54 protein-coding genes and 1 pseudogene (1 of these 55 running past the window's edge) are annotated in these 57,240 nt (G+C 67.7%); 28 read left to right on the top strand and 27 right to left on the bottom strand.

Annotated features, from left to right (window positions below; translation table 11 throughout):
- Nucleotides 1–49: 49 nt before the first annotated feature.
- Together FB473_RS07680 and FB473_RS07675 are read right to left on the bottom strand one after the other, a co-directional pair.
- Entirely contained in the window at nt 50–508 is a 459-nt protein-coding gene (locus tag FB473_RS07680; protein WP_208390476.1) for a TA system VapC family ribonuclease toxin, read from the bottom strand.
- The gene (locus FB473_RS07675) at nt 505–729 is read right to left on the bottom strand and encodes a hypothetical protein (RefSeq protein WP_167166160.1); all 225 of its coding nucleotides are present in this window, start codon (nt 727–729) and stop codon (nt 505–507) included. Before FB473_RS07675 ends, FB473_RS07680 begins: the two co-directional genes overlap by 4 nt.
- A 97-nt stretch (nt 730–826) precedes the next feature.
- Here FB473_RS07675 and FB473_RS07670 point away from each other — a divergent pair, with 97 nt between their 5' ends.
- The 3 genes from FB473_RS07670 to FB473_RS07660 all read left to right on the top strand — a co-directional run bounded on the left by FB473_RS07670 (nt 827) and on the right by FB473_RS07660 (nt 3,411).
- Complete coding sequence (locus FB473_RS07670; RefSeq protein WP_167166158.1) at nt 827–1,288, top strand: helix-turn-helix domain-containing protein; 462 nt, start codon at nt 827–829, stop codon at nt 1,286–1,288.
- Entirely contained in the window at nt 1,285–1,653 is a 369-nt protein-coding gene (locus FB473_RS18450; RefSeq protein ID WP_208390474.1) for a HepT-like ribonuclease domain-containing protein, read from the top strand. Before FB473_RS07670 ends, FB473_RS18450 begins: the two co-directional genes overlap by 4 nt.
- Before the next feature lie 243 nt (nt 1,654–1,896).
- The gene (locus FB473_RS07660; protein WP_167166156.1) at nt 1,897–3,411 is read left to right on the top strand and encodes an exopolysaccharide biosynthesis polyprenyl glycosylphosphotransferase; all 1,515 of its coding nucleotides are present in this window, start codon (nt 1,897–1,899) and stop codon (nt 3,409–3,411) included.
- Between the two features lie 610 nt (nt 3,412–4,021).
- Here the strand turns inward: FB473_RS07660 and FB473_RS07650 are convergent.
- Nucleotides 4,022–4,681: an arsenate reductase/protein-tyrosine-phosphatase family protein gene (locus FB473_RS07650; protein ID WP_167166154.1), complete on the bottom strand. Its 660-nt coding sequence runs from the start codon at nt 4,679–4,681 to the stop codon at nt 4,022–4,024.
- Between the two features lie 91 nt (nt 4,682–4,772).
- Between FB473_RS07650 and FB473_RS07645 the strand changes: the two genes are divergently transcribed.
- Nucleotides 4,773–5,555, top strand: coding sequence for a YggS family pyridoxal phosphate-dependent enzyme (locus FB473_RS07645; protein WP_341770068.1), 783 nt, complete (start codon nt 4,773–4,775; stop codon nt 5,553–5,555).
- A 26-nt stretch (nt 5,556–5,581) separates the two neighbouring features.
- Here FB473_RS07645 and FB473_RS07640 read toward each other — a convergent pair whose 3' ends face one another.
- Nucleotides 5,582–6,055, bottom strand: coding sequence for a hypothetical protein (locus tag FB473_RS07640; RefSeq protein WP_208390473.1), 474 nt, complete (start codon nt 6,053–6,055; stop codon nt 5,582–5,584).
- A gap of 39 nt (nt 6,056–6,094) precedes the next feature.
- Here FB473_RS07640 and FB473_RS07635 point away from each other — a divergent pair, with 39 nt between their 5' ends.
- On the top strand, nt 6,095–7,510 hold the full coding sequence (locus FB473_RS07635; RefSeq protein WP_167166151.1) for a sigma-54-dependent transcriptional regulator family protein: 1,416 nt from the start codon (nt 6,095–6,097) through the stop codon (nt 7,508–7,510).
- A gap of 229 nt (nt 7,511–7,739) precedes the next feature.
- Here FB473_RS07635 and FB473_RS07630 read toward each other — a convergent pair whose 3' ends face one another.
- The 5 genes from FB473_RS07630 to FB473_RS07610 form a co-directional block, all read right to left on the bottom strand.
- On the bottom strand, nt 7,740–7,976 hold the full coding sequence (locus FB473_RS07630; RefSeq protein ID WP_167166149.1) for a hypothetical protein: 237 nt from the start codon (nt 7,974–7,976) through the stop codon (nt 7,740–7,742).
- Nucleotides 7,973–8,374, bottom strand: coding sequence for a hypothetical protein (locus FB473_RS07625; RefSeq protein ID WP_167166147.1), 402 nt, complete (start codon nt 8,372–8,374; stop codon nt 7,973–7,975). The genes FB473_RS07630 and FB473_RS07625 overlap by 4 nt, the downstream gene beginning before the upstream one ends.
- Before the next feature lie 28 nt (nt 8,375–8,402).
- Complete coding sequence (locus FB473_RS07620) at nt 8,403–8,771, bottom strand: hypothetical protein (RefSeq protein ID WP_167166144.1); 369 nt, start codon at nt 8,769–8,771, stop codon at nt 8,403–8,405.
- Nucleotides 8,772–8,779: 8 nt separating this feature from the next.
- Nucleotides 8,780–9,097, bottom strand: a complete 318-nt coding sequence (locus FB473_RS07615; RefSeq protein WP_167166143.1) for a hypothetical protein — start codon at nt 9,095–9,097, stop codon at nt 8,780–8,782.
- Nucleotides 9,098–9,239: 142 nt separating this feature from the next.
- Complete coding sequence (locus FB473_RS07610) at nt 9,240–10,055, bottom strand: helix-turn-helix domain-containing protein (protein ID WP_167166141.1); 816 nt, start codon at nt 10,053–10,055, stop codon at nt 9,240–9,242.
- A 217-nt stretch (nt 10,056–10,272) separates the two neighbouring features.
- On the opposite strand from FB473_RS07610, the gene FB473_RS07605 reads away from it, so the two are divergent.
- The 4 genes from FB473_RS07605 to FB473_RS07590 are packed head-to-tail and all read left to right on the top strand — an operon-like array spanning nt 10,273 to nt 13,860.
- On the top strand, nt 10,273–11,451 hold the full coding sequence (locus FB473_RS07605; RefSeq protein ID WP_167166139.1) for an NAD(+)/NADH kinase: 1,179 nt from the start codon (nt 10,273–10,275) through the stop codon (nt 11,449–11,451).
- Between the two features lie 56 nt (nt 11,452–11,507).
- Nucleotides 11,508–12,515: a thiamine pyrophosphate-dependent dehydrogenase E1 component subunit alpha gene (locus tag FB473_RS07600; RefSeq protein WP_167166136.1), complete on the top strand. Its 1,008-nt coding sequence runs from the start codon at nt 11,508–11,510 to the stop codon at nt 12,513–12,515.
- Nucleotides 12,516–12,532: 17 nt separating this feature from the next.
- Entirely contained in the window at nt 12,533–13,549 is a 1,017-nt protein-coding gene (locus tag FB473_RS07595; RefSeq protein WP_167166134.1) for an alpha-ketoacid dehydrogenase subunit beta, read from the top strand.
- The gene (locus tag FB473_RS07590; protein WP_167166131.1) at nt 13,549–13,860 is read left to right on the top strand and encodes a biotin/lipoyl-containing protein; all 312 of its coding nucleotides are present in this window, start codon (nt 13,549–13,551) and stop codon (nt 13,858–13,860) included. Before FB473_RS07595 ends, FB473_RS07590 begins: the two co-directional genes overlap by 1 nt.
- Before the next feature lie 81 nt (nt 13,861–13,941).
- On the opposite strand, the gene FB473_RS07585 is transcribed toward FB473_RS07590, so the two are convergent.
- From FB473_RS07585 to FB473_RS07545, 9 genes are all read right to left on the bottom strand, one after another.
- Nucleotides 13,942–15,141: a winged helix-turn-helix domain-containing protein gene (locus FB473_RS07585; RefSeq protein WP_341770067.1), complete on the bottom strand. Its 1,200-nt coding sequence runs from the start codon at nt 15,139–15,141 to the stop codon at nt 13,942–13,944.
- A 28-nt stretch (nt 15,142–15,169) separates the two neighbouring features.
- Complete coding sequence (citX, locus tag FB473_RS07580; RefSeq protein ID WP_167166129.1) at nt 15,170–16,558, bottom strand: citrate lyase holo-[acyl-carrier protein] synthase; 1,389 nt, start codon at nt 16,556–16,558, stop codon at nt 15,170–15,172.
- On the bottom strand, nt 16,555–18,075 hold the full coding sequence (citF, locus tag FB473_RS07575) for a citrate lyase subunit alpha (RefSeq protein WP_167166128.1): 1,521 nt from the start codon (nt 18,073–18,075) through the stop codon (nt 16,555–16,557). The genes citX and citF overlap by 4 nt, the downstream gene beginning before the upstream one ends.
- Nucleotides 18,072–19,016 (bottom strand): aldolase/citrate lyase family protein, encoded by a 945-nt coding sequence (locus FB473_RS07570; protein WP_167166126.1) that lies wholly within the window; start codon nt 19,014–19,016, stop codon nt 18,072–18,074. Before FB473_RS07570 ends, citF begins: the two co-directional genes overlap by 4 nt.
- Nucleotides 19,013–19,312: a citrate lyase acyl carrier protein gene (citD, locus tag FB473_RS07565; protein WP_167166123.1), complete on the bottom strand. Its 300-nt coding sequence runs from the start codon at nt 19,310–19,312 to the stop codon at nt 19,013–19,015. The genes FB473_RS07570 and citD overlap by 4 nt, the downstream gene beginning before the upstream one ends.
- Entirely contained in the window at nt 19,300–20,388 is a 1,089-nt protein-coding gene (gene citC / locus FB473_RS07560) for a [citrate (pro-3S)-lyase] ligase (RefSeq protein WP_167166121.1), read from the bottom strand. The genes citD and citC overlap by 13 nt, the downstream gene beginning before the upstream one ends.
- A gap of 31 nt (nt 20,389–20,419) precedes the next feature.
- Nucleotides 20,420–21,778 carry a CitMHS family transporter gene (locus FB473_RS07555; RefSeq protein ID WP_167166118.1) on the bottom strand — a complete coding sequence of 453 codons (1,359 nt, stop codon included), beginning with the start codon at nt 21,776–21,778 and terminating at the stop codon, nt 20,420–20,422.
- A 164-nt stretch (nt 21,779–21,942) separates the two neighbouring features.
- Nucleotides 21,943–22,542: a TetR/AcrR family transcriptional regulator gene (locus FB473_RS07550; RefSeq protein ID WP_167166116.1), complete on the bottom strand. Its 600-nt coding sequence runs from the start codon at nt 22,540–22,542 to the stop codon at nt 21,943–21,945.
- 147 nt (nt 22,543–22,689) lie between these two features.
- Nucleotides 22,690–27,246 carry an ATP-dependent helicase gene (locus tag FB473_RS07545; RefSeq protein WP_167166114.1) on the bottom strand — a complete coding sequence of 1,519 codons (4,557 nt, stop codon included), beginning with the start codon at nt 27,244–27,246 and terminating at the stop codon, nt 22,690–22,692.
- A gap of 142 nt (nt 27,247–27,388) precedes the next feature.
- Between FB473_RS07545 and FB473_RS07540 the strand changes: the two genes are divergently transcribed.
- The 16 genes from FB473_RS07540 (at nt 27,389) to gcvP (ending at nt 44,079) form a co-directional block, all read left to right on the top strand.
- On the top strand, nt 27,389–29,362 hold the full coding sequence (locus tag FB473_RS07540) for a YjhG/YagF family D-xylonate dehydratase (protein ID WP_167166112.1): 1,974 nt from the start codon (nt 27,389–27,391) through the stop codon (nt 29,360–29,362).
- A 213-nt stretch (nt 29,363–29,575) separates the two neighbouring features.
- On the top strand, nt 29,576–31,612 hold the full coding sequence (gene thrS / locus FB473_RS07535; RefSeq protein ID WP_341770066.1) for a threonine--tRNA ligase: 2,037 nt from the start codon (nt 29,576–29,578) through the stop codon (nt 31,610–31,612).
- A 1-nt stretch (nt 31,613) separates the two neighbouring features.
- Entirely contained in the window at nt 31,614–32,264 is a 651-nt protein-coding gene (locus tag FB473_RS07530) for an HIT family protein (protein WP_167166108.1), read from the top strand.
- The gene (gene pgsA, locus FB473_RS07525) at nt 32,257–32,874 is read left to right on the top strand and encodes a phosphatidylinositol phosphate synthase (RefSeq protein ID WP_167166106.1); all 618 of its coding nucleotides are present in this window, start codon (nt 32,257–32,259) and stop codon (nt 32,872–32,874) included. The genes FB473_RS07530 and pgsA overlap by 8 nt, the downstream gene beginning before the upstream one ends.
- Before the next feature lie 9 nt (nt 32,875–32,883).
- Nucleotides 32,884–33,753, top strand: coding sequence for an LpxL/LpxP family acyltransferase (locus FB473_RS07520; RefSeq protein ID WP_167166104.1), 870 nt, complete (start codon nt 32,884–32,886; stop codon nt 33,751–33,753).
- 42 nt (nt 33,754–33,795) lie between these two features.
- Nucleotides 33,796–34,947, top strand: a complete 1,152-nt coding sequence (locus FB473_RS07515; protein WP_167166102.1) for a glycosyltransferase family 4 protein — start codon at nt 33,796–33,798, stop codon at nt 34,945–34,947.
- 75 nt (nt 34,948–35,022) lie between these two features.
- Nucleotides 35,023–35,622 carry a CDP-alcohol phosphatidyltransferase family protein gene (locus FB473_RS07510; RefSeq protein WP_167169281.1) on the top strand — a complete coding sequence of 200 codons (600 nt, stop codon included), beginning with the start codon at nt 35,023–35,025 and terminating at the stop codon, nt 35,620–35,622.
- Nucleotides 35,622–36,410: a DUF881 domain-containing protein gene (locus FB473_RS07505; protein ID WP_167166100.1), complete on the top strand. Its 789-nt coding sequence runs from the start codon at nt 35,622–35,624 to the stop codon at nt 36,408–36,410. The genes FB473_RS07510 and FB473_RS07505 overlap by 1 nt, the downstream gene beginning before the upstream one ends.
- Before the next feature lie 71 nt (nt 36,411–36,481).
- On the top strand, nt 36,482–36,814 hold the full coding sequence (locus tag FB473_RS07500; RefSeq protein ID WP_167169277.1) for a small basic family protein: 333 nt from the start codon (nt 36,482–36,484) through the stop codon (nt 36,812–36,814).
- Complete coding sequence (locus tag FB473_RS07495; RefSeq protein WP_243863502.1) at nt 36,807–37,721, top strand: DUF881 domain-containing protein; 915 nt, start codon at nt 36,807–36,809, stop codon at nt 37,719–37,721. The genes FB473_RS07500 and FB473_RS07495 overlap by 8 nt, the downstream gene beginning before the upstream one ends.
- A 100-nt stretch (nt 37,722–37,821) precedes the next feature.
- Complete coding sequence (gene gcvH / locus FB473_RS07490; protein ID WP_167166098.1) at nt 37,822–38,208, top strand: glycine cleavage system protein GcvH; 387 nt, start codon at nt 37,822–37,824, stop codon at nt 38,206–38,208.
- Nucleotides 38,209–38,345: 137 nt separating this feature from the next.
- Entirely contained in the window at nt 38,346–38,843 is a 498-nt protein-coding gene (locus FB473_RS07485; RefSeq protein WP_167166096.1) for an FHA domain-containing protein, read from the top strand.
- Nucleotides 38,843–39,559 (top strand): transcriptional regulator FtsR, encoded by a 717-nt coding sequence (gene ftsR / locus FB473_RS07480; protein WP_167166094.1) that lies wholly within the window; start codon nt 38,843–38,845, stop codon nt 39,557–39,559. Before FB473_RS07485 ends, ftsR begins: the two co-directional genes overlap by 1 nt.
- Nucleotides 39,560–39,897: 338 nt before the next feature.
- Complete coding sequence (locus FB473_RS07475; RefSeq protein ID WP_167166092.1) at nt 39,898–40,359, top strand: bifunctional nuclease family protein; 462 nt, start codon at nt 39,898–39,900, stop codon at nt 40,357–40,359.
- 185 nt (nt 40,360–40,544) lie between these two features.
- Nucleotides 40,545–41,120, top strand: a complete 576-nt coding sequence (locus FB473_RS07470; protein ID WP_167169271.1) for a MerR family transcriptional regulator — start codon at nt 40,545–40,547, stop codon at nt 41,118–41,120.
- Nucleotides 41,121–41,199: 79 nt separating this feature from the next.
- Nucleotides 41,200–44,079, top strand: coding sequence for an aminomethyl-transferring glycine dehydrogenase (gene gcvP, locus FB473_RS07465; protein WP_167166090.1), 2,880 nt, complete (start codon nt 41,200–41,202; stop codon nt 44,077–44,079).
- Nucleotides 44,080–44,141: 62 nt separating this feature from the next.
- On the opposite strand, the gene FB473_RS07460 is transcribed toward gcvP, so the two are convergent.
- The 7 genes and pseudogenes from FB473_RS07460 to FB473_RS07430 all read right to left on the bottom strand — a co-directional run bounded on the left by FB473_RS07460 (nt 44,142) and on the right by FB473_RS07430 (nt 51,192).
- The gene (locus FB473_RS07460) at nt 44,142–44,984 is read right to left on the bottom strand and encodes a DeoR/GlpR family DNA-binding transcription regulator (RefSeq protein ID WP_167166088.1); all 843 of its coding nucleotides are present in this window, start codon (nt 44,982–44,984) and stop codon (nt 44,142–44,144) included.
- Nucleotides 44,984–45,973 (bottom strand): UDP-glucose 4-epimerase GalE, encoded by a 990-nt coding sequence (gene galE / locus FB473_RS07455; RefSeq protein ID WP_167166086.1) that lies wholly within the window; start codon nt 45,971–45,973, stop codon nt 44,984–44,986. Before galE ends, FB473_RS07460 begins: the two co-directional genes overlap by 1 nt.
- A 19-nt stretch (nt 45,974–45,992) precedes the next feature.
- Entirely contained in the window at nt 45,993–47,072 is a 1,080-nt protein-coding gene (locus tag FB473_RS07450) for an ABC transporter ATP-binding protein (RefSeq protein ID WP_167166084.1), read from the bottom strand.
- 85 nt (nt 47,073–47,157) lie between these two features.
- A pseudogene (locus tag FB473_RS18590) lies at nt 47,158–47,649 on the bottom strand (carbohydrate ABC transporter permease); the annotation flags it as partial.
- A 262-nt stretch (nt 47,650–47,911) separates the two neighbouring features.
- The gene (locus FB473_RS07440) at nt 47,912–48,820 is read right to left on the bottom strand and encodes a carbohydrate ABC transporter permease (protein WP_167166080.1); all 909 of its coding nucleotides are present in this window, start codon (nt 48,818–48,820) and stop codon (nt 47,912–47,914) included.
- The gene (locus FB473_RS07435; protein WP_167166078.1) at nt 48,817–50,157 is read right to left on the bottom strand and encodes an extracellular solute-binding protein; all 1,341 of its coding nucleotides are present in this window, start codon (nt 50,155–50,157) and stop codon (nt 48,817–48,819) included. Before FB473_RS07435 ends, FB473_RS07440 begins: the two co-directional genes overlap by 4 nt.
- Nucleotides 50,158–50,175: 18 nt before the next feature.
- Nucleotides 50,176–51,192 (bottom strand): Gfo/Idh/MocA family protein, encoded by a 1,017-nt coding sequence (locus FB473_RS07430; RefSeq protein ID WP_167166076.1) that lies wholly within the window; start codon nt 51,190–51,192, stop codon nt 50,176–50,178.
- A 396-nt stretch (nt 51,193–51,588) separates the two neighbouring features.
- Here FB473_RS07430 and FB473_RS07425 point away from each other — a divergent pair, with 396 nt between their 5' ends.
- Entirely contained in the window at nt 51,589–52,758 is a 1,170-nt protein-coding gene (locus FB473_RS07425) for an ROK family protein (RefSeq protein WP_167166074.1), read from the top strand.
- A gap of 47 nt (nt 52,759–52,805) precedes the next feature.
- Here FB473_RS07425 and FB473_RS18445 read toward each other — a convergent pair whose 3' ends face one another.
- Complete coding sequence (locus FB473_RS18445) at nt 52,806–54,008, bottom strand: galactokinase family protein (RefSeq protein ID WP_167166072.1); 1,203 nt, start codon at nt 54,006–54,008, stop codon at nt 52,806–52,808.
- Nucleotides 54,005–54,844: a nucleotidyltransferase family protein gene (locus FB473_RS07415; RefSeq protein ID WP_167166071.1), complete on the bottom strand. Its 840-nt coding sequence runs from the start codon at nt 54,842–54,844 to the stop codon at nt 54,005–54,007. Before FB473_RS07415 ends, FB473_RS18445 begins: the two co-directional genes overlap by 4 nt.
- A 226-nt stretch (nt 54,845–55,070) precedes the next feature.
- On the opposite strand from FB473_RS07415, the gene FB473_RS07410 reads away from it, so the two are divergent.
- Entirely contained in the window at nt 55,071–56,504 is a 1,434-nt protein-coding gene (locus FB473_RS07410; protein ID WP_167166069.1) for a phosphoglucomutase/phosphomannomutase family protein, read from the top strand.
- 288 nt (nt 56,505–56,792) lie between these two features.
- Nucleotides 56,793–57,240, top strand: the start of a protein-coding gene (locus FB473_RS07405) for a YhjD/YihY/BrkB family envelope integrity protein (protein ID WP_167166067.1). 629 nt of this gene lie beyond the right edge of the window; only the first 448 of its 1,077 coding nucleotides appear in the window; it begins with the start codon at nt 56,793–56,795; the stop codon falls past the right edge of the window.

The raw sequence follows: 57,240 nt of genomic DNA, 5'->3' as shown, positions 1-57,240 counted from the left end.
ATTGTTGCCATTGCTAGCACTTCGTTCGTCGACGCTAGCAGCGTGAAGCTCAATTCCCGACCGGGATGACCTCGACGTGCGCCTGGTCGACGGGGTCGAGGGAGACTGCCAGGCGTCTGTCGAAAGTGGCCAGCCGCATTCCGTGCGCAACCGCCAGCGCGAGCAGATGCAGGTCGGTGACTTGCCGGTGGCCGATCAGCGCATGCAAGGAAACCGGCGTCTCCGCAAGGGAAGCGTCGTCGGCGACGAAGACGTGCCCAGGTTGCTCACGTATCCCGCGAAGGAGATCGAGTGCGGCGGCACCGGTGTAGGCGCCGCCCATGACCGCCGGGTTGAGCACGAGACGAACCAGCCCGGTCTCGGTGATCGGGGTGGTTGCCCAGCGCGTGATGCCACTCGCGAGCCACGTCCGCGCCGCAACATGGTGAACGTGTTGCGGGGCGACCAAGGCCAGCAACACGTTGACATCGAGCAGAGATGCGGGAACGTCGGCGTCCGGGCCGGTCACTGGTCGTCCCGGTGCTCGGCGACGATCTCGTCGGTGATCAGATGGTGGTCGACGATCGGCTGCAATGTCGGGAACGCGAGGTCGACGTGGACCGCTGAGGACTGCTCGAGGCCCCGTCTGGCCAGGGCCGATACTGCGGCTCCAAGGCTGATCTGGCGGGCGTGAGCCAATTCCCGGGCAGCCTGGAGCACCCGATCATCGATGTCCAGAGTCGTACGCATAGACGCATCGTAACATCACAACATCAGGATCGATTGTTTCGCTTGCGGGTGGGCTCGGTCTGTGAGGCGTTTGATAGCTGGGCGCTATCATTGGCGTGTGCCCGAGAACGGAGTTTCTGGATCGCTGCGTCGGCGTCGTCTGGAGGCGGGCCTGTCGCAGCGTCAGCTCGCTGCCCAATCAGGCGTCCCACAACCGAACATCGCCGCTTACGAGACCGGCCGACGCGCACCTTCGCCCGTGACGTTGGAACGACTGGATGCGGCGTTGCGGCCTCCGACACTGGCTCGGTTGCGAGCTTTACGTGCGCCGATCCTGCGTGCGGCGAAAGATCGTCGGCTCAGCGACGTGCGGGTGTTCGGTTCGGTGGCACGCAATGCAGCTGGAGCGGACTCAGACGTTGACCTACTCGTTCACCCACGCCCGGAGGCGTCCGTATTCGACTTGGCCGGGTTCATGACCGAAGTCGAGGAATTGGTGGGAGTGAAGGTGGACGTGGTGTCCGATCGTGGCCGCGGCCCTGTTATGGAGCGCATTCGTGCCGAGGCAGTTTCGCTGTGAAGGACGAGGGTATTGATCGGATACCGGCGATTCTCGCCGATATCGCCCGGTTCGGTGTTACCGCGCGGCGGGTGGCTTTACGGGGCCACGACCGTTTCGTCGACCCTGAGGACGATGATCAGCGCCGTATCGCCAGGTCGCTGATCATCGATCTGTCAGTTGCCGCCGAGCGGCTCGGCGAGTCTTTCCGCCAGGCCCATCCCGAGATCGATTGGCGGGGGATTCGCGCCGGCCGCAACTTCATCGCGCATGACTACGACGGCACGGATGAAGAGATCCTGTGGCAGACGGTCGCCATTCAATTCCCCGGCATCGTCGAGGCACTCACCCAGAGCACGGATCGTCCTGAATCTCGAGCGCGATGATCCTCGCTAGGTGAGACGGAACGGTCGCCGCATCGTCCGCCGGGATCGACCGTCTCGAAGCCTGCCCGGCGCCATCCACTCTCGGCTGCAGACAGGTCGTCCGAAGGTTGTCAAGACTGTGATCACGCTGTGGGTGACCTTGGCGTGTCGTCGGGGTGAACCCCTAGTGTGATATGCGGCGCTGTCGTCGGGGAGAGTGCCGGGCGCTGACAAGGGATCGCGCAACCTCGGGGGGCGAAAGCTGTGAGTGACGACGTGCTGGACGACGCGTTGCGACCGCAGGCACCAACGGCGACGGCGATCTCCCGCCCTCCGCGCGCCGTTCGCGAGGAGCACCGGCGTTTCACTCGGATAATGGTCGGCGGGGACGCCGTGGCGATCACGGCGGCATTGGTGATCGGGCACGTCCTCCGGTTCGGGCTGACCGATCCCGACGTCACCGGCATCGGTGCGATTCCCCTGTCGTACGTACCGCTTTCGTTGGCCATCCTGATCGTCTGGATTCCCCTCCTCGGTGTGTACCAGGCCTATGACCACGGAGTGCTCGGCAGTGGGGGAGAGGAGTACGCGCGCAGCACACGAGCCAGTTTCGCCCTGTTCGGCGGGATGGCGGTGATCAGCTACCTCCTCCGGATCGACATCTCGCGCGGATACTTCGTGGTCATCCTTCCGGTCGGTACCGGGTTGCTCCTGCTGTGGCGATGGCTCGCTCGAAGACTGCTGGTGCGCGAGCGACGGGCAGGGCATCTCGTCCACCGTGCGATTCTGCTGGGAGGGAGTGGCGCAGTCGCGCGCAAGCTCGTGGCGGAGATCGACAAGCGACCCGAACTAGGCATCGATGTGGTGGGCGCTTGCTTGCGCGATCGCTCGATCGACGCGTTCATCCCTGGGTCGCAGATCTCCGTGCTCGGCGGAATCGACGACGCCCTCGATGCGATGAGGCTCCAGCAGGCCGATACGCTGCTCGTCACCGGCACCGCGGGGCTGTCGTCCGAGAAGATCCGCCAGCTCAGTTGGGCTCTTGATCCGGAGTCGCAGCACCTTCTGCTGGCTCCGCCGTTGCTCGATATTGCCGGCCCGCGCACCCAGTTGCGTCCTATCGACGGTGTGCCGCTGATTCAGGTGGACATCCCCAGATTCTCCGGCGGCAAGTTCATCGCCAAGCGTGCGACCGACATTGCTGCCGCGCTCTTCCTGATCGTCCTCCTGATACCGCTGTGGCTGATCGTCCCGCTGCTGATCTGGCGTGAGGATCACGCGCCTGCCCTTTTTCGGCAGTGCCGTGTGGGGTTGGGCGGCCGCACCTTCACCATGTACAAATTCAGGTCGATGCGACCGGACGCCGAGCAATTGCTGGCCAAGCTGAAGGCCGAACATGACAGCTCCACCGTTGGTAATGAGGTGTTGTTTAAGTTGCGTGATGATCCGCGTGTGACGCGGGTTGGTCGGGTGTTGCGGAAGTTTAGTGTTGATGAGTTGCCGCAGTTGTTTAATGTGTTGCGTGGGGATATGAGTTTGGTGGGTCCGCGTCCTCCGTTGGAGCGTGAGGTGGAGCAGTATGAGGCTCAGGTGCGGCGTCGGTTTTTGGTGAAGCCTGGGATTACGGGTATGTGGCAGGTGAATGGGCGTTCGAGGTTGTCGTGGGAAGAGTCGGTGCGGTTGGATTTGTATTATGTGGAGAATTGGTCGTTGGTGGGGGATCTGCGTATCTTGTTCCGCACCGTGAAAGTCGTCCTCCACCGCGACGGCGCCTACTGAGGCGAAGGACAGAACGAATCCCATTCTGGTATGCAGCGCTGGTCACGGCGGCGCTTGAGCGCGAGATCAGGCACCTGGCTGCCGAACGTGATGCCGAGATCCTTCGCGGGAGGGGAGCAGCGGACGATCTCGACCCGCCGGTGAGATGGAGCGTCGATCATGTCGAGGTCGAGGGCTGACCTGTGCGGGAGATCTGCCTGGCGCACTTGGACAGGACCAGGCCCGTTGTCGTACTCACCAGAGAGGCTGCTCGCGCGGCCATGACCAAAGTGACCGTTGCGCCGATCACCTCGACCGTCAAGGGCCTCAACAGCGAAGTGCCTGTCGAGGCGGTTAACGGGCTGGATCGGGCAATGTTGGCTGAGTCTGTCGAAAGCCTGTTGCCGGACGGCGGTTCCACGACCCTTCGACAGGCTCAGGGGTCGTTTCGACAGGCTCAGGGATCGTTTCGACAGGCTCAGGGATCGTTTCGACAGGCTCAGGGGTCGTTTCGACAGGCTCAGGGGTCGTTTCGACAGGGTCAGGGATCGTTTCGACAGGCTTAGGGATCGTCGATCAGTAGTTCCCTAGACGTGATGCTCAGGCAGGTCGTTGGGTGAACGGACTACGTTCAGCGCACGCGCTCGACGATCACGTCGATGGCGCTGCTGATCGCCTCGGCCGCGCGGGCAGCAGCCTCGGGGCCCCGTCTGTAGGGATCGGGTGTCCAATCGGAGTCGTCCGGGGCCGGTCGCAGCGAGCGGACGACGTCCGCGACCTGATGCCACCCGAGGCCCGACCATGGAGGTTTCAGATACAGGGCGGACGACACCTGCCCCAACGCGAACACGCGCCGGGAAGCCTGCGGTGTCTCGTCACGGATCCAGTCCCGATGCTCCGGGCCGAAGACCAGGATGAGGTCGGACGCCAGAAGATCGCGTCCGGTCACCTGACGGGCGATGTGGGCGTCGGCGGGGACTCCTCGCATGCGCGCCTGCTCGGCCATCAACGGGTCGAGACCCTGCCCCGTCATCGCACCGACACCGGCGGACGAGATCTGCACGCGGGCGTCCGGTGGAACCCTGGCACGCAGATAGGCCTCCGCGAAAGGGGAGCGGCAGATGTTGCCCGTGCACACGAACAGCACCTTGCAGGGGGGAAGCTCCGCCCGGCGAGGCGGACGTACCGGTGACGCACCGGTGCGGAGCCATGCCGGAACCGGCTCGTCAGTTGGTTCGGGTGCCTGCGCGCCGCCGGAGGTGGTCGAGTGGCTGGCGTGCGGAAAACCCATGCTGGACAGGATAACGTGATTCCGCAATTCCGCCGGTGGACGCCGCGACCGCGGGGATGGCCGGTCGCGAGCGGGGCCGTAAAATGACTGGGTGACCAGCGAAACCGAGATCTCCACCGTGCCGCAATCCGTCGATGACTTCGCCCGCCGCCTGGCGGACGTCCACGACCGGATGCGAATGGCCGCGGAGAAGGTCGGTCGGGATTCCTCCGAGGTCCGTCTGCTGGCCGTGAGCAAGACCGTCGCGGAGGATCGGCTGCGCAACGCCGTCGCCGCCGGAGCCCACGAACTCGGCGAGAACAAGGTGCAAGAGGCCGCACGCAAACACCAGACCCTCGCCGACCTCGACATCGCGTGGGCCATCATCGGCCACCTGCAGACCAACAAGGCCCGGACGGTCGCCGAGATCGCCTCCGAGTTCCAGGCACTCGACAGCACACGCGTCGCCGAAGCCCTCGATCGCCGGCTCCAGGCACTGGGGCGCGGCCTGGCCGTCTACATCCAGGTCAACACCTCCGCCGAGGAGTCCAAGTCGGGGCTCATCCCTGAGGACGTGCCCGGCTTCCTGAAACAGCTGCGGGCCTACTCGTCCCTGCAGGTGCAGGGATTCATGACTTTGGCGGCCAACACCCGCGACGAGCAGCGCGTCCGCAGCTGTTTCCGCATGCTGCGCCGCATCCGGGACGAAGCTCGCGACTCCGACCCCGATCTGGTGGGTCCCGGTGGCCTGTCGATGGGGATGTCGGGCGACTTCGAGCTCGCGATCGAGGAGGGAAGCACCGTCGTCCGCGTCGGACAAGCCATTTTCGGCCCCCGCCCGGCCCCCCACACGTCCTACTGGCCGGCTGCCTTCGGGGGACACAGGGCGGATTGAGCGAGCCTGCGGGCGTTTCGACAAGCTCAGCGGGCGTTTGGGCGGACGATGGCTGAGCTTGTCGAAGCCAGGTTCGCTTCGACAGGTTCGGTTTTTGTGGTCCCTGAGCTTGTCGAAGGGTCGGGCGTTTCGACAGGCTCAACGGGCGTTTCGACAGGCTCAACGAACGTTTCGACAGGCTCAACGGGCGTTTGGGCGGGTTCGGTTCTTGTGGCCCCTGAGCTTGTCGAAGGGACGAACGTTTCGACAAGCTCAACGAACGTTTCGACAGGCTCAACGAACGTTTCGACAAGCTCAACGGGCGTTTCGACAGGCTCAACGAACGTTTCGACAAGCTCAACGGGCGTTTCGACAGGCTCAACGAACGTTTCGACGGGCTCAACGGGCGTTTCGACGGGCTCGAACAGGCGCGGCGGGCGTTCGGCGAACTCGATGGGCGATTCGAACGGATTGCGCCGAACCCCGGCGCCCTGGCGCTCCGCATGATTGACTGTCGGCATCTGGCTTGGTGGCATGGTGGCCACAGGAGGACATCCGCAATGGTCTCACAGTCGAGTTCGTCACGCCGGGGCCTGGAGGAGCGGGTCGCGGGGACGCGCCGTGCGTACGAGGACGCGTTCGAGTCCGACACACGGCAAGGCGTCAGACGTCTGGTCGCGGAATCCTGGGATCGCACGGTGGCCGCCGGCCTGAAACCAGGGGAGCCCCCTCCCGACATCGACATCACCGACCTGGGCGACCGGCAGGAGTCGCACCCGCTGGCGCCCTATCTGCCGGTGCTGCGCAGCCTGCTCATCGACGGGCACGAGGACGCCTGGCGCATACTCGCGGTGACCGACATGGACGGCAGGGTGCTGTGGCTCGACGGCTCCCGCGCGGGCAGGCAACGGGCAGACCGCATCGGCATGCAGCCGGGAGCGGCCTGGACGGAATCGCGGGTGGGCACCAACGCGATCGGAACCGCCCTGGTCACCGGTGGACCGGTGGAGATCCTCGCCGCCGAGCACTTCATCACCACCCATCACGACTGGTACTGCGCGGCGGTCCCGGTGACCGACCCCGACACCGGCCGGCCGATCGGCATCATCGACATCAGCGGCCCCTACCGGCTGGCCAGCATCGACACACTTCCCCTGGTGCGAACCGCGGGACGCACGATCGAGGAGATGGTACGGGCCGAATGGAACCGCCGGGACGCTGAGGTGCTCACGCGGCTCCTCGAACGAGGGATCCGGCGCGAGGACGCTCTGCTCGTCAGCCCCGGAGGCAGACAGGTCTGGGGCGCGTCCGATCTTCGTGAGGGACCGGCGTCCACTCTCGACATCGAAGCCGCTGACTGGGGCTACCACATCCTGCACCGGCGTGCGCACCACCGGACGACCCACGTGCGGCTGCGCGTGCTCGGGCCGGGCGCACCGACGATCGAGATCGGGGAACGCACGATCCAGCTGACCCCGCGACGTGCGGAGATCCTCGTCCTGCTCGCCATGCATCCCGAAGGGATGTCGGCCGAGCAGCTGGCGCAGGAGGTGTACGGGGACGACGGCAACGCAGTCGCGATCCGCGCCGAGGTGTTCCGCATCCGCAAGGACCTCGGCGGACACCTGGCCAGCGCCCCCTACCGGTTCACCACGAAGGTCGACATGGACGCCGGTCACATCTGCGACCTCCTCACCCACGGCCGCGTGCTGGAGGCGATCGCCGAGTACACGGGCCCGATGCTGCCGCAGGCCACATCACTGGCCGTCGAACTCGCGAGAGGCGAACTCCACGAGTCGTTGCGCCGCGCCGTGCTCGCCGCCGGCCTCGGGGAACTCTCCGCGTGGTGCGGCAATCCCGCCGGGCAGCAGGACACCGAGGCCCTGCGCGCACTCATCGGGGGTCTGCCCGCGCAATCGGCGCAGATTCCTCTTCTCGAAGCCCGGCTGCGGCGGCTGGAGCGCGAACTGGGCTGAGAACGGGCTGGGCTTCGCCGGCCCGGAGGCTTCATGGCCGTTCACGCGGGCCGCGTGACTTCAGGCGGGCCTTGTCGTCTCCCGCGGGTCGTATAGCACCCGCGGGAACACGCGGCGTCCGCGTAAATGAGCGGACGCCCGCCGGAGACAGCGACGAGCAGCGGGAGGGGAGCCGAATCGTCCGAGATGAGCGGACGCTCGCGCCAGACGGGTCGACGGGCCCTGGCCGCTACTTCTGCTGATTCCCGTAGGTGCGGCGCAGATCGTCATGGAGCTTGTCCTGCGCGGCCCGGGAGTCGAGTTTGCGCAGGTGCTGATAGACCGCGGCCCCTGCGAAGCCGACGACGAGCAACGCGATCGGCATCCAGACGAGGTCGGCGTCCACACCCACCCGGAACCAGATGACGCCGGCGATCAGGCACACCCCGCTGACAACCGCCAGGACTTTGGTGTTGATGCCGTTCATGCGGCCTCCGTCTCGGTGATGACGAAGGTGGCACCCGGATCCGCGGCGACAACAGCGTCGGCGAGCGCCCGCATGTAGCTGCGGTACTCGCCGTACCCCAGCATTTCCTTCGGCCCGATCGGGATGAAGAACACCGTCGCCTGGCTCGTCTGGTATTCCGCGATGGTGGTGGTGAGCGCCGTCCGGGCCCCTTCGGACGCCACATCGACTCCGAAGCTCATGAAGGTGACGCGGGCCCAGTTCTTCACCAGGAAACGCAGCGACGAAGGCGTTTCGGCATCGAGGACGAGGGGCTTGAGCGTGCCCGCCACCTGCTTGGCGATCGTCAGCAACTGGGCTGGGGTGAGCGCGGAACTGAGCGTCAACCCGGCGTTGTGATACTTGTGTTTCTTTGCCATGGTGTGTCTCTCCCAATCGGATGAATGGCTACTGGCGGGTGAGTGTGACCACGGTGGTATCGCCGGAACGAAGCACCATGGTGTCGTCGGCGGGGAACTCGACGATGTAGCTGCGCTCATTGGGAGGTTGGCGCACCACCAGCACGTAAGCCCCATCCGAGCCCGAGCTGAAGGTGCAGGTCATCGTCCCCCCGATGTCCAGCGGCTTCCCGTTGTTGTAGTACATGCCCGAGCACTGCCCACCGTCGGCGATGGTCTTCAAGCCACTGCCGTCGTCGGGTTTCCACACGCCGGTGAACTCCGGTTCGCCGCACCCGGTGAGGCCGAGGGCGAGGCTCGTGGCCAGGACTACGGCACCCACCAAGCGGCGCGCGGCAAGCCTGCGAAACCGGAACATGAGATCTCCTAGAAGAAGAGCCATTTGTCGTGCCCCGGCATCAGCAGGTAGACGCCGTAAGCCGCCAACAGGAGGCCTCCCAACCGCCACCAGGCGAATCCGTCGGTGAAAAGCAGGACCACGCCGACAGCACCGAGCAACACGAACACCACGCCCGCGACCCGCATCACCACGATGCCGACCGCGTTGGACGCCGTGTCCGCCGCGTCACTGGCAGCACGCGCTGCGCGTCCCGCAGCACCGTTGCTTTCCTTGAGCTTGTCCCACAGGGTGAGGACGGCGAAAATTGCGCCGAAGAACAGAAGTGCGCCGAGCCATCCGGGCATAGAGGCCTCCAGGTGAAATAGCGGGTTGAGGGTGCAAGGAGTTGACCTGAGCGTTTCCCCGCAACCGGAACCTACTGGCGTCGACACGGCGTTCGCGCTTGTCCGGAGGGCATCCGGAAAAACCGGAAAGAGATATGTGCGCCTAGATGCACACCGGCGGGCCGAGTTCGATCGACTCGCCGTCGCGGGTCACGGTCGCGATGCCGCACACCCGGGCGTCCACGTCGGGTTCGATCAAGAGCGTGGTGTAGACGGACTGGACGTCGAAGGCCGAACGCTCCTGGCTGCGGTCACTCGTCATGTCGATCGCCGGGTAGATCCGCATCGTCACCGAGTTACCAGCGGCTTCGCCGTCGTAGCGCGTGACCCGGCCCCAAACCGCCATGCACTGGTTGGAATACATCATCTGCACCTGTACATCGCCGTCGAGACGTTCCTCACTGGCCGCGATCACCGCGTCCTCGCGGCATTTGGTCTGCATCGGGTCGACGGCGTCGGCCACGTCGAGGTAGCTCTCGCCGGGTGCGGTCGCCGTCTCACCCTCGTCGTGGATCACCACCGCCGTCCACACCAGGCTGGTGAGGATGGCGCTGAGCAAGGCCGCGCCGACCCCGACGCCTATCAGGGCAGGAAGTGAAAACCTCGGGCCGCCCGGGCGGATCGCCGGGGTGGAGCCTCCGGTTGGGACACCGGCCCCGGCGTTGCGCGGATCGAGTCGGGCACGCCGTGCAACCCACGCGGTCTCGTCGCCGCCCAAGGTGGCCACCAACGTCGCAGTGGTCCGCTCGGTAGGCAGCCGTCGCCCCGCCAGCGCGTCCGACAAGACGCTCTTGGAGATACCGGTACGCCGCTCCAGCGTGGCGAGTGTGGGGTTGCCGGCGTCCCGGCGTAGCGCACGCAGGTCGGCGGTGAACGCGTCCAGGGAGTCTGCGGCAGAATCTGAGTGATCGGTGGCCATCGGCAGGTCCTCCACGTCCGGATCGGGCTTGGTGCCCGGAGACTAGCAGAGCTGTGTTTCGGGATGACTACGGAACTTTCGCTGAGTAGGGCATAGCTGAGGCATCTCCTGGCCCTACACGCGGGCCGCGTGACCTCAGGCGGGCCTTGTCGCCTCCCGCGGGTCGTACAGCACCCGCGGGAACACACGGCACTCGCGTGAATGAACGGATGCCCGCGTGAGTGCGCGTGAATGCTCGTGGGAGGCGAGGGGAACCCGGATCGCGTCCGTGCAACGCCGCTGCAACCGGACGCGCCGCATGGTGGGCGCAGCACGGTCGCGTCGGACGCCCCGGGGTGGCCGGTACGCGAAGGGCAAGCACGCGAGGGAGGGTGCGATGACCAGCGTCGGCATCATCATCAACAGCGAATCCGGGCACGACGTGCGCCGCCTCGTCTCGGCGGCCACAGTGGTCGACAACGCCGAGAAGGGGGCGATGGCCGCACGGCTCATGGCAGGGCTCGGCGCAGCGGGTGTCGAGGAGGTGCTCCTCATGCCCGTCGACGGCACGGTGACCACGCCGATGATGAATCTGCTGCGCACCGTGAGGCTCCAGAACCCCGACGGAATGCTCCCGGAGCTGTTGTGGGTCGACATGCCCATCACGGTGACGGCCCTCGACACCCAGGTGGCCACCGACCTGATGGTGGCCGCCGGGGTCTCGGCGCTGTGCGTCCTCGGTGGCGACGGGACGCAGCGCCTCGTCGTCGGCCACCTGGGGGACGTCCCGTTCACGCCGCTGTCGACCGGGACGAACAACGCTTTTCCGCGCTGGGTGGAGGCCACCGTGGCAGGCTTGGCCACCGGGCGCATCGCCACCGGTCAGGTGCCGGCCGACATGGGGTGCGTCCGTGAGCACGCCTTCGCCGTTGAATGCGGCGACCGGCTCGAGCACGCACTGGTCGACGTCGCGGTCACGCGCAGCCTGTTCACCGCCACGCGCGCGGTGTGGCGTCCCGACGACATCGAGGAGGTGCTGGCGGTGTTCACCGACCCACAGACCATCGGGTTGTCGTCCATCGCCTCCGCCGTCGCCTCCGCGCCGCGGGGCGAACCGGTCGCCGTCCGGGTGGCCGTCGTCCAACCCCGGGACGCCGAGTGCGTCGTCACCGCACCGATTGCCCCGGGGCTCGTGATGCCGGTGGGCGTGCGCGACATCGAACTGATCGGCCTGGGGGACAGTGTGCGGCTCCCGGCGGGCCGGGGAGCCATCAGCGTCGACGGCGAACGGGCCATCGAACGTCCCCGGAGTGCCGCCGCGACGGTGCGGCTGGTGCCGGGACCGTTGCGGATCGACGTCGGACGCGTCCTGCACGCCGGTCTTGATGCAACGTCGTTGCAACCCGTGCATTCCTAGCGTGAGCCGTATCACCGCGCAGCATCGGAGCTGCGTGCGACACGAAGGAGTGGGTGATGACGACAGCGATACGACCGCCCATCGGGCTCGATCCGGGATTGCTCTCGCGAGATGACCTCCTGCGGGCATACCGGACGATGCGCGTGATCCGGGAGTTCGAGGAACGCGTCCACAAGGAGTTCGCGACCGGCGAGATTCCGGGATTCGTGCATCTGTACGCAGGCGAGGAAGCCGTGGCCACGGGTGTGTGCGACGTGCTGAAACCCAACGACTACATCGCGAGCACCCACCGCGGCCACGGCCACGCGCTGGCCAAGGGCTGCGACGTCAAGGGCATGATGGCCGAGATCTACGGCAAGGCCACTGGCCTGTGTCATGGCAAGGGTGGCTCCATGCACATCGCCGACATCGACACAGGCATGCTCGGCGCCAACGGGATCGTCGGCGGGGGCCCGCCGCTCGTGTGCGGGGTCGGGCTGACCTCGAAGGTGCTCAAGACCCACCAGGTGGGCATCTCGTTCACCGGTGACGGCGGCTCCAACCAGGGCACGTTCCTGGAGAGCCTCAACCTTGCGTCGGTATGGGATCTGCCGGTCGTGTTCATCATCGAGAACAACGGCTACGCGGAGTCGACCTCGAACCAGTTCCACCAGAAGGGCATCGATGTGGCCCGCCGCGCCGAGGCCTTCGGCATGCCCGGGATGATCGTCAACGGGCAGGACTACTTCGAGGTACGCGAGGCCGCCCAGGTGGCCATCGACCGAGCCAGGTCCGGCGGCGGACCCTCGCTGCTCGAGTGCAAGACCGTGCGCTACTACGGCCACTTCGAGGGCGACCAGCAGAAGTACCGCGAACCGGGTGAGGTCGAGCGGGCTCGTGCCGAGCGTGATCCGCTCGTCATCTTCGAGAAGCGCGTCACCTCGGCCGGGATTCTTCCCGCCGACCAGTTCCGCATGGTGGACGCGGAAGTGCTCGCGCTCATCGAGGAATCCGTCATCGAGGCCAAGGCGGCGCCGCAACCGACGCTGGAGAGCCTGCTCGACGACGTCTACGTGAGCTACTGAGACAGGAGGCAAGGATCATGCCACGCACGTTGACCTACATGAAGGCCATCAACGAGGCCCTGGCCCAGGAGATGGCGCGGGACGAGACCGTGGTCCTGTTCGGCGAGGATGTCGCCGGCGGGGCGGGCACCCATGAGGAGATGGACGCCTGGGGCGGCGTCTTCGGGGTGACCAAGGGCTTGTGGGAGCAATTCCCCGACCGTGTCATCGACACCCCCATCAGCGAGTCGGCGTATGTCGGGGCGGCAGCGGGGGCTGCCGCGTCCGGGCTGCGCCCCGTGGCGGAGTTGATGTTCGTCGATTTCATCGGTGTGTGTCTCGACCAGATCATGAACCAGGCGGCGAAGTTCCGCTACATGTTCGGCGGCAAGGCCGAGACACCGATGGTGATCCGCACCTGTTTCGGTGCGGGAGTCGGGGCGGCTGCACAGCACTCGCAGTCGCTGTACCCGGTGCTCACCCACATTCCCGGGCTGAAGGTCGTCGTCCCGTCCAACCCGTACGACGCCAAGGGACTGCTGGTGGCCGCCATCCGCGACCAGGACCCGGTGATCTTCTGCGAGCACAAGGCCATGTACGCCATGCGGGGCGAGGTGCCCGAGGACCTCTACGAGGTGCCGCTGGGCCAGGCGAGGATCGTCCGGCCAGGTGACGACGTCACGATCGTCGCACTGGGGCGCATGGTGCAGATCGCCGAGCAGGCCGCCAAGAAGCTGGAGGCCGACGGGGTGAGCGCCGAGATCATCGACCCGCGCACCACCTCGCCGCTCGACTCACAGGCGATCCTCGACAGCGTCCGCAAGACCGGCCACTACGTGGTCGTGGACGAGTCCAGCCCTCGGTGCGGCATGGGCACCGACCTCATCTCGCTCGTCGCGACGAGCGACGTGGCACTGAGGGGCATCCCGCAACTCGTGACACCGCCGCACACACCCGTGCCGTTCGCGAAGAACCTCGAACAGGCGTACATCCCCAACCCGGACAAGGTCGTCGCGGCCGTCCGGGCAGCGACCCGAGAAGGAGCATTTGCCTGATGGCCGAGATCAAGAACATCGTGATGCCGAAATGGGGCATGACGATGACTGAGGGCGAGTTCGTCGAATGGTCGGTCTCCGAGGGAGACACCATCGCCGAAGGTGACAAGATCGCCGAAGCAGCGTCCGACAAGGCCGAGGGCGAGGTGGAGAGCCCCGTGTCGGGCACGGTACGACGACTCATCGCCGAATCGGGCGAGACGTACCCCGTGGGTGCGCTCATCGGAGTGGTCGCCGGCCCCGAGGTCAGTGACACCGAGATCGACGCGCATATCAAGGCCTTCGAGGACGCGTTCGTCCCCGAAGGCTGAGCCCGGCCGTCCTCGTCGACACACCGCCGCGGCTCGGGCCCCGTTGATGGGCCCGGGTCGTGGCGGTGGTCGCGTCGGACGTCACACGAGCGACGACAGCGCTCCCGCCAAGTCGCCCCTGGGCTCGACCACGATGTCGTCCAACCCCAGCCAGTCTGCCATCGTCCGCAGCTCGTCGCCGAGTTCGCGGGCGACCACCTGAGCGTCGGTGTCGGGCTCACGCCAGGCCGACCTCACGCGCAGGACGCCCGCGCCGCGGTCGGCCTTGAGGTCGACGCGCGCGACGAACCGGTCGCCCAGCAGGAAGGGGTAGACGTAGTAGCCGTAGTGCCTTTTGTGCTCGGGTACGTAAATCTCGATGGCGTAGTCGAAACCGAAGAGCGACCGCAGTCGCCCTCGTTCGAACACCATGGAGTCGAAGGGTGCGAGCAGCGCGCGAGCCGGGACCCGCCGGGGGGCCCGTGCCTCGTGCCACAGCCACGCAGACTGGCGCCAGCACTCGACCTGCACCTGCTCGAGTTCGCCGGCGTCCTCGAGCTCCGCGACGGCCTGCGCGGTCTGGGCCCTCGTCAGGCGGAAGTAGTCCGCGAAACAGGCGAGCGTCCCGACGCCCAGCGCACGCGCCGAACGGGCCACCAGCATGCGGACTGCATCTGCCGGAAGCGGCGTCGGGGTCTCCAGGACATCGCGAGGAAGTACGCGTCCGGGTAGGTCGAAGGCCCGTTCGAACTGGGAATTCCGGTAGGCGGGGGTGATCTCGCCGCACCAGAACAACCACTCCAGAGCGGTCTTGACCGACGACCAGTTCCATCCCCAGTTGTCGCGACGCCGTTGCTCGTCGTGGTCGATCTCGCGCGCGACGATCGGGCCGCGGGCCATCACCTCTTCCCGCACACGGGCCACGAGTTCGGGCTGTTCGAAGGCGATTCGCCGCATGCCACCCCAGGCCTCGCTGTCGGCCCGGTCCATCCGGAACCTCAGGGCCGGCTGAAGCCGGACGTCGATGAGGCTGGCCGCATGCCCCCAGTACTCGAACAAGCGGCGCGGCGACCTCTGCGAGCAACGGTCGAGCACAGCGGTGTCGTACGGGCCGAGCCGCGAATAGGCCGGCAGGTAGTGCGCCCTGGCGACCACGTTGATGGTGTCCATCTGGAACTGGCCGAGTGTGTCGATGAGCCGCTGCAGGTCGCGGATGCCGGCCTCCCGCTGCAGGCGAGGACGGCCGAACCCCTGCGCAGCCAACGCGATCCGGCGCGCAACAGGGGTGCTGATCGTCCTCACCAGCGACAGCGTAGGGGACGCGACCGGTTCAGCGGCGCAATCGGGACGCGAGAAGGTCGAGCGCGTCGAGGAACCAGGTCACGGCCAACAGGTCGGCACTCCCTCCCGGGCTCCAGTTGGCGCGCGTGAATCGTTCGTCCGCATTGATCAACCGGCTGCGCAGGTCACGAATCGTGGGGGAGCCCTGTCGAACGCGGGCAGCCCAGCCTTGGACCTCGTCCAGTGCCCTGGTGCCCCCACGGCGGACGAGGTTGGTGTCGGCGGTGTGGGCCAGGAGATCGACGAGACTTCCGAGCAAGGCGTCGGCCTCTGACGCGCCGTGATCGCGTTCCGACCGATAGCGGGGCAGACCATGGTCGTGCACGGTCGGGAAACCGGCTGCGGCTTCGCCTCGCGCGCCTGTCAGCGGGTGTTCACCGTCGGTTTGGGACGGCCGATCAGCCGCCCAATCGGCAAAGACCGGCCGGTACAGATCCTGGACGCGTCTGGTTGCCGTCCGGCTCAGCGGCTCATCCAGCGGCTCCGCGTCCGAGAGCACTCCGGCAGCCGCCGCGCAGAGCCATCCGAGCATGAAGTTCGCCCCGGCGTGCGTGTTGACCCCACCGGTCGTCGCCCTCATCGCCGACTCGCCGGCGAGCCCGATCATGCGGAACTCGTCGATGGACGCGGTGGGGCGACTGCCCGCCCTGGCAAGCGCGACGAACGTCTCCTCGAGAACGTCGGCGCTGGCGAGAAGCGTGCCGAGCGTCATGTCGTGGTGGGCACCGTCGTTGTTCGCGTCCACGAGCCCGGGCTTCGGAGTCAACCGCGCCTCCACCCTGAGGCTCTCCGCCGCCAGTGCTCCGATCATGACAGGCAGATTCACCTCGCGGACGGGGCAGCAGCCCAACGCGTCACCGACTCCAGCAGGGCGCCGGGTCACCGCGGCCATCGCAGGCCGGAGCTGATCCAGGGGGTGGGTCCGTGCGCGGGAGCAGTACCGCGCGGGCTGCTCACACACCAGGCAGCGACGAGGAGTGCGTCCCACCAGAGATCGCGGAACCGGGCCGTTCTCGACGACGACGTCCAGATCCCACAGACGTCCGTGAGGGTGGGCGTCCTCCACAGCCACCATCGCTGCCTTGAGTGCAACGGGGTGCGCGTCAACGGCTGCCAGGAAGGACGTGCCGACCGGACCTCTCCGTTCGGCACGTCCCCGGATCGTCCATCCGCGGGAGGCGATGGACAACGTCGAGGCGGTGACGGCCAGGTCGAAACTGCGATCGAGGTCGGTCGTTCGCTTGACCGGGCCAGGTGCGATCATCGTCAGGGACAGGACGGGCCACCCGAAATCCCGGCCCAACGCCATCTGATCGCGGCGCCGGGCGTCCCGATCGGCCAATACCTCGGCGAGCCGGACTCCGGCGGTGGCGCTCAACCGATCACCCGCCGAACCGTGTCGATCTCGCTGCCATCGCGATAGCGAACGATCCCGACCACATCGTCACGGAACTCGACGGGCTCGGGGCGTCCCGCGATCGCGGAGGCCCGCTCGCACAGTTCCTCGATCGACGCCAGAGGGATCCGGGCTTCGCGGAGGCGCTCGAGCAGATCCGGGTATGCGGGATTGACCGCCACACCGACATCGGTCACCAGCACGCCCACATTCGCCCCTGGGGTCACCCGGGTGATCACCCGTTCCACCACAGTAGGGATCCTCGTGCGCAGCAGTGGGGCGACGACGATAGCGAGCTGGGCGCCAGCTGCCGTGTCGGGGTGGCCTCCTATGGCTCCCCGAAGGATGCCGTCCGACCCCGTCAGGACGTTCACGTTGAAGTCGAGATCGACCTCGAGAACCGACAGGATCACCATGTCGAGTTCGTCGACGCACGCGCCCTTCCCGAAGGGGTTCGCGTACTGTTCCGCACTGATCTCCATGTGGTCGGGATTGCCGCGCAGGTCCTCGATCGCACGGGTGTCGAAGGTCTGGGTATCGGCGATCCGGCCGATCAGGCCCTCGTTCTGCAACTCGGCCAGGTTTCCGGTCACCCCACCCAGGGCCCATCGTGCCGCGGTGTGCGTCCTGCGCATGTGATCACGCAAGAAGGCAGTGACAGCGATCGCCGAGGCTCCCGACCCCGTCTGGAAGGAGAAGCCGTCGGTGAACAATCCCGAGTTGACCATGACATCGGCGGCATGTCTGGCGATGAGCAACTCGCGGGGATTGGTGGTGACGCGGATGGCCCCGGTGCCGATCTTGGCGGGGTCGCCGACGGTCGGCACCTGGACGATCAGGTCCACCTGGTCCTGACGGATCGAGGCCGGACTGTTGGGATAGGGCGCGATCTGTTCCGCCAGCAGCACGACACAATCGGCGTTGTCCGCGTCCACCATCGCGTATCCGAGCGAACCACAGCGAGCGTTCCCACTGACCCCGTTGGCATTGCCCAACTCGTCGGCGGTCGGCACCCCCAGGAAGGAGACGTCCAGGTGGAGCTCGCCCGATTGGATCAAGGCGCACCGGCCGCCGTGCGAGTGGAGTTGGACAGGCTCGTCCAGCAGGCCGTGCGAGATGGCCTCGCCGAGCTCGCCTCGGGCGCCGGAAGTGAAGATGCGCCGGACCACGCCCTGGCGGATGAACGGGATGAGCCCCGAGTGCACGTCACTCAGCGAGGACGATGCGAGGGTCAGTTCGCGGAAGCCCATGCGTGAGAGCTGTTCGACCACGGTCAGGACCACCCGGTCGCCGTCGCGAAAGGCATGGTGGAAACCGATCGTGGCGCCATCGGTCAGGCCGGAACGCCTGATGGCCTCCTCGAGGGACGAGCACATCTTCCGTCCCCGCTTGGTGTCGAGCCGCCTGAGATGAGGCGTCCTGGCATCCCAGGTCGTGAAGGACTCGGGAGTCGGCCAGGTGATCGCGTCCGTTCGTGACGCGTGGAGTGCGGTTGTCATTTCTCCCCTCCGATCGGTTGGTGGCCCGCGTACAGCATGGTTCTCCGGGCTGCCGCGATGATCGGGCCGTCGATCATCTTCCCGTCCACGGCGACGACGCCCAGCCCGCGGCTCTCGGCGTCCTCGGCCGCCTCGACCACCCGCTGGGCATGCCGTAGTTCGTCCTCGCTGGGGGCGTAGGCGGCGTGGAGCAGAGGAATCTGGCGGGGATTGATCAACGACTTCCCGTCGAAGCCGAGACCCTTGATGAGATCGACCTCCGCGAGGAATCCCGTTTCGTCGTCCACGTCACCGAAGACCACGTCGTAGCACGCCACGCGTGCCGCCCTCGCCGCGTGCAGAACCGCACAACGGGCGTAGAACAACTCGCTGCCGTCCTTCGTCCGCTCGGCGTGCATGTCGAGCAGGTAATCGAACCCGGCCAACGCGATGGCCACGATCCGGGGACTGGCCACGGCGATGTCATAGGCGTTCACGACGCCCGCGGCCGATTCGATGGCAGCCATCACCCGCGTCGATCCGACTTCGCGGCCACACGCCTTCTCGATCTCGGTGATCTGGGCATCGAGTTCAGCGACCATCGCGGGCGTGTCGGTCATGGGCAGGCGGATCATGGACGCACCGGCCCGGATCATGGTCTGGAGGTCGTCCTCGAAGAACGTCGTGTCCATGCCGTTCACGCGCACCGCGACCTCGAGGCCCTGCCATTGGGGGCTCCGCAACGCGTTCGCCGCGAGCAGCCTCGCCGAGTCCTTCTCCCTGATGGACACGGCGTCCTCGAGGTCGAAGGTGTAGATGTCGGCTCCGAACACCCACGCAGTGGTCATGAGCGCCGCATTCGAGGCCGGGACGAACATGACCGACCTGCGTGGCCGGAGTTCGTGGCCGTCCGCGACTGCGGCGTATTTGCCGACCGGTGCGGACCGGGGTGTGGCCGTCATCGAGCCCACCCCACGATCACGTTCCAGTCGGGTCGCTCGTCGCAGGCGCGGCAGACCGCGGTCTCGACCCGGGCTCGCAATGTGCAGTCGAGCGCCCCCTTGTCATCGACAGTGACGACTCCGGTATCGATCTGCAGACGATCCAGCGTCTCTCGAACCACCGTGGTGATGGTCGCGCCGTATCGCGCCTGCACGGTGCTGGTGATGTTCACCTCCAGTGTGTCGTGAGCCGAGACCCTGACCAGTGCGTCGCTCGACTCGAGTGTTCCCGCCATCGCTGACCTCACGATCCGCACGGCGTTCTCCTTTCCTTGGTCCTGAGAGTGGCCGGATTCCCGGCCGTGATCGCCGCGTAGGTGGTCGGTGGGACGAGTGCCGCCAGTTCGGCGATCCGCCGTTCGCCGAGCAGCCGACGGACGATGGAGGCGGCAACGACCGGGTAACGGTCCGTCCCCACCCGGGGAATCTCGTGCACCGTGATGGTCGGCGCCTCCATCGGCGCCTGCTCCAGCCATTCGTGCATCTCGCGGTTGTAGTACGCGGTCACCTCGCTCAGGGGTTCGGTTCCGACGAACCTGTGACGGATCCCGAGTGCGGGGGCGATGGAGCACCGGAAGATCTGCAGATCGATCCCCGCATATGCCCGGTCGATCTCGGCGTGGTTCTTCAGGAAGTACTGAGGGAAGGTCGCCCGGCTCACCACATACGGCGATCCGTCGTGGACGACGACCCGGTCCCGGACCGGAAGGGCCGCGACACCCGCCCGGACGAGCCGGATCCTGTCCTCGTAGGAGAACTCGGATCCGGTCTCGCCGACCACGAACACGTGGACAACGTCGCAGTATTCGCAGGCACGATTCACGAGGTACTCGTGGCCGCGGGTGAACGGGTTCGCGTTCATGACGATTCCGCCGATGCGCGCCCCGGGTCGGCGCGTGCTCGCCAGGCCCGCGCAGTATCGCGCCAGCCCCTGGGGATCGTCCTCCATCAATGTGGCCAGCCCCTGCACTTCGGCGATCGGGGTGAACCCGAGCGATGCGAACTGCCTGCGGTACAAGGGCTTGGTGTAACAGAACAGCCGGTCGCGACCGCGTGCCAGTGCCTCGTGCCGCACCTCCACCAGGAGCGCATTGGCCACATGTCGTCCGCGTCCCCCGGGGTCGACCGCCGTGCACTTGACGACGTCCCCGGCCAGGCCCATGCATCCCACCAGGACGCCGCCCGCGCGTGCCAGGGCGAAAACCTCCACGTCGGCGTCCCGGTGCAGCCCCGTTCGTCGCAGGAGCCCGTCGACGGTCGCGAGAGCCTCGGGCGACATCGCGGCAACCGCTGTGCACGCGACCGTCACGGTGTCGTCCGTCACCGCGGTCACCACCGTTCCTTTGCCAGTGCGGCTGCGATGCTCACAGGTTGACACCTCCGACGGTGAACATGCAGGCCAGGAAAATGAGGAAGGTGCCGATCGCCCAGGTCGCCGACTTGCGTTGCCAGGCACCCATCTCGACGCCGGTGAGATGCAGGAGCAGGTAGATGAACCCGACCAGGGGACTCAGAAGATGAAATGCCTGGCCGGCGGTGGAAGCCACGGCAATGTCCATCGCTTCGAAACCGTTCGCCGCTCCCACTTCGTTGAGGACCGGCAGGACCCCCAGGTAGAACGCATCGTTGCTGAGGAGGAAGGTCCCGGGTGCGGACACGAGCGCTGTGACGAAGGCCCAATGGCTGCCCAGCGCGTCCGGAAGACCGTCGGACAGTGCACGTCCCATCTCCGCCGACATGCCCGTCGCGTTGAGGACGCCCATGAAGACACCCGCGGCCAGCACCATGATCACCACGTGCAGGGCTGAAGCCCCGTACTTCTCCACGATCTCGCGCTGATCCTTCAAGTTGCAGTAGTTGACGGCCAGGGCGATGGCGAACCCGACGGCGAAGATCACCGAACCGTGCACCTTGGGAATGACCCAGGTGCCGCCGAAGATCAGGACCACCATCATGGCGAGGGTGAGGATCAGATTGAACCAGATGAGCTTGTGACGCGAGAGTTCGTCCCCGCTGTCGTGGTCGGAGTGCAGACTCTGGAGCTCCTCGGCGGTCACGTCGCAGATCCCCAGGCGCTTGCGTTCCGCCCGTCCGCGAAGAATCGCCACGACAATGACCCAGCCCGCGGCCAGCACCATGCCCGGAAGGATCCTGCGCATCAACTCGCCCTCGTCGACACCCAGCGCGGCGATGATCCGCGCTGTCGGTCCCCCCCAGGGCAGCAGGTTCATGATCGAGTTACCGAGGATGATGATCACGGCGAGATCCATCATGCGCATGTTCAGCCGCCGGTAGACGGGGATCAGCGCGGAGCAGACGACCAGCGTGGTGGTGGAACCGTCGCCATCGACGGAGACCAACAGCGCGAGGACGGCCGTGCCCACCAGGAGCCGGAGGGGATCTCCGTGCACGAGTTTCAGGATGAGCCTGGTGACAGGCGCGAACAGGCCTGCTGTGAGCATCAGGCCGAAGAAGAGGATGGCAAACAGAAGCATGATCGCGGTGGATGCGACACCGCTGATGTCGAGATCGTTGTTGCCGACGATGCCAGCGAGCGCGAACGTGGGCATATCGCCCGCGTCGTATCCCCATCGGCCTGGAATCCCGGTGAGGATGCCGACGACAAGGGGCACGAGCACGAGGGCCACGAACGGGCTCGCTCGCTTGGTCATGATGAGCGTCATAAATCCCACCACGATGACTACGCCAAAGACTGCCAGCATGTTGAGCTTCTCCTTTGAAGACATGGGCTGGTAGACGGTCCGTCCCGGGCGACATCGTGTTCGCGCGGGTCGTGCGACTAGACTGACTGACCTTCAGTCAGTTACCGGGATACTAGAACTCCTGGAGATCACTGGCAAGCTGTCGGCGCGGTACGCGCCGATGATCATTCGCCCAGGCTGCCGGGCTTGGCACCCAGCGCGCGTTCGACCAACTGGACGAATGCCCGTCCCCGGGCGTCGCTGCCTTCCTGCGGGCTGAAGACGGCCTCGAAAGTGCAGGCGTACAGGAGCAACTCGGTGGATGCGAACGGGTCGGATATCTCGAATATCCCCTGAGCCACGCCTCGCTCGATGACGTCGACGAACAGGGGAGTGAGCCGCACGATTCCCTGACGCAGCGTGCGAATCACCAGCTCCGGATTGTTCATGGCGCGCAGGTGGGCGGCGATCTGCCCGGTGGGCGCCGAGACGAACCTCAGGTGCTCGCGGAACATCAGAAGGGTCTGCTCGCCAGGACCGCGCCCCGGATCCAGCGCGATCTCGCGCAAGGCCGACACGTCCTCCTCGACCATCTGCGTCACTATCTCGTCGAGGATGTCTTCCTTCGACCCGAAGTAGTAGTAGAAGAGTCCCTTCGAGACCTCGACCTCGTCGATGATCTCGGTGATGGTCGTCTTCGCGTATCCCCGCGAATAGAACAGACGGCGGGCCGCGTCCACGATCTCCATCTTGCGTTCCGCGGGTTGCTTGACGGTCCGGGCCATTTCTCTCCCCCCTTGAAGAGCAGAGGTCAGACTATTCCTTGTCGATGACCGGGCAAAGCTCTTTCCCCTGAACGTGGTCGGCGAGGCGAGTACACCCGCCTGCCGCCCAGACGCGAGGGTAAGTGACGTGCGTCCACTCGTGCCGGTTCAGCGGCGCAACCGATAGCCGCGCGGCGTCATCGCGAACCCGGCCACCGTGAGAGCCCCGATCAGTGGATGCCGCGAACCTAGCGCATCGGAGCCGTCGACGCGTTCGATGGTGAGTGCCGCGACGCGTCCCGAGGTGACCAGACCCGCCAGCGCCCCGGCCGCTCCAGCCAGAGCCTCGGGATCGCTGGTCCAGGTGAGGGCCGTCCGTCCGCCGCGCTCCAGATAGAGCACCAGCCGCCCGTCGGCCAGCACCACGAGCGCGCCGGCCTTGCGTCCCGGACGATGCCCCTGCTCGTCCGCGGGCGCAGGCCAGGGCAGGGCCGCACCGAACGGGTTCGCCGGGTCGCAGGCCGACAGCACGACGGGCGACTGCGCACTACCGCCCCGCAGCCTGTCGATCGCCCCGACGGTGGCGAACTGCGCGGCGCCCAATCCCTCGACGAAATACCCACGGCGCACGCGCCCGGCGTCCTCGGCTGCGCGCAGCACGCGATACAACCCGGCGAACCCGCCCTCGACGCCCTCGGATTGCACAGCTCCCCGCGTCACGACGCCATGGCGGTCGAGCAGCACATCGGCCAACTCGACCATGCGGGTCGTCGCGGGCCGCGCAATCGCGGGGACGCGTGACCACCGCCCGCCCGCGTCGAGGGGTGCGCTGCGCAACCTCGTGGCCATCCTCAATCTGCCGTATCGTCCGCGAGGTGCCGTGGTGCGACTGCGATGAGTCGTCGTCCCCCCGCCGAGCCTCGCCCGCAGGGGCGCTGGGGTGTCGTTGGTCACCAGACCCTTCCAGACCAGCTCCCACAAGGCCTCGCTGACCGCCCGCTCGCTCGCATCCGGCACCGCTGCGGCCAGCGCATCGAAGAAGTAGGCACCACCCGGGCTCATGGCATCCAGCAGCGCGGCCTCGATCTCGCCGTCGGGCTGTACCGCAGGAACAGGGGGCCCGACGAGATCGGCCGGTTGCAGGCTGACCCAGCCGTCGCGGGCCGCGATCGCGCCGTGGCCGCGCCATACCACCTCGCCCGCGGCACACAGCTCGTCCAGCATCGCGGGTGCGTAGTCGGCGACCCGTGCGGGCAGGACCAGCGACTCCACGGCTGAGGCGGGCAGCACCGCCCCGGCGAGTTGCTCGACGACCCGCATGACGCCCTCGACGCCGTGCAGCGCCCCGCCCACACCCTGCCAGGCGGGCAGGAACCGGACGAGGGCATCCCGCGGTACGGGCTCGACCTCGGCCCGGAGCGCTGCCAGGGAGCGACGGCGTACCGTCCGCAACACCTCGGGGTCGCAGAACTCCCGGGACGACGCGTCCGGCCTGAACTCACCGGTCACCAGGCGACCACCGGCCACCAGGCGTGCCAGGACGTCGGCGGCGACCGCGCGTCCGAGACCGAATCGGTCGGCGACCCCGGCCGCGTCGAAGGCCACATGGGTGCGTGCGAAGCGCAGGACGAGGTGGCCCAGAGGATCGTCGCCCGGGACGCGGAACGACTCGGGCAGATCGGGCGGAAGAGGCACGCCCAGCGCATCGTGCACCCGCCCGGCGTCCTCGGCTCCCACCCAGGTGTCGCGACCGCCGATGCGGGCCTCGAACACCCGCCGCGCAGCGGTGAGTGAGCCCAGCCAGTCGGTCACCGTGCCCGGGTCGGCCAGCGCGCGGTCCTCGATCTCGGCGGTCGTGAGCGGGCCGAGGACGCGCAGCAGGTCGGTGATGTCATCGGCGTCCCTGGCCTTGCGCGAGCCGACGAGGAACTGCAGTTCGTCGTATGTGCGGGCGATCGCATCGGGGTCGAGCAGTTCCCGTAGGCTCAGCCCCTCCGACGTGCCCAGGAGCTGGGCCAGCAGATCGGGATCGAGTGCCAGCGCCGCCGCCCGCCGCTCGGCCAGGGGGCTGTCGCCCTCGTACATGAACTGGGCCACATAGCCGATGAGCAGGGACGACGCGAACGGCGACGGCGCAGGCGTCGTCACCTGGACGACCCCGACCTGGCGCGACCGCACCTCGCGCATGAGTTCGACGAGCGCGGGCAGGTCGAAGACGTCCTGCAGACATTCCCGCACCGCCTCCAGGACGATGGGGAAGGCCGGATAGTTGGAGGCCACCTGGAGCAGTTGCGCCGATCGCTGCCGCTGCTGCCACAGGGCTTGCCGCCGTTCCGGGCGCCGCTTGGGCAACAGCAGGGCGCGGGCGGCGCATTCGCGGAAGCGTGACGCGAACAGTGCTGATCCGCCGATCGCGTCGGTGACGGCGGTCGCGATCTCGTCGGGATCGATCAGGATGGTCGCCAGCAGCGCCTCGTCCAGCCCGTCCTCGGAGCCCCCGCCTTGCAACAGGCCGCCGTCGCCGAGATCGGGCAACCGCAGGACGATGCCGTCGTCCGCATGCATCGCCTGGACGTCGACGCCGAACCGCTCGGCCATACGCGCACCGATCGCCAGCGCCCACGGCGCGTGGACGCGCGCGCCGAACGGGGAGTGGATGACCACTCGCCAGTCGCCCAGCTCGTCGGTGAACCGCTCGATCACCAGCTGCCGGTCGGTCGGCAGGGTCCCCGTCGCCTCCTGTTGCTCGCCGAGGTAGCCGAGCAGGTTGTCACATGCCCATTCGTCCAGGCCGGCGGCCGCGAGCCGCCGCCTCGCCGCAGGATCGTCACCGCCTGTGAGCTCCCGGACGAACGCACCCCGGGCACGTCCCAGCTCGAACGGGCGCCCGAGCGAGTCACCGTGCCAGAACGGGAGCCTGCCCGGCAGCCCGGGTGCCGGGGTGACGAGCACGTGGTCGTGAGTGATCTGGTCAACGCGCCACGAAGTCGTTCCGAGTGTGATGACATCGCCGACCCGGGTCTCGTAGACCATCTCCTCGTCGAGCTCGCCTACCCTGCGCCCCGGCCCGTCGCCGGCGACGAACACCGCGAACAGGCCCCGGTCGGGAATCGTGCCGCCCGAAGTGACCGCGATGCGCTGGGCGCCCCTGCGCGCCGTGAGGGTGCCCGCCGTGCGATCCCACACCAGGCGAGGCCGCAGCTCGGAGAACTCCTCCGAGGGATACCGCCCGGCCAGCATGTCGAGCACCGAGTCGAGGACCCCGCGCGTGAGGCCCGTGAACGAGGCCGACCTGCGCACGAGGGTTTCCAGGTCGTCCACGCGCCAGTCGTCCATCGCGACCATGGCGACGATCTGCTGCGACAGCACGTCGAGCGGGTTGGCCGGCACGGACAGCTCCTCGATGGCACCCGCCCGCATGCGCTCGGCGATCACCGCGGCCTCCACGAGGTCGCCGCGGAACTTGGGGAAGATCACCCCGCGGCTCACCGCGCCCACCTGATGACCGGCGCGTCCCACGCGTTGCAGGCCGGACGCGACGCTGGGCGGGGCCTCGACCTGGACGACCAGGTCGACCGCGCCCATGTCGATGCCGAGTTCCAGGGACGAGGTCGCCACCACGGCGGGCAGGCGACCCGCCTTGAGGTCGTCCTCGATCTGTTTGCGCTGCTCGTGGGAGACCGACCCGTGGTGGGCGCGCGCCAGCACCGGGGGAGCGCCGAACGCCCGGCCCGCCTGGCCCATCACCTGGGCGGGAACCTCCTGGCTTCGCTGAACGTGCGTGGTGCCGCCCGCCGGGCGCTCGTCGGCGATCTCGTTGAGGCGTGCCGTGAGGCGTTCGGCGACCCGCCGCGAGTTCGCGAAGACGAGCGTCGACCGGTGCTGTTCGATCAGGTCGACGATGCGCTCCTCGACGTGTGGCCAGATGGAGGTCAGTCTCGGGTCGTCGGAGGCGCGGTCTGCGACCCGGCCGTCGGCGCCCATGGCTCCCATGTCGGGCACCGGAACCACCACGTCGAGATCCCACTGCTTGTCGGGTGGCGGTGCCACGATCGTCACCGGCCGTCCGCCGGCAAGGAAACGCCCCACCTCCTCGACGGGACGGACGGTCGCCGACAGGCCGACACGCTGGGCGGGCGCGTCGAGCAGCGCGTCCAGACGGTCGAGGCTCACGGCCAGGTGTGCGCCGCGCTTCGTGCCGGCGACGGCGTGGATCTCGTCCACGATCACGGTGTCGACGCCACGCAAGGCCTCGCGTGCAGCCGAGGTGAGCATGAGGAACAGCGACTCCGGGGTCGTGATGAGGATGTCGGACGGCGTCCGGGCGAACCGTCGCCGCTCGTCGGCGGGCGTGTCTCCCGACCGCACGGCGACCGCGATGTCGGGGGCGGGCGTGCCCAACTGTTGCGCGGCGCGAGCGACCCCGACGAGAGGCTCGCGCAGGTTGCGCTGCACGTCTACCGCCAGTGCCTTGAGCGGTGAGACGTAGACGACGCGGCAGCGGCGCAGCGCATCGGCAGGCCGCGCGACCGAGGCGAGCCGGTCGATCGACCAGAGGAACGCCGCAAGCGTCTTGCCCGAGCCCGTCGGGGCCACGACCAGCGTGTGCTGCCCGGCCGATATGGCTTCCCAGGCGCCGGACTGGGCGGCCGTGGGCGCGGAGAAGCTCTCCTCGAACCACTTGCGGGTGGCAGGGGAGAACCGCGTGATCACACCATCGCCCATGACCCATCCAGCATGCCAGCGAGCACCGACAACCGGGCCAGGACGACCGGACCTGGCCGTAGCGGTCCTACACGATATTGGTAAGGTTCGGTGCCAGGGAACTGCGTTCACCGATGAACGCGTCGAATCGCAAGGAGTCACGATGACGCTGCAGGAGCTGTATGCCAGTTCCGGACCCGCCTTCTACGACGTGCGGACCCGCAAGGCCGGTCCTGCCGGGCGCCTGCCGCTGACACCCACGCTGCTCCGGGAGGCTCCCAGCGGCGACCTGTTCGGCATGACGATGAACGCCGGCATGGGCTGGAACCCCGACGAACTCGACCGGGACGGCGTCATGATCGTCAGCACGATGGGCGGCAGGGCGGACGCCGACGGTCGCCCCATCGCCCTCGGGCTCCATCAGGGCCACTTCCAGCTCGACCAGCTCGTCGACGCCGCTGCCCGTGAGATCGCCGCCCAAGGCGCCCTGCCGTACTCCGCGTCGGTCACCGACCCCTGCGACGGACGCTCGCAGGGCACCATCGGCATGTTCGACTCGCTGCCGTACCGCAACGACGCCGCCATGGTGCTGCGCCGGATCATCCGGTCGCTGCCCAACAGGCGCGCGGTCATGGGTATCGCCTCCTGCGACAAGGGGCTTCCCGCGATGATGATGGCGCTGGCGTCCATGCACGACGACCCGACGATCCTCGTCCCCGGTGGCGCCACGCTGAAGGCCACCGACGGTGAGGACAACGGCAGCGTGCAGACGATCGGCGTGCGGTTCGCCGCCGGTGAGATGAGCCTGGAGGACGCCGCCGTGCAGGGCTGCCGCGCCTGCGCCTCGGCGGGTGGCGGCTGCCAGTTCCTGGGCACCGCGGGCACCTCCCAGGTCATCGGCGAGGCTCTCGGCATGTCGCTCACGCACTCCGCGCTCGCCCCCTCCGGAGAGGCGATCTGGAAGGATCTCGCCCGGGCCTCGGCACGTGCGCTGCTGGATCTCAAGAACCGGCGGGTGCTCACGCGCGACATCCTGACCGACCAGGCCATCGAGAACGCCATGGTGCTGCACGCGGCCTTCGGCGGTTCGACCAACCTGCTGCTACATCTGCCGGCCATCGCACACGCGGCCGGCCTGCGTGTGCCGACCGTGGACGACTGGGCGCGTATCAACAAGGAGGTGCCCCGCCTGGTCAGCGTCCTGCCGATCGGACCGGTCAACTACCCGACGTCCATGGCCTTCCTCGCGGGCGGCGTGCCCGAGGTGATGCTGCACCTGCGCGGGCTCGGCCTGCTGCACTGCGACGCGCTCACCGCCACGGGCCAGACGCTCGGCGAGAACCTCGACTGGTGGGAGGGCAGCGAACGCCGGGCGCGATGCCGCAGGCGCCTGGTCGAGCACGACCACGTCGACCCGGACGAGATCATCTGCACCCCCGCCTCGGCGAAGGGACGCGGCATGACCTCCACGGTCACGTTCCCCAAGGGGAACCTCGCCCCCGAGGGCTCGGTGGTCAAGTCGACCGCCATCGACCCGAGCGTCGTCGACTCCGACGGTGTGTTCCGTCACACCGGGCAGGCGAAGGTCTTCACCTCGGAGCGATCGGCCATCGAGGCGATCAAGGACGGGCGGATCGCCGCCGGCGACATCATGGTCGTGATCGGGGCGGGGCCGCAGGGCACCGGCATGGAGGAGACCTACCAGCTCACCTCCGCCCTGAAGAAGGTGCCCTACGGCAAGCATGTCTCCCTGATCACCGACGCCCGGTTCTCCGGGGTGTCCACGGGTGCGTGCTTCGGCCACGTCGGCCCGGAAGCCCTGGCAGGCGGGCCCATCGGCCGCGTCCGCGACGGCGACACGATCGCGATCGTCGTCGACACGATCGGCCTGGAGGGCTCCATCGACCTCGTCGGGACCCCGGACGGCCCCCTGACACCCGACGAGGGCGCCGGCGTCCTGGCCGGGCGTGCCCTCTACCCGGGTCTCGGACCCGACCCCGACCTGCCCGACGACACCCGGCTGTGGGCCGCGCTGCAGGACGCGTCCGGCGGCACGTGGCGTGGTTGCGTCTACGACGTGGACCGCATCATCGAGGTCATCGAGGCCGGCAAGAAGGCTCTGGCCGCACAGGGTTAGGCGGTCGCCCGCCCGAAGACGCGGACGAAATCGTTTCGTGCGGACGAAATATCGCCCGCGGGAACCGATTTTGTCCGCATCTAGGGCAAAGGGCGCGCGGGCTCGGGGTGCCCATTGCCGCGGGCAGGGCGTTTTCGGGCAGAATGGGTCGCGGATGCGAGCCCGCATCCGTCGATACCCGGGCGGCCAGGTACGCCGCCGAAAGGAATGACCGTGTCCCTCAATGTCTTCATCACCCGAAACGGCACAGGCGAACCCGAGGCGGTGGAGACGGGCACTACCGGGCTCGACCTTTTCGGCTCCGACCACTCGATCGTGGCCATGGCGCTCAACGGGACGACGGTCGACCTCGCGACACCGCTGAGCGAGGGCGACGAGGTGCGTCCGGTGCTGATCGACTCGGACGAGGGGCTGTCCATCGTCCGGCACTCGGCGGCCCACGTCACCGCCCAGGCGCTCCAGCAGGTCTTTCCCGAGGCGAAGCTCGGCATCGGCCCGCCCATCACCGACGGCTTCTACTACGACTTCAACGTCGACCCGCTGACCCCCGACGACCTGAAGACGATCGAGAAGAAGATGCAGGCGATCATCAAGGAGCGCCAGCGGTTCGTCCGCCGCATCGTGACCGAGCAGGAGGCCCTCGCCGAGGAGGCCGCGGAGCCCTACAAGCTGGAACTCATCGCCGACAAGGGTGGTGCGTCCGCGGCCGACGGAAGCTCGGTCGAGGTCGGGGGTGCGGAACTCACGATGTACGACAACGTACGCCGCGACGGCTCGGTGGCCTGGAAGGACCTGTGCCGGGGACCGCACGTGCCGCACACCGGCTACATCAACGCCGTCGCGCTCACCAAGACCTCGGCGGCCTACTGGCGGGGTGACCAGCACAACGACATGCTCCAGCGCGTCTACGGCACAGCCTGGCCCACCCGCGACGAGCTGAAGGCCTACCAGACCCGCATGGAGGAGGCCGCCAAGCGCGACCATCGCAAGCTGGGCGCCGAGCTCGACCTGTTCAGCTTCCCCGACGAGATCGGCTCGGGCCTGGTGGTGTTCCATCCCAAGGGTGGCATCATCCGCATGGAGATGGAGGAGTACAGCCGCCGCCGCCATGTCGAGGCCGGCTACTCCTTCGTCAACACGCCGCACATCACCAAGAAGCAGCTGTTCGAGACCTCACGGCACCTCGAGTGGTACGCCGACGGCATGTATCCGCCGATGCGCCTGGACGAGGAGCGCGACGAGCAGGGTCACATCACCCGGCAAGGGCAGGACTACTACCTCAAGCCGATGAACTGCCCGATGCACAACCTGATCTACCGCTCGCGCGGCCGCTCCTACCGCGACCTGCCGCTGCGGCTGTTCGAGTTCGGCAGCGTCTACCGCTACGAGAAATCGGGGGTCGTCCACGGGCTCACCCGGGCGCGTGGCTTCACGCAGGACGACGCACACATCTACACCACCCGCGAGCAGATGAAGGACGAACTGGCCCGCCTGCTGACCTTCGTCCTCGACCTGCTGCGCGACTACGGCCTCGACGAGTTCTACCTGGAGCTGTCGACCCGCGACCCCAACAAGTCGGTGGGCGACGAGGCGACCTGGGAGGAGGCGACCCGCACTCTGGAGGAGGTCGCCACCGCCTCGGGGCTCGACCTGGTGCCCGACCCGGGCGGTGCCGCGTTCTACGGCCCGAAGATCTCGGTACAGGCCAAGGACGCCATCGGGCGCACCTGGCAGCTGTCCACGATCCAGCTCGACTTCTTCGAGCCCGAGTTGTTCGAGCTGGAGTACACGGCCTCCGACGGCTCCCGGCAGCGTCCCGTCATGATCCACAGGGCGCTGTTCGGGTCGATCGAACGGTTCTTCGGCGTCCTGGTCGAGCACTACGCCGGCGCGTTCCCGGTGTGGCTGTCGCCGGTGCAGGTGGTGGGCATCCCGGTGGCCGCGGCCTTCAACGACTACCTGCGCTCGGTGCTCGACAAGCTCGCCGCCAGGGGCGTGCGGGTCGAACTGGACGCATCGGACGATCGCATGCAGAAGAAGATCCGCACGGCCCAGAAGCAGAAGGTACCGTTCATGCTGATCGCGGGCGGGGACGACGAGCAGGCCGGTGCGGTCTCCTTCCGCTTCCGTGACGGAACCCAGCGCAACGGGGTCCCGGTGGACGAGGCGGTCGCCTTCGTCGCCGACTGGGTCGCCTCGCGGCGCAACGACGACCCGAGCGCCGTGGACGATTCGAGGGCGGTGGAATGACATGAGCGAGCCCACCGGCCCCGTCGGCGAAACCGAACCCCAGGTGGTGGATCCCCTCGATCAGCCGGGCGTCCCGGACGCCCTCCAGCGATTGTGGACTCCCTACCGGATGGTCTACATCGGCGGTGCCGACAAGCCGAAGGACGCCAGTGAGGCCGAGTGTCCCTTCTGCCGGGCGCCGAAACGCCCGGACGAGGAGTCGCTCATCGTCCATCGGGGAGCCCTCGCCTATGTCATCTGCAACCTGTACCCGTACAACCCCGGGCATCTGCTGGTGTGCACGTACCGTCACGTGTCGGACTACGTCGACCTCACGACCGCTGAGACAGCCGAGGTGGCGGAACTGACGCGGCGGGCCATCCGGGTCATCCAGCACGTGTCGGCCCCGGCGGGCTTCAACCTGGGCATGAACCAGGGCACGGTCGCGGGGGCGGGCATCGCCGCGCACCTGCACCAGCACATCGTCCCCCGCTGGCAGGGGGATTCGAACTTCCTGCCGGTGGTCGGGCGGACGAAGGCCGTCCCGCAGTTCCTCGCGGACACCCGCGGTCTGTTCGCCGACGCCTGGGTCGACCTCTACGGGGCCGTCCCGGACGATTCCCCGCTCGACGCGGATCCAACGCCCTTCCGTCCGGATGGTGAGGATGCTTGAGAAACTGAGATCGCGCTGGACCCGGGTGATCCTGCCCCCGGCGAGGGGCCTGTTGCGCCTCGGCATCAGCCCGGACGTCGTCACCTGGGTGGGAACCGTCGCCACCGTGGCGATCGCACTGATCTGCTTCCCGCGCGGCTGGCTGTGGCAGGGGGTGGCCGCTCTGGTGGTGTTCATCTTCTCCGACTCGCTCGACGGGACGATGGCCCGCGAATCGGGCCGTAGCTCGCGGTGGGGCGCCTTCCTCGACAGCACCCTCGACCGCATCGCCGACGGGGCCATCTTCGGGGGACTGGCCCTCTACTTCGCCGGGCCCGGCGACTCCGTGCCGTGGGCGGCCGCCGGGATCGGTGCGCTGGTCTTCGGGCAGGTCACCTCGTACACCAAGGCGCGCGGGGAGTCGCTGGGGATCGCGGTGAACGGCGGGCTGGCCGGCCGTGCCGACCGGCTCCTCCTCGGCCTGCTCGGTGCGCTGCTCACCGGCCTGCTCGGGCTCGACTGGATACTGGCGGCCGTCCTGATCGTCCTGTGCGTGGCGGGCGCGTTCACCGTCGGTCAGCGCATGGTCATCGTCCAGCGCGGTATCCGCGCCGCGGACGAGGACATCTGAGCGGCGCCCATGAGTCAGCACGCCGCCCGGGCGAAACTGCGCGCGCTGCAGATCGCCGCGCACATCCCGCCGGTGATCTGGCACCCTGTCGGGTGGGTCGTCTGTGTGGTCGTGGCGGTGACACGCCCGCGTCCCCTGCGGCAGTGGGAACTGAACGCGACGATCGCCACCGGCCGGGCACCGGGCTTTTCCGGCCGGCTGGCGGCCCAGTGGTCGTGGCTGCGCAACACCGTGGGATCACTGCAACTCGGCACCTGGAGCGAGCGCAGGATCGTCGGTGCCGTGACCATCGACGAGCAGCGCTTCGACGAGTTGCGCGAGCTGGCCGCGGGCCGGGGGCTCGTCCTGGCCCTGCCGCACATGGGCAGCTGGGACCACGCCGGGGCCTTCGCGTGCCTCAGTGGCCTGCCCGTCACGTCGGTCGCCGAGAAACTGCCCGCCGGGCAGTTCGAGTACTTCAGCCGCATGCGCGCACGCCTGGGCATGAACATCCATCCGTTCGACCAGCGCGGAGTCGTGGGTCTTCTGGCGGACGACGTGCGAAACGGCAGGGCGATCTGCCTGGTCGCCGATCGTGACTTCGGCAAACGTGGGATAGCGGTGACCTGGCCCACCCCGCAGGGCGGACGCGAACTCACTCTGCCCGCAGGGCCGATGCTGGTGGCCCAGCAGACCGGGGCGGCCCTCGTCCCCGCCTCGTGCCGGTTCGAGGGACGCCGCATGGACGTACGGATAGGCGAGACGATCGACGTCGCACCGGGCAGACAGGGTCTTCACGATGCGGCTCAGCGACTCGCTGAGGAGTTCGCTCGCGCTGTGAGCGACAAGCCGACAGACTGGCACATGATGCAGAGGTTCTTTCCCGGGGAACGCGCCTGAGCGCCCCGGACTTCGAACACGATCGGTGAGAGGTGGCGTGACATGCGGGTCGGACTGGTCTGTCCTTACTCGTTCCATCGCCCCGGGGGCGTGCAGAACCACGTCCTCGGGCTGGCGGGATGGCTGAAGTCCCAGGGACACCAGGTCTCGATCCTCGCTCCGGGCACACCCCCGCCCGGGATGCTGGCGGAGTACGGGCTCGTCCGCCACGAGTTCACCACCGGTGGCCGAGCGGTTCCCCTGAAGACCAACGGATCGGTGGCGCGCATCAACTTCGGCCCGGGTCCGGCCCGCAGGGCCAAACACTGGCTGGACGCCGGGGACTTCGACGTGGTGCACATCCACGAGCCGATCACCCCCACGCTGTCGCTGCTCACCCTGTGGCTGACCGATCGTCCCGTGACAGCCACGTTCCACACGGCGCGTCCCGTCATCAAGGGGCTGAAGCGGATCAACGACATGATGCCGAGAGTCGTCCGCCGCCTCGACGCGGCGATCGCGGTCTCGTCGGTGGCCGCGAAGGTGGCCAAGGCACACACGGGCGTCGTGCCGGTGGTCATCGGCAACGGCTTGGCGATCGGTGACTACGAGCTGACGCCGACGACGGGCACCTGGCGTGGCGGCGAGCATCCACGCATCACCTTCATCGGGCGGTACGAGGAGCCCCGCAAGGGCTTCCAGGTGCTCACGGCCGCGCTGCCGCTCGTCCGCACCGCCTACCCCGACGTCGAGGTGATCGTCGTCGGTCACGGGGACGAGATGTCGGTCGAGGGGGTCGAGTTCGTCGGCGGTGTCAGCGACCAGGAACGCAACCGCTGGCTGGGGGTCAGCGACGTCTATGTGGCCCCGCAGACCGGTCGTGAGAGCTTCGGCATCGTACTCATCGAGGCGCTGGCCTGCGGAGCGCCCGTGGTGGCCTCGCGGCTGCCGGCGTTCCTCGAAGTGCTGTCGGACGACGAGGGCATCTGTGGCCAGACCTTCCGCACCGGCAACTCCCAGGCGATGGCCAGGGCCATCGTCGCCAGCCTCCGCGAGCCTCGCGACCTGCGGCTGCAGCGCGGCTGGCGGCTCGCGGCCAGCTACGACTGGTCGGTGATCGGCCCGCAGGTGATGGCCATGTACGAGTTGGCCGCCGAAAACCGTTTCCAGGCGGTCGACCGGCCGAAGGGCCGCCCTCACCGTCGCATCACATAGGGTGGTTCCGTGGCAGACAACGAACAGGGATGTGCCACCGCGGGGGCGGACCCGTCGGGTCAGCCGGCCGTCGCGCTGACACCGGAGCACCAGGTCGACACCCATCGGGTGTGGACGGTGCCGAACGTGCTGTCGTTCCTGCGGCTCATCGGCGTCCCGTTCTTCTTCGTGCTGATCATGCAGTACCGCGACTTCGCCGCGATCATCTTCCTCGCGATCGCCAGCTTCACCGATCTCATCGACGGACGGATCGCCCGGCGCTTCCACCAGATCTCCGAGCTGGGCGAGATGCTGGATCCCGCCGCCGACCGCCTCTACATCCTCGCCACGGTGCTCGGCCTGGCCGTGCGCGGCATCATCCCCTGGTGGCTGCTGGCCCTCCTCGTCGGCCGTGACCTGATGATCCTGCTGCTCGTGCCGGCCCTGCGGTCACGCGGCTATACGAGCCTGCCGGTCAACTTCATCGGGAAGGCGGCGACGTTCTGCCTGCTGTACGCCCTGCCGCTGGTGCTCCTCGGCGCCGGCCCGTGGGTGTTCTCCCTGCCGGCCAAGGTCCTGGGCTGGGCGATGGGCATCTGGGGCACGTTCCTGTACTGGTGGGCGGGTTTCCTGTACGTGAAGCAGACCCGCCAGATTCTTGCCGCCCAGCCGGCGCTGAGGAAGGGACCGGCCTGATGTCGGCGCCGACGCAGGGCCACAGGCCCGTCGACGAGTCCATGGAACTGCTCAACACGCTCCTTCGGGAGACCGTCGATCCCGAATACGGCGAGGTCGCCGCTCGCGAGCCGCGTTCGCGGTCACGGCGTCCATGGCTCGTCGTGATCGTGGGAGCCGTGGCCGGGCTGATGTTCGCCACGTCGGGCCTGGGCAGTGGCACCCAGACGCCGAGCGCCGCCGCGGAGCGCGCCGACCTCATCGAGCAGGTCGACGCCGCCGAGCAGCGCAACGAGGACCTGCGTGCGCAGGCGGAGGAACTCCAGAGCGAGGTCAATGCCGTCGAGGCCGAGCACCTCGGCACGGCGTCACCGGACGACGTCACCACCGACGTCTGGTCGGGCGGTGTCGCTGTCAGCGGGCCGGGAGTGGTCATCACGATCAACGACAATCCGAACGACGCGAACGGCATCATCGTCGACCAGGACGTCCGCCAGGTGGTCAACGGGCTCTGGCTGGCAGGAGCCGAGGCAATCGCGATCAACGGACACCGCCTGAGCGCCCGAACCGCCATCCGGCAAGCCGGTTCGGCGGTCACTGTCGACTATCGGTCGATGACGACGCCTTACCGGTTCGAGGCCATCGGCTCGCCGGGCGACCTGTCCAGCGCCTTCGCTTCGAACTCGGGGGGTGCGTGGCTCACATTCCTGAAGCAGAATTACGGCGTCACGTGGTCACTTGAGCAAAAGGGCGAGTTGGAGCTTTCCGCAGATGCCGGTCTGGACGTCGATAGGGCAGGAGTACCGTGAGCGAGACGAGTGAGGCGAGCGAGACGACTGGGCAGCCCACGCACGCGTGGCTGGGGGACAGGAGACGGGGGATGCTGGCCATATTCGGGGTGGTGCTCGGGGTCGTGCTGGCCCTGGTGCTCAAGCCCGAGATGCCGCTGTGGCTCCAGCCCTACCTGCCCATCATGATCGTGGCCGCACTGGACGCCCTGCTGGGCGCCTGGCGTGCGGCCCTGGAGGGCACCTTCTCCGACCGTGTCTTCGCCGTGTCGTTCGTCTCCAACGTGGCGATCGCGGCTCTCATCGTCGGGCTGGGCGATGCCATCGGCGTGGGCTCGCAGCTGTCGACCGCCGTCCTGGTCGTGCTCGGGATCCGCATCTTCACCAACGCGGCAGGCATCCGGCGCAAGGTGCTCCATGCCTGAGCAGGAGCCCAAGGAACCGGAACCCACGGAGACGGCGCCCGGGAACCCGGAACCCAAGGCGACGGCCCCCGAGGTGACCGCGCTCACGGAACCGGAGCCCGAAGAACCCGAACCCGAAACACCGACGCCCAAGGAACCTGAGCCCGAAACACCGACTCCCCAGGAACCTGAGCCCGAGACGAAGGCTCGGCACTCGGTCGCCTCGGCGCTCCTGCGCTTCGCCAGGCCCACCCTCGGCCAGGGCGCCATCGCCGTCGCCCTGGCCCTGGTGGCCATGGCCATCGTGGTCCAGGTGCAGTCGGGCAGCACGACCGACCGGTACTCGGCCATGCGGCGCGACGACCTCGTCCAGCTTCTCGACAACCTGACCCAGGAGCAGGAACGACTCGAGGCCGAGGTCAACGAACTGCAGCGCACCCGCGACGCGCTGCAATCGGGAGCCGATGCGCAGAAGGTCGCCGAGCAGGAGGCCCAGCGCCGGGCCGACGGGCTGGCGATCCTCGCGGGCACCGCACCCGCCAGCGGTCCCGGCGTGCGTATCGTCGTGTCGGCGCCGTCGGGACGCATCAGCGCCGACCTGCTGCTCGATGCCGTCCAGGAACTGCGGGACGCCGGTGCCGAGGTGATCGAGATCAACGACTCGATCCGGCTCGTGGCGCAGAGCTGGGTGGGGGAGGACTCGTCCGGTGGGCTGGTGATCGACGACGAGCCGGTGAGCCTCCCGATCGTCATCGACGCCATCGGCGACTCACATTCGCTGGCCGAGGGTATGCGATTCCGGGGCGGCCTGGTGAGCCAGGTCGAGGGGCAGAAGGTCGGTGGCTCGGTGTCGATCGACGAGTTGGACGCGGTCACCATCACCAGCCTTTACGACGCCCCCACCCCCGAGTACGCGCGACCGGCGTAGACAACCCGCGAGCCGTGGTCGCCACGCCGGGTGGGGCGTGTTCCGATCGGCTCTGACGGGCGCTAGCGTGTGATGAGCACCGACCGATGAGGAGAGACCCATGGTGGACCTGCCCGAGGATCTACTGTTCAGCACCGAGCACGAGTGGGTGCGCAAGGCCGGCGGGGATGTCGTCCGCGTCGGGGTGACCGCCTACGCGACGGCAGAGCTCGGAGACATCGTGTACGTCTCGCTGCCGACCGTCGGCACCTCGGTGGTGGCAGGCGATGCCTGCGGCGAGCTGGAGTCGACGAAGTCGGTGGCCGATGTCTATTCCCCGATCTCGGGGGTGGTGACCTCGGTGAACGAGGCACTGGGCGACGAGCCCGAGACGATCGGGGCCGATCCTTACGGTGAGGGGTGGCTGTTCGACATCGAGCTGTCGGCGCCGGACGAGCTGACCGATCTCCTCGACCGCACGGCATACGGCGCGCTCATCGGCGAGTGACGTCGAAGGATCGGCGTCTCGCACTAGACTTGGGACAATCCGACGCGGTCCGTCGCAGGGCGATGGGCGGCGCTGGTGTCATCCCAGACTCGAAGCCATCCGCAAAGGTGGTCAGGACAACAAGGAAGCCTCGGATCATGGTCGATTGCGGCAAGTGCGGTCATCCCAACCCGGAGGGGAGCAATTTCTGCTCCCGATGTGGCAGCCCCCTGGCCCCGACCGCATCCGTGACGGAGACCACTCGGGTGATCATCATGCCCGAGGAGGATCCCCGGACCCTCGAGATCAGTGCGGAGGACGCCGACGCGCTGAGCGCGCTCCCGGCCGGCAACGCCCTGCTCATCGTGACGCGTGGGCCCGATGTCGGGGCTCGCTACCTGCTCGATCAGGACCTCGTCACGGCTGGACGCAGCCCGAAATCGGACATCTTTCTGGACGACATCACGGTGTCGCGCCACCACGCTGAATTCCACATGCGAGACGGGCAGGTGACATTGGTGGACAAGGGAAGCCTCAACGGCACATACGTCAACCGGACGCTCGTCGACCAATCTGCGGTGCTCCGTCCCGGAGACGAGGTGCAGATCGGCAAGTTCCGCATGTTGTTCTTCGTGAGCGAGCACGGGCTGCGCTAATGCCGCCGGCGGCCAGGCGAAGCATCGGTCAGGTGCTTCCGCTGCTGAAAAACGAGTTCCCGGACATCTCGATCTCGAAGATCAGGTTCCTGGAAAGCGAGGGTCTGGTCGCGCCCGAGCGCGCCCCGTCCGGGTATCGCCGCTACTCAGAGGGAGACATCGAGCGGTTGCGGTACATCCTGCGAATGCAACGTGACCACTACCTGCCCCTGAAGGTCATCCGCGACAACCTGAGCCTGATGGATCGGGGGCTCGAGCCGCCGACGATCGAGACCCCGGCGTCGGCCGCGCCGAGTGCCCCGCCACTCGCAGGCCCGATTCCGGTGGTGGATCCCCCGGAGTCCTCGCACTCGCGCGCGCAGCGGCGTCCCATGAAGCTGACCCGCCGGGAGCTCCTGCAGGTCAGCGGCCTGTCGGAGGCGACCCTGATCGAGATGGAACGTCAGCAGATGGTGCTTCCCCGCCGTGGGTCGATCTACTACGGACGCGAGGCTCTCACCTTGTGCGTGGTCGCCCGCAGGCTGCAGGCGTACGGCATGGACACCCGCCATCTGCGGGCGATCAAGCAGGCAGCCGAGCGCGAGGCCGGCCTCGTGGAGCAGGGCGTGCAGCCCCATCTGGCCCGAGGCCAGAACCCCGCCCAGACGTTGCACGAGGTGAGCCAACTGGTCATGCACGCGCACGCGGCGATGATGTACACGCTGCTCGAGCGCTGACGGCTGTCGTCGGGCCCGCCGAGGCGCTCGAGGATGCTCGTTGAGCTTGTCGAAACGAGGTGCCAATCCTTTCGACAAGCTCAAGGACCACGTGTTGAAACGATCAAGAATGCTCGTTGAGCCTGTCGAAACGAGTGGCTGGTCCTTTCGACAGGCTCAAGGACCGCGTATCGAAACGAGTGGCTGGTCCTTTCGACAAGCTCAAGGACCGCGTGTTGAAACGAGGTGCCAATCCTTTCGACAGGCTCAAGGACCACGTGCCGAAAAGAATCCTTTCGATGAGCTCACCGGGCCACGCCCCGGCGATGCCGTCCGGATCACCACCTAGGCTATGGAACATGGTCGAACTCGATGTGATGGGTGTGCGGGTGGAGGTGCCCTCGAACGCCCCGGTGCTGCTGCTCAAGGAGGCCGGCGGCCGCCGCTACCTCTCGATCTGGATCGGTGCCCCCGAGGCGTCCGCGATAGTCAACGCGCTCGAAGGCGTCGTCCCGGCCCGGCCGATGACTCACGATCTGATCGCCGAGATCCTCAGCGAACTCGGGGCGACCGAGATGGAGGGCCGTATCACCGCGATGGACGACGGCACCTTCTACGCAGAACTCGTGGTGGACGGTCACACCATCAGCGCGAGGCCTTCGGATGTGGTGGCGGTCGCGCTGCGTTCGGGGTTCAAGATCACCTGTGCCCCCGAGTTGCTGGATGAAGTGGGGGTTGAGCTTTTCGAGCCCGCGGAGGACGAGGTGGAGAAGTTCCGTGAGTTCCTCGACACCATCACCCCGGACGACTTCGAACACTGAAATACCTAGCCAAATCGGCTATTTGCAGCGTGCATCACGTAAGTCCGTCCGCGACACGCCGAAAGCGCCCAGGGCGGTGATGATTGCTCGGCAGGCTCGATGAACCTAACGTCTAAGTGCAGCGGTGAAGTTACACTGCTGTGGTAGGCGGTACCGGCAGGTGCCCATCGGGCACGTGAGGAGAGATCGCAGTGAGCAGCGCCCATACCGAGAACGTGGCGGCTACCGCCGGTCTGCAGGACGCGCTGTTCGGCGGAGACTTCAGCCCACTCCCCGAGGACCTGGGCTTCCGGGGACCCGTCGCCTGCAGCGTCACGGGCATCACATATCGTCAACTCGACTACTGGGCGCGGACCGGTCTGGTGACCCCCGAGATCCGGCGGGCCGACGGCTCGGGCACACAGCGCCTCTATTCGTTCCGCGACATCCTCATGCTGAAGGTGGTCAAGAAGCTTCTGGACGCGGGCATCTCGCTGCATCAGATCCGCACGGCGATCGATCACCTTCGCCAGCGCGGCGTCCACGACCTCTCACAGGTCACCCTCATGAGTGACGGTGTCTCGGTGTACGAATGCACCAGCGATCACGAGGTGGTCGACCTGCTTCGCGGCGGACAGGGAATGTTCGCCATTGCGCTCGGCGGGGTCTGGCGCGATCTGGAGGGGAGCCTGTCGATGCTCCCGACCGAGCGAGCCGCAGAGCCCGAGGCCGAGATGGACGACGAATTGTCCATTCGCCGCCGGCAACGGATGGCGAACTGACGGTCCGGTCCGGCTACGGGGCGATTTCTTCCGTCCGCTGTAGGCTGCTCGTTGCACTCCTACAGAAAGTGGTGGACAGGTGACGGGATTCGCCCAGCGGCACATCGGCCCCAGCCTCTCGCAGCAGCGACGCATGCTCGATGAACTGGGCCTGGCCGATCTCGACCAGCTCGTCGACCTGGCGATGCCCGCGGACATCCGCACCGACGGACTCCCCGAACTCCCACCCGCACTGGACGAGCGCGACGCCGGACGACGACTACGGGAGTTGGCGTCCCGCAACAACCCGGGGCGTGCCATGATCGGACTCGGTTACCACGGCACCCTCACACCCGCGGTCATCCGCCGCAACATCCTGGAGGACCCGGCGTGGTACACGGCGTACACGCCCTACCAGCCCGAGATCAGCCAGGGCCGCCTCGAGATGCTCATCAACTTCCAGACGATGGTCGCCGACCTGACTGGGCTGCCCATCGCGGGTGCCAGCCTGCTGGACGAGGCGACCGCGGTCGCCGAAGGCGTGGCCATGGCGCGGAGGCTCTCCCGCTCGGGCGAGATCGTGCTCGTCGATCCGCAGTTGCTTCCCCAGTCGCTGGCGGTGCTGCGTACCCGCATGGGAGCGCTCGGCATCGAGGTCGTGATCGGGGACGCCGACCTGGCCGCCAGCCCCGATCTGGCGCGCGCGTTCTGCGTCGTCGTCCAGACTCCGGGAACCGACGGTCGGCTGCAGCCCACCGCGGAGTTGACGGCGCTCGCCGAGGCCGCTCATGGGGCGGGTGCCCAGGTGGTGGCGGCTGCCGACCTGCTGGCGCTCGCGGCCGTGGTGCCACCGGGCGAATGGGGCGCCGACATCGCAGTGGGCAGCACGCAGAGATTCGGCGTCCCCCTGTTCTACGGTGGGCCGCACGCGGGATACATCGCCGCTCGTCAGGGCACCGAACGCAGCCTGCCGGGCCGTCTGGTCGGCCTGTCGGTCGACGCCGACGGCGCACCCGCGCTCCGGCTCGCGCTGCAGACGCGCGAACAGCACATCCGGCGCGAGAAGGCCACCTCCAACATCTGCACCGCGCAGGTGCTGCTCGCCGTCATGGCAGCCGCCTACGCGATCTACCACGGTGCCGACGGCCTGCGGCAGATCGCGGGGGAGATCCACGACCGGGCGGCGCGGCTGGCGGCCACGCTCGCGGAAGCCGGGCTCGTCCCGGAGCACGACCGGTTCTTCGACACCCTGCTCGTCCCCTGCGTCGATGCGGACGACGCCGTGGCGGCCGCGCGGGCTGGTGGCGTCCACCTGCGCCGGGTCGACGCAGGGCACGTGGGCATCAGCGTCGGCGAGGATGTCACCGACTCCGACCTGGCGACGGTCGCTCGCGCACTGGGGGCCGAGCCCCCGCGGGACGCCGAGTGGGGCGAGTGGGGCGCGGACGCGCGCACGAGCGCCTATCTCACCCATCCGGTGTTCGCGTCGTATCACTCGGAAACCCGCATGATGCGCTACCTTGCGACGCTCGCCGGCCGCGACTACGCCCTCGACCGCGGAATGATCCCGCTGGGCAGCTGCACGATGAAGCTCAACGCCGCCGCCGAGCTGGAACCGATCGTCCTGCCCGGTTTCGCCGATCTGCATCCGTTCGTACCCGAGGCGGACGCGGCCGGTTTCCGCGAGCTCATCGGCGAGCTGGGGGAGTGGCTGGTGGCGATCAGCGGCTACGACCGCATCACCCTGCAGCCGAACGCCGGCAGCCAGGGCGAGTTCACGGGATTGATGGCCATCAGGGGCTACCACGCGTCCCGCGGCGACCAGGATCGTGATGTCTGCCTGATCCCCTCGTCGGCGCACGGGACAAATGCCGCCTCGGCCGCACTGGCCGGAATGCGGGTGGTCGTCGTGAAGGCCTCCGACGACGGCTCCATCGACATGGACGACCTGCGGGCGAAGATCGCCACGCACGGGCCGAAGGTGGCGGCCGTCATGATCACCTATCCGTCCACACACGGCGTGTTCGAAGACACCATCATCGAGGCGTGCCGGCTCGTCCACGCGGTCGGCGGCCAGGTGTACGTGGACGGGGCGAACATGAACGCGCTGGTCGGGCTGGCCAGGCCCGGTCGGTTCGGCGCCGACGTCAGTCATCTGAACCTGCACAAGACCTTCGCCGTCCCGCACGGTGGTGGCGGCCCAGGTGTGGGCCCGGTGGCCGTCCGGGAGCACCTCGCGCCGTTCCTGCCCGACCACCCGCTGGTCGATGTCGGGGGTGATCCCCGTCCCGGGGGTACGGTCGCCGCCGCCCCCTTCGGATCGCCCGGCGTCCTGCCGATCTCGTACGCCTACATCGCGATGATGGGTGCACAGGGACTGCGGGAGGCGAGCCAGGTGGCGCTCCTCAACGCCAACTACGTGGCGCACCGCCTCCGCGACGTCTTCCCGGTGCTGTACACCGGCGCCAACGGGCTGGTGGCACATGAATGCATCCTCGACCTGCGGCCCGTCCTCAAGCGAGCGGGGCTGTCCGTCGACGACGTCGCCAAGCGCCTCATCGACTACGGCTTCCACGCCCCGACCATGAGCTTCCCGGTGCCGGGCACCCTCATGGTGGAGCCGACCGAGAGTGAGGACCTCGACGAGCTCGACCGGTTCTGCGACGCCATGGTGGCGATCCGGCACGAGATCGACACGGTGGAGGCCGGTGATCGGTGGGCTCCCGACGACAACCCGCTGGTGAACGCACCACACACCCTGGCACGTGTGACCGCCGACCTGTGGACGCACCCGTACTCGAGGTCGGAGGCGGCATATCCCCTGGGACGCCAGGCGGGACCGGTCGCCGGCCGGGGCGCGGACAAGTACTGGCCCGCGTCCGCCCGGGTCGACAACGCCCAGGGCGACCGTCATCTGGTGTGCACCTGCCCGCCGATCGAGGCCTACGAACAGGACGCCGAGCCTGCGCCGGTTTCGTAGTCTGACCCGTGTGACCCGCCCTCTCGTGTGCCGGCGGCTCCGCTCGGGGGTTCCCGGCTATCTCAGCCGGCGGTTCCGGCACGGGATCGCCGGATGGCTCTGTGGACGGGATCGACCGCGATCACACGCACGCCGGCATGGGACAGCCGGAGCGTCTCGGTGGGGTCGGCACGCGAGTCCGTGATGAGCACGTCGATGCCGGCGGTGTCGGCCGACTTCGCCAGGGCCACCTGCCCGACCTTGGAGCCGTCGGCCACCACCACGACCTCGTCGGCACGCGACATCAGCACCCGGCTCGTGCGCGCCGCGATGTCGTCGTGGTCGGTGACACCGGCGCTCGCCTGGATGCCGTTGCATCCGACGAACGCGATGCGCACGTTCAACTGACGCAACGTCGACTCGGTGAGCGAACCCACGAGTTCGAGTGACTGCGCGTCGACGATGCCGCCGGCGAGCAGGACGCGCCTGTGGCGTTGCTCGGCTGCCCGCAGGGCGATGGCGATCGAGTTCGTCACGATGGTCAGGTCGGAGCGGGAGCCCAGGGCGGTGAGGACGGCAGCCACGGTCGTCCCCCCGGCGAGCGCCACGGCGCACGGCCCCCTCGGCACGCGGGCGGCTGCAGCCTCCCCGATGGCCTGTTTCTCGATCCAGTGCACGGCGGCCCTGAGTTCCAGCGGCACCGAGTTTCCCTGACTGGTGCTCTGCACACCGCCGCGCGTCCGCACGGCCAGCCCCTGGTCGGCCAGCGCGGCGATGTCTCGTCTGATCGTGGCCGTGGACGCCTGCATCTGGTCGGCCAGTTCCTGGACCGCGATGTACCCGGACTGGTTGATCGCGTCGAGGAGACGCAGCAGCCTGTCCTGGCGCCGGGACTGGGCGATCGAGGGCCCGTGCACGGACGACATCAGTACCCCAGCAGTTCCTTGCGTCTCGGCAGCCACGCGAGGGCGTCACGGATCGCGTCGGCCTCGCTAAGCGCGGCGGTCCATCCCAGCAGCCTCTCGGCCTTGGCGGATCGCGTGTACACGCCGCACACGTCACCGGGCCGAGGAGGTCCGTCGACCGTGCGCAGCGGTTCGCCGGTGGCCTCCTCGAACGCGGCCAGCAACTCGCGCACCGTGACCCCACGGCCTGTACCGATGTTGATCGCCTGGTGAGGTGTCACCGACGTCACGGCGTCGAACCGTTCGAGGGCAGCCACATGGGCGCGGGCGAGATCCCACACATGGATGAAGTCCCTGATGCCCGAGCCGTCGCGCGTCGGCCAGTCCATCCCGGTGACGGTGAAGGTCGACCCGGTCTGCCACGCTTCGATGAGCCTGCCGAGTACGTGGGTGGGCCGCTCGATCTGCTGGCCGGTCCGCAGCCGCGGATCGGTGCCGATCGGGTTGAAGTACCGCAGGCTGATCACGCGCAGGTCACAGGCCGCCGCCACGTCGGCGAGGATCATCTCGGTCATGAGCTTGGTGCGGGCATACGGGCTCCCGGGCTGGACGGGGGAGTCCTCGTCCACCTGAAAATCGTCGTCCGGGCCGTATATCGAGGCCGACGAACTGAACAGCAGCCTCGTGACGTGGTGACGATCCAGCGCGCCGAGCAGCGTGAGGGTCTTGCCCACGTTGTTGCCGTAGTACTCCAGCGGATGGGCCACGGAGTCGGGCACCACGATCCTTGCCGCGCAATGCACGACGGCGTCTATCGCCTGCTCGCCGAGGACGCGGTCGAGCAGTTCCTCGTCCCCGATGTCGCCGCGGTAGAACACGCGGTCGCGGACGAACTCCGCGCGTCCCGCCGACAGGTCGTCGATGACGACGACCTCATGACCCGCGTCGAGGCATGCGGAGGCCACCGTGCTCCCGATGTAACCGGCTCCGCCGGTGATGAGCACTCTCACGTTCGCTCCTGTCGCTCGGTCAGTCGTCCGCGTTCAATCGCAGCCCGGTCGTGGCATCGAAGACGTGGCGCACCGCACCCGCCGTGACCACGCGCACCGGCTGCCCGACCTGCAGGTCAGCGAAGCCCGTGACCCGGACCACGAAGTGATATCCCGCGATGTCGACGATCACGTCGGTGTGGCTGCCCAGCGGCTCCACCACGACGACAGTGCCGTCGGCATCGTCGGAGCCCGCGGGCCGGACGCCGCATTCGCTGGGTCGCAACCCGATGCGTACGGGCTGGTCCGACCGCACGGACACGCCGTCCACGACGAACGGCGATCCCTCCAAGGTGAACGCCCCGGGCCCCGCGGGCACCGCCGTGAACAGGTTCATGCGGGGTTTGCCGACGAAGCCGGCCACGAACTCGGTGGCAGGGGTGTTGTAGATCTCGTCCGGGCTGCCGTACTGCTCCAGGTGTCCTCGGCTCATCACCGCGATCTTGTCGGACAGCGACATCGCCTCTTCCTGATCGTGCGTGACGTAGATGCTCGTCGCGCCGATGTCGTTGTGCAGGATACGGAGTTCGGAGCGGGTCTTCTCCCGCAGCAGGGCGTCGAGGTTCGACAGGGGCTCGTCGAACAGCAGGACGCCGGGACGCCGCGCGATCGCGCGGGCGAGGGCCACACGCTGGCGCTGCCCACCGGACAGTGCCCGGGGCTTCTTGGCGAGCAGCGGTAACAGTTCGAGCTTCTCGGCAGACTCCTTGACGCGGGCGTCGATCTCCTTCTTGGGCATCTTGCGCATGCGCAGCCCGAAGGCGATGTTGTCGTACACGCTCAGGTGCGGATAGAGCGCGTAGTCCTGGAAGACGAAGGCGAGATCACGCTTGTGGGGTTCGAGTGATTCCACCCGGACGCCGTCGATCTCGATCGTTCCCTCGGTCACGGATTCGAGGCCCGCGATCATGTTGAGGGTCGTGGACTTCCCGCAGCCGGAAGGCCCGAGCAGCGACACGAACTGCTTGTCGAGAACGGTGTACGAGATGCCCTGCACCGCGTAGTCGGCGTTCTTGCCCGGGTACTTCTTGCCCACGTTGGTCAGTTTGATTTCAGCCATGTCATCCCTTCACCGCGCCCTCGGTGATGCCCTGAACGATCCACCGCTGGGCGACCAGCGCGAGGATGAGGACGGGCAACGCCGTGATGACGCCTGCTGTTGCTGCCGAGGTGTAGTCCATTGCGAACAGTCCCTGGAACGACGCCGTCTTCACGGGCAGCGTCAACGTGTTGGTGCCGGTCAGCACCTTGGCCAGGAAGAAGTCGCTCCACGCCGTGATGAAGGCGAAGATGGCGGTCGCCGCGAAGCCCGGCCCCGACAGCGGGATCACGACCTTCCGGAGGATGTCGAGGCGACTGCAGCCGTCGATCCGGGCCGCTTTCTCCAGATTCACCGGGATCGACTCGAAGAAGGAGACCATCATCCAGATCACCAGGGGAAGAATGAACGCCGTGTAGGTGAGGATGAGGCCCAGTTGGGTGTCGAACAGCCCCACGCCCCGCAGGAGGACGAACAGAGGGACGGCGAGCACGATGGCCGGGATGGCCTGTACGGTCATCATCGCCAGCAGCAGCGTCTGACTGCCCTTGAAGCGGAATCTGGCCAGCACGTACGCGCACAGCGACCCCAGGATCATGCAGATGACCGTGGTCGACAAGGCGATGATCAACGAGTTGCGCATCGCGACGATGAAACTCTGGTCACCGAGCAGGCTCACGTAGCTGGACAGTGTGATGTCGGACAGCGAGAAGTCCATCGGGGTGGATCGCAGGTTCTGCGACGGGTAGATGCTGTACACGACCATCCATGCGAAGGGCAGGATGAGGTAGATCACCAGGAGCACCACGAGCACGCGCTGGACGACCGTGAGCGCATGGTTCTTGTGGATTCCGTCCATGTCAGGCATCCTTCCGACGGCCGAGCAGGAGCACCCAGAAGACGGCCACCAGGCACACGATGACCATGATCGCGATGGACATCGCCGCGCCGTAGCCGCGGTCGAGGTAGCTGAAGGTCGTCAGGTAGGCGAGGAAGTTGATCGTCGTCGTGGCCTCCGCCGGGCCGCCCGTGCCACCGGTCAGCACGTAGATGCTGTCGAAGACCTTGATCGACCACATCGACTGGACGATGAGCAGGAACATCACTGTTCCGCGCATGTTGGGCAGCGTGACGCGCCAGAACCTCTGCCAGGCGTTCGCGCCGTCGATCATGGCGGCCCGGTAGACGTTCGAGGGAATCGACTGGATGGACGCCAGGGCCATCAGCGCGAGGAAAGGCGTCAGCTTCCACAACTCGGCGAAGATCAGCACGGCCAGCGCGAGTTTCGGGGTTGCCAGCCACTGGATGCGCGTGTCGGTCAGCCCGACCGCCATGAGCACCTCGTTGGCGACGCCGTACGAGCCGTCGAAGATCAGCTTCCACATGATGCCGTTGACCACCGGGGGCACCGCCCACGGCACGAGCAGCAGGACGCGCGTGATCGTGCGTCCGCGGAACTTGACGTTGAGCAGCACCGCGATGCCGATGGCGAGCGCCACACCGCCGAACACCGTGAACACACAGAAGGTCGCGGTGCGTCCGAGGGCATGGATGAAGTCCTGGTCGCCCAGGAGCTGAGCGTAGTTGCCGAGCCCGACGAAACGCGTCTGCGCGGGCAGCTTGTCGTTCAGGTGGTACAGCGACAGCACGACCGCGTAGACCATCGGGTAGATGAACAGCGCACAGATGGTCAGGACAGCCGGGGCAGAGGCAGCGATCGCGAACCGGCGATCCTGCCTCTCCCCGACCGAGACGCGAGCTCGCGTCATGCCATGTACCTCTCGACGATGGGCTTCAGCTCCTCCTGGGCGTTGTTCAGCGCCTCCTCAGGCGTGATCTGCTGGTTCATCGCCTGGTTGACCTGCACCGACAGCAGCTGGTCGAGCTCGCTCGACCACGGGGTGCCGTAGCGCTTGGTGACGTAGTCCGTGCTCTGCTTGTACGTCGTGACGACGGGCAGTGCCTCGGCGGTGGCGGGGTCGTCGAGGGTGGTCTGGGACACGGGGAACCAGCCCTCCTGGCCGACGATCTGTGCCTGAGCGGTCGCGCTGGACGCGAACTGCAGCCACTTCAGCGCCGCCTGCTTGTTCGGGGAGTTCACGTTGATGGCGTAGCCCTCCGAGCCGTCGATGGATGCCGAGCGCACGTTGATGCCCGGGATGAGGCCGTTGCCCGTGGTCGCAGCGGTCGTCTTCGCGCCGTCCTTGGTGGCGGCCGCCCACTGGAAGGGCCAGTTGAACACGATGGACGTGTTGCCCTGGGCGAAGACGTCGTTGAGATCAGAGGCGTTGGTGATCTGCAGGGACGCGGGATCCATCGCCTTGTGGAGGTTGAGGAGCTCGACCATCTTCGTGAGGCCCTCGATGCCCGCCTCCGAGTTGAGCTGCGGGTTCCAGTCGGCGTCGTAGAGCTCGCCGCCGGCCAGCAGGAGCGCACGCAGGTAGTTCTGGTAGGCGCCCGCCGGGTTGCCCATGTCGCAGCAGTATCCGTAGTGGTCGGCCGTCGTACAGGCCTTCGCCGCGGCGACGAAGTCGTCCCAGTTCTCCGGCACCGTGTCGGGGTCGAGCCCGGCGGCGGAGAAGTGCTCCTTGTTCCAGAACATGGTCTGCACGGAGGCGAACTTGGGCATCCCGTAGACCTTGCTGTCCCAGCTGACCGCGTCGAGGGCGGGCCTGATGAGATCGGAGGGCAGCGCGCTGGAGTCGAGTTCCTGCAGCCATCCGGCCTTGCCGAACTCGGCAGACCATCCGGCCCAGGTCATGATGATGTCGAACGAGCTGTCCTGGGCGGCGAACAGTGTCGCGAACCGGTCGTGCAGGTCGTTGAAGTTACCCATCTCATAAGTCTTGACGGTGATGCCGGTCTGTTCCTGGAAAACGTCGATCAAGCCGTCCTGGAAGACCAGGTTGGTGTTGTCGTCCAGGATCGTGAGCTCACCGGTGACATCCCCGCTGTCGGGCTTCAGCGGCGAGCTCGCCGCTGAGCCCGAGGCCTCGGAGTCGCCGGCAGTGGGGGAGACGCAGCCCGCGAGAGCCCAGCTGCCGAGCGCGACACCTCCCGCCTGGAGCATGAAACGGCGCGAAATACGGTTGTCGAATGCACCCATTGTTGTGATCCTTCCTCGTCAGTAGCGGATTCTGACGTTGGCATTGGTGCGCAGGGACTCGTGGATGGCCGCGATGGCCATCGTCACCTCGTAGCCCTGCTCGATATCGGGAGTCTCCACGTCCTGTCCGTCGCACAGGTCGATGAAGTCCCGGATCATGTCGATGTGCGCCCCCACGAGGCGGCCCCGTGAATCGGTGTCCGGGGTGCCCACGTACGAGGCGCGGTCGGCGCTGTAGTGGGTGATGCCGGAATCGTCGATCGTGATGTCGTAGAGGGCGCCCTTGGCCTCGACCTCGTAGTGGAACTGGAAGACCGCGGGCCTGGATTCCGGGAGGACCCAACCCGAGTCGAGGGTGACGATCGAATCGTCCGACATGAGGATCGTCGCGGAGATCCGGTCCCAGGTGTCGATGCCGTCGGGGGCGAGCACCTTGCGGACGCCGCGTGCGTAGGCCTCCACCGGCCGTGCCCCGGACAACCACATGGCCATGTCGAGGGTGTGAGGGAACAGGAACCACCCCGGGGTGGAGCGTCCTGCCCACGACAGCATCTGCCGCGGCACGAACTCGGTGTCCTGCAGCAGGATCCGCTGAGCGATCAGCGGTGCTCCGGCCTGCCCCATCAGCCGCTTGACGGCCTGGAACTTCGGGTTCCACCGGTTCTCGAATCCCACCATCACCTTGCCGGGTGAGGCGCTCGCCGCGTCGCGAAGGACGCCGGCCTCCTCGACCGTGGTGGCCAGGGGCTTCTCGAACATCGCGTGGAGACCGCGTCCGAGGACGGCCAGTCCCACCTCCACGTGCGCGAAGTCCGGGGTCGCGATGATGACGGCATCCGGCGCGTGCTTGTCGAGCAGTTCGTCGACGCTACCCACGATCGGAGTGTCGAATTCCGACGCGAGACGCTCGGCGACCGGGGGTGCCGGTTCGCAGATTCCGGCGAGTTCGGCACGTGGGTGTTCACCCACGACACGCGCGAAGATGGATCCACGGATTCCGCCGCCGACAATCGCGACGCGTACCGGGTCGACCATTTGGACCTCCACATTCCCTATCCCATGAGGTCTTTCCCAAGGAGATTGTCTAGAATCATAGATGGGTTTGGGCTAGACGGCTACAAACCTGGATTACGGTTAGGTAAAACCTGAATCCCCCGTACAATTGGTCAGCGTGAGCCTGCCCTGACAAGGTCGGACTCTCGGCATCGGAAGATCGCGGCGGCGCTGCACCGTACCGGCTTCCCGTGGAAAGTGAGGTTCTTGAGATCGTATCCGTAACAAGAACGAAACAATCTCCGCTTCGCCTCCGACAAGCGAACCGACAACGATTCGGGGCGCAACGCGCCGGACGAGCGCGATGGCGGCGGATGATGGCCGCCATGACAACGGGGTTAATGTATAGCCCGATCGGAAAAACAGAAAGGATTCGACGTGCCCACGGCTCATGACATGCTGCTCAGTTCATCACATGTCGGCGATGCCAACAGGGCGCGCCTGATCCGGCTCTTGTACGTGCACGGCCCCCAGAGCCGCACCGAACTCGCCCAACACCTGGGTGTGAGCCGCTCGACCATCAGCGCCGTCGTGCAACCGCTGTTGGACGAGGAGGTGCTCGTCGAGCAGGCGCCCCGCATGCCCGGACGTTCCGGAGGCAAACCGAGTCGTCCCCTGTGGTTCGGTACCGGGCACTCGGTGGGGGCGGTCTTCCTCTCACCGGACGAACTGATAGCCGCCGTGCTCGGGATGGACGGCACCATCCGCGTGATCGACGGCATCGACCTGACCGCTCACGATCGTCCCGACCTCAGCGCGACGGTGCTCGAACATTGCCAGTCCGTGTTCGGCGACCGCCGCATGGTCGGGATCGGGGCGGCATTCGCGGGCATGGTCGACACCACCGACGGCGTGCTGCTGGAGAACTACCGGCGTCCCTCGGTCAACCGGATGCCGGTCGCGGCGAGTCTGACGAAGCGGTTCGGCGCCCCGGTGTTCGTCGACCACCACCCACGGATCCAGGCCCTCGGCGACGCATGGTTCGGCCTGGGACGCGACCTCGACAGCTTCGCCTCCGTCGTGACCGGCGAGGTGCTCGGCGCCGGGTACGTGCTGGGTGGGCAGGTGGAGCGCGGCATCAGGGGAGCCGGGGGAGAGGCGGGCCACATGGTCGTGGACATGAACGGCCTGCAATGCCCGTGCGGCCGGCGCGGCTGCTGGGAGACGGTGGCCACGCTCGGCTGGCTCCGCGACCAGGCCATCACCCTCGGCCTGCCCGATGCCGCGAACATCACGGCTGCGTCCCTGTGCGAGGGGTCGGCGGCGGGCAGCGTCCGCCACAAGGAACTCCTCGACCGCTATGCCCGGTCGATCGCCCTGGGACTCGCCAACCTCGAGCAACTGCTCGGCCTGGGCACCTACATCATGCACGGGGACGTGGCCGCGTCCGGGGAATCGGTGCGCCAGGCCGTTGAGGAACAACTCGTGAGAGCCTCTCCGCGACGTGCACCCGCTCCGCGGGTTCTGTTCGCCGACCAACCCGACCTGACGACCATCCTGGGTGCCACCGGTCTGGTGCTGTCCAAGCTGTACCGCCAGCGTCTCTAGGGCCTCTCGCGGACGACCACCCTGCGGTCCCGACAAGGCTCCGGAGGTCACGGGAACAAGGGGTGTGCCGCCCCCGAGGGCCGGGTGACGATCGTCGAGGCCTCGCCCGTGTGCTCGGGAAATCGGCCGAGGTACGCGCCGAGCCACGCCCGGGAGAAGCCCGGCGCGTCCGTCGCGCCGACCAGTGCCCACACGCTTCCGCCGAAGCCGGCTCCGAAGCTGGACGCCGCGTGCGCTCCGAGGCCGCCGGCCAGCTCCACCAGGGCTCGCGTCTCGGGCACCTGGTTGACCAGGCCTTCGGCGGCCCACCGCTGGGATGCCGCCGCCAGGCGTCCGAACTCGTCCAGGTCGGCGGCTGCCAGGGCGTGGGCGGCGCCGGGAACGAGCTCGGCGGACTCGTGGACGAACTGGGCCAGCCTGCCGGTGAGCCGGTCGTCATCGGCCACCAGCCGTTCGAGACGCTCGCCCGCATCGTCACCGGAGCCGACGGCCTGCGCGAGGCTGTCGTCCGACCGCCCGGTGGCCTGGTTCCAGCGCCGGAGTATCTCCGCGGCTCCGCTGGACGCCTGGTTGTACGCCTCCCGGGCGCTTCCCGTCTTCTCGGCCCGGACGCCGCTGATCGCCACCACGAACGCGAGGTCGTCGGCCAGGGGAACCCGCTCGACGAGCCGTGGGGGAGCGAACGAGAAGAGCCCGAGCCGGTCGGGTTCGCTGCATAGCATGGCGATGTGGTCCTCCGACCCGCCCAGCGTTCCCACGCCGCGGCTGCCCGCCAGGTCGCCGAAGGATCGGCCGTTCTCGATCGTCGCGAGGTATCCCGCGAGGTCGACGGGGCCGCGGATCGCCCGCGTCCAGCGCTCGTCCTCGTCGAAGCCGTTCATCCGGGCGAGTGCGAGGGCGCACGCGACGACGAGGGCCGACGAACTGCTCATGCCGCTGGCCAACGGCAGATCCGACTCGATCGTCAGCCTGGCGGGCGCCAGGCTCGCGAAGTTCGAGGCAAGCCGGTCGACCACGGTCTGCAGGTAGCGTCCCCAATGACCCTGCGGCAGCCCCGACGGGGTGCCGGCGCGAAGATGCACCCGATCGGCAGAGGCCGAGCTGCGTGCCTCGACGGCGTCCGTGCCGGGCTCGGCCCACACGGATACCCCCTTGTCTATGGCGCACACGAGCACGTTGCCGCCCGCGTAGTCGGTGTGCTTCCCGAGCACCTCGATGCGTCCGGGTGCGAACCACGCCGCGCCGCTCACAGGCGTACGTCCTGCCCGTCGAGGGCGGCCATGACGGCCGGCACGTCGCTGCGCCCCGACAGATCGAGCACCGCGTCGTCGGCCCGTACGACGCTCACCGCCTCCCCGGCGCTCACCAGCGCTCGGACGGCGTCGACGATCTCGTACTCGCCCCGTGGCGATCGTCCGATGGAGGCGCACGCGGGGAAGATGCTGGGGGAGAACAGGAAACAGTTCATCGAGACGAGCGCGTGTTCCCCGCGCGCCCGCAGCTCATCGGGAGAGGGCTTCTCGAGGATGTCCACGAGATGACCGTGAGCGTCGGTGTCGACGATCGCGAAGGACGCGAGGCGCTCGGCGGGGATGTTCGACCGGGCAACCATGGTGGCGGCGTCGAAACCGACGAGCGCGGTGCCCGGAGCCGCGGCCAGCAGGCGCAGCGAGGACGCGGAGTAGTAGTTGTCGGAGTTGACCATGACGAACCGATCGTCGCCCGCGAACGCCTCGGCCGCGCGGACGGCGTCACCGGTGCCCAGGGGCTCGGTCTGCTCGGCGTAGTGGATGGCCACCCGTTCCGGTCTCACGGCCGTGTAGTAGTCGCGCACCAGTTGATGCTCGGGCCCGATGACCAGGCAGACGTCGATGATCCCGGCATCGGCCAGTGCACTGATGACGTAGTCGACGAAGGGACGTCCACCTATGCCGGCCTGTTCCTCCTGTCCGATCGGCATCATGGCCTTGAGGCCCATGTCGGCGATCCTCGCCTGGGCGGCGCTGAGCGCCGTTCCGGCCCTGCGCATGCGCGTTCCCAGCCCACGCGCCAGGACCACCGCTTTCGTCGGCTGCACTCCGGTCATGCCCGCATAGTAGGAGCGGAGCGGCGCGAGCACCCCACGCGAGCACCGCTGCTGCGCGATCGATCACCTCGGCTGTCGCCGACCGAACGGGGTTGCGGTGCGTCGTTCCTCGTCAGAGCAAGAAACCAGCGAAGGAGCGCCGTCGGTCGCGCACAACGGTTGACCGATTGATCACGGACGCTGCGCACGTCTACCGCCCCGGGCACCCCCTGCCTACTGTGGCGCCATGATCGAGTTCGGAACAGGCGGTTGGCGAGCCATCATCGCCGACGGATTCACCAAACAGAACGTGCGGCTGCTCGCCCAGGGTCTGGCGAACAGGATCCTCGCGGAGAACGTCGCGCAACGTGGCGTCGTCATCGGCTACGACCGTAGGTTCCTCTCGGGGGACGCGGCGAGGTGGGCGGCCGCGGTGCTGGTCGCCAACCAGATCCCGGTGACGCTGGTCGACCGACCGGCGCCGACGCCCATGATCATGTGGACGACGCGCAACAAGGACTGCGCCTACGGGCTGGCGGTGACCGCGTCCCACAACCCCGCGATCTACAACGGCATCAAGGTGTTCACCGAGGGCGGCCGCGACGCGGACGTCGAGGTGACCCGGTCGCTGCAGGACGGCATCAACGGGCTCACACCGGACGATGTGCGCGCGGTGGCCGACTACGAGCTGGAAGACTCGCCGTTGCTCACGATCCAGCGCTCGATGAACTGGTACATCGACTCGATCCTCGCCCAGCTCAACACCGAGGTCATCCGGCACAGCCACTTGAAGGTCGTCCTCGACCCGATGTTCGGCGTCTCCCAGACCTGCCTGCAGACGATCCTGATGACCGCCCGGTGCGACGTGGACGTGATCAACTCGCGTCACGACCCGCTCTTCGGCGGCCGGCTGCCCTCCCCGAACGTCGACAACCTGCACGGCCTGCGCCGCGAGGTCCTCGAGCGGCATGCCGATCTCGGAATCGCCACCGACGGCGACGCCGACCGGCTCGGCATCATCGACGACAAGGGGAACTACCTGTCGGCGAACCAGATCCTCGTCCTGCTCTACCGCTACCTGCTGGCGGGCAAGGGTTGGCAGGGGCCGGTGGTCCGCAACATCGCCACGACCAGCCTGCTCGATCGCGTCGCGGCTCGGTACGGGCAGGAGTGCCACGAGGTTCCCGTCGGCTTCAAATACATCAGCGCCAAGATGGCCGAGACGGACGCCGTCATCGGCGGGGAGTCCTCCGGTGGTCTCACGGTGCGCGGGCACATCGCCGGCAAGGACGGCGTCTACGCCGCGTCGCTGCTGGTCGAGATGATCGCCTCCAGCAAACGCCGGCTCAGTGAGCTGTGGGACGACATCGTCGCCGAGTACGGCAGCCTCGAGATGATCGAGACCGCCTACTCGTTCACCCCGCACCGCAGGGTCGAGCTGACAGATCGCCTGTTCGAGCGCAAGGAGCTCCCGGCTTTCCCCGAGAAGATCGACCACGTGAGTTACCAGGACGGCTGCAAGGTCTACTTCGAGAACGGCGGGTGGGTCGTCATCCGGTTCTCGGGCACCGAGCCGTTGCTGCGGGTGTTCTCGGAGATGCCGACACTCGATGCGGCCCGCGAGAACGTCGAGCTCGTCGCCAGCTGCTTCGGGCTGGACGGATCCGGCGCCTCCGCCTAGGCCAGAGAGGTCTGACCCCGGGCCCGGCTCTCGGCCGGTCGGCTCGGTCGGCCCGGTCACGAACGCGATGCCCATGCGGCCCGCCTGACCTCGCGCGGGCGCCGCTTCCTGCCGCGGGCCGTACACCACCCGCGCGAGGACGCGAGACTCGCGTGAGTAACACGAGGCCCGCGCGAGGATGCGAGACCCGCGTGAGCGGCACGGCACCCGCGCGGGAGCCCCCCTCCAGAGGCGGCTCGCGCGGCACGGCACCCTGAACAGGCCCGCCGCGGCTGGAATGATGAACGGGTGAACTGGTTGCGGCGGGCGGTCCGGTGGGCGTATGCGACGCCCGCGACGGCACACCTGCTGCGCGCCTTCGACCGGTACAACGCCCGTCTGGGCAACCAACTCGCCGCTGCCATCGCCTTCTTCAGCGTCACCGCGATCGTGCCGGTGCTCATGTTCGCGTTTTCGGCGGTCGGGCTGACCCTCACCGTCCTGCGGCCGGAGTGGCTCGATTCCACCAAGGCGTTCATCACCGCGAACCTCAACGCCGGCCCGCTCCAGGAGGACGTGCTGTTCCTCGTCGAGGACTACCTCACCAACTGGCGCAGCGTGGGGTTGTTCGCGGCGCTGCTGGCGCTGTTCGCCGGCCAGGGATGGATCGCCAACGTCAAGGGAGCGATCCGGGCCCTGGGCCGACCCGATTTCGACATGACCGAACGTCGGCACACCCCGCTGCTGGAGCCCCTGA

Origin of the sequence: Brooklawnia cerclae (assembly GCF_011758645.1) — a bacterium.
Classification (GTDB): Bacteria; Actinomycetota; Actinomycetes; order Propionibacteriales; family Propionibacteriaceae; genus Brooklawnia; species Brooklawnia cerclae.
Note: the sequence above shows the minus strand (reverse complement) of the source record. Positions and strands in the feature narration are given on the sequence as shown.

Coding starts and splice junctions, on each gene's coding strand:
- FB473_RS07675 (WP_167166160.1), bottom strand. CDS start 729: ATGCGTACGACTCTGGACATCGATGATCGGGTGCTCCAGGCTGCCCGG.
- FB473_RS07650 (WP_167166154.1), bottom strand. CDS start 4,681: ATGGGTTTTCCGCACGCCAGCCACTCGACCACCTCCGGCGGCGCGCAG.
- FB473_RS07640 (WP_208390473.1), bottom strand. CDS start 6,055: ATGCCGACAGTCAATCATGCGGAGCGCCAGGGCGCCGGGGTTCGGCGC.
- FB473_RS07635 (WP_167166151.1), top strand. CDS start 6,095: ATGGTCTCACAGTCGAGTTCGTCACGCCGGGGCCTGGAGGAGCGGGTC.
- FB473_RS07630 (WP_167166149.1), bottom strand. CDS start 7,976: ATGAACGGCATCAACACCAAAGTCCTGGCGGTTGTCAGCGGGGTGTGC.
- FB473_RS07625 (WP_167166147.1), bottom strand. CDS start 8,374: ATGGCAAAGAAACACAAGTATCACAACGCCGGGTTGACGCTCAGTTCC.
- FB473_RS07620 (WP_167166144.1), bottom strand. CDS start 8,771: ATGTTCCGGTTTCGCAGGCTTGCCGCGCGCCGCTTGGTGGGTGCCGTA.
- FB473_RS07615 (WP_167166143.1), bottom strand. CDS start 9,097: ATGCCCGGATGGCTCGGCGCACTTCTGTTCTTCGGCGCAATTTTCGCC.
- FB473_RS07610 (WP_167166141.1), bottom strand. CDS start 10,055: ATGGCCACCGATCACTCAGATTCTGCCGCAGACTCCCTGGACGCGTTC.
- FB473_RS07600 (WP_167166136.1), top strand. CDS start 11,508: ATGACGACAGCGATACGACCGCCCATCGGGCTCGATCCGGGATTGCTC.
- FB473_RS07595 (WP_167166134.1), top strand. CDS start 12,533: ATGCCACGCACGTTGACCTACATGAAGGCCATCAACGAGGCCCTGGCC.
- FB473_RS07590 (WP_167166131.1), top strand. CDS start 13,549: ATGGCCGAGATCAAGAACATCGTGATGCCGAAATGGGGCATGACGATG.
- citF (WP_167166128.1), bottom strand. CDS start 18,075: ATGACAACCGCACTCCACGCGTCACGAACGGACGCGATCACCTGGCCG.
- FB473_RS07570 (WP_167166126.1), bottom strand. CDS start 19,016: ATGACGGCCACACCCCGGTCCGCACCGGTCGGCAAATACGCCGCAGTC.
- FB473_RS07555 (WP_167166118.1), bottom strand. CDS start 21,778: ATGCTGGCAGTCTTTGGCGTAGTCATCGTGGTGGGATTTATGACGCTC.
- FB473_RS07550 (WP_167166116.1), bottom strand. CDS start 22,542: ATGGCCCGGACCGTCAAGCAACCCGCGGAACGCAAGATGGAGATCGTG.
- FB473_RS07545 (WP_167166114.1), bottom strand. CDS start 27,246: ATGGGCGATGGTGTGATCACGCGGTTCTCCCCTGCCACCCGCAAGTGG.
- FB473_RS07540 (WP_167166112.1), top strand. CDS start 27,389: ATGACGCTGCAGGAGCTGTATGCCAGTTCCGGACCCGCCTTCTACGAC.
- FB473_RS07530 (WP_167166108.1), top strand. CDS start 31,614: ATGAGCGAGCCCACCGGCCCCGTCGGCGAAACCGAACCCCAGGTGGTG.
- pgsA (WP_167166106.1), top strand. CDS start 32,257: ATGCTTGAGAAACTGAGATCGCGCTGGACCCGGGTGATCCTGCCCCCG.
- FB473_RS07520 (WP_167166104.1), top strand. CDS start 32,884: ATGAGTCAGCACGCCGCCCGGGCGAAACTGCGCGCGCTGCAGATCGCC.
- FB473_RS07515 (WP_167166102.1), top strand. CDS start 33,796: ATGCGGGTCGGACTGGTCTGTCCTTACTCGTTCCATCGCCCCGGGGGC.
- FB473_RS07505 (WP_167166100.1), top strand. CDS start 35,622: ATGTCGGCGCCGACGCAGGGCCACAGGCCCGTCGACGAGTCCATGGAA.
- FB473_RS07500 (WP_167169277.1), top strand. CDS start 36,482: ATGCTGGCCATATTCGGGGTGGTGCTCGGGGTCGTGCTGGCCCTGGTG.
- FB473_RS07495 (WP_243863502.1), top strand. CDS start 36,807: ATGCCTGAGCAGGAGCCCAAGGAACCGGAACCCACGGAGACGGCGCCC.
- gcvH (WP_167166098.1), top strand. CDS start 37,822: ATGGTGGACCTGCCCGAGGATCTACTGTTCAGCACCGAGCACGAGTGG.
- FB473_RS07485 (WP_167166096.1), top strand. CDS start 38,346: ATGGTCGATTGCGGCAAGTGCGGTCATCCCAACCCGGAGGGGAGCAAT.
- ftsR (WP_167166094.1), top strand. CDS start 38,843: ATGCCGCCGGCGGCCAGGCGAAGCATCGGTCAGGTGCTTCCGCTGCTG.
- FB473_RS07475 (WP_167166092.1), top strand. CDS start 39,898: ATGGTCGAACTCGATGTGATGGGTGTGCGGGTGGAGGTGCCCTCGAAC.
- FB473_RS07460 (WP_167166088.1), bottom strand. CDS start 44,984: ATGTCGTCCGTGCACGGGCCCTCGATCGCCCAGTCCCGGCGCCAGGAC.
- FB473_RS07450 (WP_167166084.1), bottom strand. CDS start 47,072: ATGGCTGAAATCAAACTGACCAACGTGGGCAAGAAGTACCCGGGCAAG.
- FB473_RS07440 (WP_167166080.1), bottom strand. CDS start 48,820: ATGACGCGAGCTCGCGTCTCGGTCGGGGAGAGGCAGGATCGCCGGTTC.
- FB473_RS07435 (WP_167166078.1), bottom strand. CDS start 50,157: ATGGGTGCATTCGACAACCGTATTTCGCGCCGTTTCATGCTCCAGGCG.
- FB473_RS07430 (WP_167166076.1), bottom strand. CDS start 51,192: ATGGTCGACCCGGTACGCGTCGCGATTGTCGGCGGCGGAATCCGTGGA.
- FB473_RS07415 (WP_167166071.1), bottom strand. CDS start 54,844: ATGACCGGAGTGCAGCCGACGAAAGCGGTGGTCCTGGCGCGTGGGCTG.
- FB473_RS07410 (WP_167166069.1), top strand. CDS start 55,071: ATGATCGAGTTCGGAACAGGCGGTTGGCGAGCCATCATCGCCGACGGA.